The following is a 56,618-nucleotide window of genomic DNA, read 5'->3' as shown; positions in this document are numbered from 1 at the left end:
CCAGCGGACGTCGGCCGTCCGGGCACGCCGAAGCCGCCACCGTGCGGGGGCCGACCCGGCGGCCCCCGTGTCACACCGGCGTCCGCCGCGCGCGGCGGACGTGGCTCAGACGCCCGCGCCGAGCACCGAGTTGATCCGCTGCGGGTCACCGCAGACGATCAGCAGAGCGCCGGCCCGGGAGTGGGCCACGGACAGGGCGGTGACAGCGGCGGCTTCGGGGCCGCCGCTGAGCGCGACCACGACCACGGCCCTCGACGCGGCACGGTCCGCGACGGCGGCGTCCGCGTAGAAGACGTCGTCGCCCGCGTCGTGCTGCGCCCAGTAGGCGGCATCGCCGAAGGACAGTTCGTGGGCGGCCCACGGGTGCGGTTCGCCGGTGGTGATCACCAGCACGTCACCGGGGGTGCGACCCGAGTCCAGCAGCAGGTCCACGGCCTCCTCGGCGGCGTCGAGCGCGCCTTCGGGAGAGGCCGGGATCAGCTGGATCTGCGGGGCGGGCGGGGCTGCCGGGGCGGCTGCCGGAGCAGCCGGACCCGACGGGCCGGGTTTGGTCGCGGCCGTGTCGCGCGACACGCGTTGCGCCGGCGGCGCCGGCCGCGCGGGACCGGGACGGCCGGGGCGCGGCGGAGCCGCGGGGCGGGGGCCGGGTACGGGGCGAGGGGTCGGCGCGGTGCGGCCGCTGGCCGGAGTGGCGCGGGGACCCTGGGCCTGCTCGTGAATCTGAGGCTCCTCGGGAATGAGAGGCATGAGCTGATATTTATCAAACGTTGGTACGGCTCGCGTCGGCGGGTGGCACATACCTGCGAGCGGAACCGTCAGAAATCGAATCCGAGCTGGCCCTCGATTTCCGGAACGCTTCCGTCCACCCAACTGCGGACCTTCTTGAGGTGCCGCCACTGGGGCAGCGCATCAAGATACGCCCACGACAACCGGTGGTGCGGGGTGGGTCCCCGTTCCGCCAGTGCGGCCTTGTGCACGGGTGACGGATACCCGGCGTTGTCCGCGAAACCGAAGTCTGCATGGTCGACACCCAGTTCGGCCATCATTTTGTCGCGCTGGACCTTGGCGAGCACCGAGGCGGCCGCGACGGCCACGCAGGACTGGTCGCCCTTGATCACCGTACGGACCCTCCAAGGCGTCCCGAGGTAGTCGTGCTTGCCGTCGAGGATGACGGCGTCGGGACGGATCGGCAGGGTCTCCAGGGCGCGCACCGCCGCGAGTCGCAGCGCCGCGGTCATCCCCAGCGCGTCGATCTCCTCCGGAGAGGCGTGCCCCAGGGTGTAGGAGGTCACCCAGGTCCGCAGCTCCACGGCGAGTTCCGTGCGTCGCTTGATGGTGAGCAGCTTGGAGTCGGTGAGGCCGGCCGGGGGCCGACGCAGTCCGGTGATCGCGGCGCAGACGGTGACCGGCCCGGCCCAAGCACCGCGCCCCACCTCGTCGACACCGGCAATGATCTTCGCTCCGGTCGTGGCGCGGAGAGAGCGCTCGACGGTGTGAGTAGGTGGTTCGTACGGCATGGCGTGCTTAGCGTACGCCGCCTCGAACCTCCGGCGACACCCCGGTTCCCCGAACGGGACCAGGGCCCACGCAGCCGGGGGTCAGGCGCCGTCGGGCCGCAGCAGCGGAACCATCAGCTGGTCGATCATTTCCTCGATCTCCTGGTCGGTCCATTCGCTTCCACAAATCTTCGACCGGTACATCATCATCGCGGGGATGGCGTCGAAGACGTATCCGTTCGCCGCGTCACGCCGGACCTCTCCCCGCTCTATTCCACGGTTGATGACCTCACGGAGCATCGTGAGAGTCGGCTCGACCACCCCCTTGAGGATCACCGCATGGAAACGCTCTGCCTGCATGCTGTCGCATTCGTGAATAACCGATCGCAAGGCGAACCCCGGGCGGGAGAACATCGCGTCGCGCGCCCTCAGGCACAGCGCCAGGAGGTCCTCGCGCACGCTCCCGAGGTCGGGCACCGTGTCGAAACGCGGCAGCCCGGACCGGAGCGCGTCCGCGACCAGGTCCTCCTTGGACGGCCAGCGGCGATAGACCGCCGCCTTGCCGGTCTGGGCTCCGGCGGCCACACCCTCCATCGTCAGGCCGTTCCAGCCGACGGTGCCGAGCTGGTCCAGCGCGGCGTCGAGGATCGCGCGTTCGAGGACCGCGCCACGCCTGCGGGAGGGTGTCTGGGCGGAGGCGGCCGCCCAGTGCGAAGCAACCATGTCGAGGGTCTCCAGGAAGCGGGGAAACGGGTTTTCGGGGTCAGGGGCAAGCCGCGCGGCCACAACGGGGGACGACGCGCACGGCCGCACAAAAAGTGAACGCTTGCGTTCACTGTCGGGGAGTCACTAACGTTGAAGCAACAGTGAACGCCAGCGTTCACTAAGTCAGTCGTGGGGGACACATAGTGACAACCTCTTCTCTGATCAAAGACCAGAAGCCGGGAGCGGCCCGCCGGGAGGGGCGTCCCGGCATCGCGCTCACGGTCATCGCGGCCTGCCAACTCATGGTGGTACTCGACGCGACGATTGTGAACATCGCTCTCCCGCACATTCAAGAAGCGCTCAGCTTCAGCACCACCGACCTCACGTGGGTCGTCAGCGCCTACACGCTCACCTTCGGCGGTCTGCTCCTGCTCGGCGGCCGAGCCGGTGACATCCTCGGCCGTCGCCGGGTCTTCATGACCGGCATCCTGCTGTTCACCTTCGCCTCGCTGCTCGGTGGCTTCGCCCAGGAACCCTGGCAACTGCTGGCGGCGCGCGTCCTGCAAGGTGTGGGAGGCGCCATCGCGTCGCCCACGTCGCTGGCCCTCATTACCACCACCTTCCCCGAGGGACCGGAACGCAACCGGGCCTTCGGCGTCTTCGCGGCCGTGTCCGCGGGCGGCGGCGCCATAGGCCTGCTGGCGGGCGGCATGCTCACCGAGTGGCTCGACTGGCGCTGGGTGCTCTTCGTCAACGTGCCGATCGGTGTCCTGATAGCCGTGCTCACCCCGCTGTACATCAGCGAGTCCGAGCGGCACTCCGGACGCTTCGACATCGCCGGGGCGGTGACCTCGACGGCGGGCATGGCGTCCCTCGTCTACGGCTTCATCCGCGCCGCGGACGAGGGCTGGCGGGACAACCTGACCATCGGTTCCTTCGCGGCCGCGGTGATCCTGCTGCTCTCCTTCGCGTTCATCGAGTCGCGGGCCAAGGAACCGATCACCCCTCTGAGGATGTTCGCCGACCGCAACCGCGCCGGCACGTACGTGATCATGCTGAGCCTGGCCGCTGCGATGTTCGGCATGTTCTTCTACATCGTGCTGTTCGTCCAGAACGTGCTGGGCTACACCCCCATCCAGGCCGGTCTGGCCTTCCTCCCGGTCACGGTGGTGATCGCGCTCGGGGCGGGGCTGTCGCAGCGGTTCCTGCCCGTGTTCGGCCCGAAGCCGTTCATGGTCCTGGGCTCGACACTCGCCGCGGTCGGGCTCGGCTGGCAGGCCCTGATCAGCTCCGACAGCTCCTACGTCGGCGGAGTCCTCGGTCCGATGCTGATCTTCGGGTTCGGCATGGGCCTGAACTTCGTGACGCTGACGCTGACCGCCGTCTCCGGGGTCGCCCAGCACGAGGCGGGCGCGGCGTCCGGCCTGCTCAACGCGATGCAGCAGGTGGGCGGATCGATCGGCCTCGCCATCCTGACGACGGTGTTCGGCACCGCCACCAAGGACGAGGCGGAGAAACAGGGCGCGGACTTCCTCACCAACGGCTCCGCGGAACAGAAGGCGGAGTTCGCCCAGACGCACCAGCTGCCGGCGCCATGGGGGCACGAGGTACTGGCGCAGGGCATCTCGGCGGCCTTCCTTCCGGCTGCCGCCATGGCCGTACTCGCCCTGGCCACGGCGTGGCTGGTGATCCGGGTACGCAAGAGCGATCTGGAGGCTTTGTCCGGCTCGGCCGGGCCGGGAATCGGCTGACGGTGCGCTACCGCGGGCCGGGCGGTGTCCACCGGCGGGCGTCACGCACGCCTGCCGGTGCCCGCCCCGGCTCCTCGCGGTCGGCGACGCGCTCGACCGGGCGAGCAGCACGAGGGACAGCAGCACGCGGGACAGCAGCACGAGGAACAGCAGCACGAAGACCGGCAACAGCAAGACCCCCATGACCCACCCCCTCGTGACGCTCCGGGCTGTGCGGGGCTCATGCCTCGCACAGCGGATGCCACGACAACGGTCGGGCGGTCACGGAGAGTTCCCGTCACACACGGAGAGTTGAGGCGGATTCCCGCGACCCTCCGCGCGCCGCCCGTCGCGGACCGGCTAGGCCGGCCGGTCCGGCTAGGCCGACGTCACCATCCACCCGGGCAGCGCCTCGACCCGCCCGGCCCACTCGGCCGGTGGCGCTCCCGCCTTGCCGGCGGCGACCACCCCGCCCACGATGGCGCAGGTCGTGTCCACGTCCCCGCCGACCTGGGCGGTCGTCCAGAAAGCGCGCTCGTAGTCGCCGAGGGCGCGTGCCGCGGACCAGAGGGCGAAGGGAACCGTGTCGTGGGCGGTCGTACGCCTGCCGCAGCCCAGTACCGCCGCGACCGTGGCCGCGTCGCCGTAGTCGAGCATGTCCCGGGCGCGGCGGAGTCCGGCACCGACCGCGCTCTTCGGTACCAGGGCGACGACCCCGTCGAGGAGCGCGTGCGGGGTGGGCGGGCCGGCGGGATCCGCGGCCAGTGCGGCGGCCGCGGCGACCGCCATGGCGCCGACCACCGCCTCGCGGTGCTGATGCGTGGGGTAGGCCGAGATCTCCGCCTGATGGGTCGCCTGCTCGGGGTCGTCCGCGTACCAGGCACCCAGCGGCGCGATACGCATGGCGGCGCCGTTGCCCCAGGACCCCTGGCCGTTGAACAGCGCGGCGGCGAGTTCGCGCCAGTCGCCGCCTTCCCGGACCAGTCGCAGGAGGCGGTTGACCGCGGGGCCGTAGCCGCGGTCGAAGTCGTGGTGCCGGGCGAAGGAGAGCGCCAGCGCGTCCTGGTCGATGCGGTGGTGCGTGGCCAGAACGGAGACCACGGAGCAGGCCATTTCCGTGTCGTCCGTCCACTGCCAGGTGCCGGGTGGCAGCTCGCGGAGCTTCAGCAGCGGGTAGTTCGCGGGCACGAAGAACTGTGAGCCCAGCGCGTCCCCCACCGACAGTCCGCGCAGGCTGGACAGGGCCCGGTCCAGGCGCCCGTCAGGAGGTGAATGAGCGGTCATCGCACTGCCACTCTATCCGGTGATCCCGTACGGTTCCGGATCTCGCCAGCGATCGAAGGGGCGGTCAAGGGTGTACTTGCCGTCCTCACCGAGAACGAGCATCCGCATCTCACCGTTCCCGGGGTTCGACAGCGACTCGAATTCCGCGACCGTCCAGTGGAACCACCGCATGCAGAACAGCCGCATGGCCAGACCGTGGGTCACCAGGAGCACGTTCGGCGGATGATCGGGGTCCTCGAAGCTGCGGAACAGGCTCTCCAGGAAGCCGCCGACCCGGTCGTACACGTCGGCTCCGGACTCACCCTGGGCGAAGCGGTAGAAGAAGTGGCCGTAGGCGTCCCGGTAGGCCTTCTGCAGACGCACGTCGTCCCGGTCCTGCCAGTTGCCCCAGTCCTGCTCACGGAGCCGTGGCTCCTCCCGTATCCGTATGAGCCCGGGGTCGAGGTTGAAGGCGCGCAGCGTCTCGTGCGTCCGGCGGTACGGGGAGACGTACACACTGACCCGCTCGCCGCCGAACACCTCGCGCAGCCCCTTGCCCGTCTCCTCGGCCTCCGCCCGGCCCTGCGCGGTGAGGGCCAGCGCGTGGTCGGGTTCGCGCTCGTACACGGAGTCATCGACGTTGCCCGTCGACTCGCCGTGCCGGACAAGAACGATGCGCCGTGGTCGTGCCATGCCAGAACCCTAGATCGAGACGGGCGGAAGCAAGCACTCGAACGGGCCCCATACGGCGTACGTCACACAGTTCCCACATCCCGGTCGGCGCACGTCGGCACCGGGAGGGTCGGTCCGGATCTCAAACGGTCCACGAGGGTTCCAGTTGCACGATGTCCCCCGTCAGGGCCGCGATGTCGGCCTCCGTCTGGGCGCGCAGCGCGAGCCGCTCCACCCGCTCGGTGCGGTACTTGCCGTGCTCTGCGGCCGACCGCCACATGGACAGGACCAGGTACTCGTTCCCCGGCGCCTCACCGAACAGCCCGCGGATCATGCCGGGCGAGCCGGCCATCGCGGGGTTCCAGACCTTCTCCTGCATGAGGACGTAGTGCTCGGCCCGCTCCTCGTGGACGCGGCAGAGCGCCACCCGCAGCAGGTCGGCGTCCGTGAAGCGCGGTTCGAACCCGGTCTTCACATCGAACCGGTAGTCGAAGAGCCTGACCTGGGCGTCCTTGAAGGTGCCCGCCTGGGCAGAGGCGAGCCGGTCGTGTGAGCGGGCCATGAAGGAGTCGTAGAAGGCACGGCTCTCCCAGAAGGCGAAGACATGCGCCACGTCCTGCCGCCCCCGGCTCCAGCCACCCCCCTGCCCCCGAAATCCCGGCTCCCCCGGAAGCCCCGCCCACTTTCGCTGCCCCCGCTCGAAACCGCGGCGGTCCACCACGGTGCAGCGAATCCACTTGACCAGCACCGCGCCATGGTAAGGCCAGGGAACGTGGCACCGGTCACTCTCGGGAGGACCGCTTGCCCGCAACTGCCTCGCTGTGCGTGGCAGGATGGACAACCGGCCGTCACCGCTCGGCACTTGAGGTGGCCGGGCAGGGCGGGGGACCTGGGAAGGGGAAGTTCGTGAACGGCCTCAGCAAGGGAATCGGCAAGGTCGAGGTCGCGCTGCGGTGGGACCCGAGTCCGGCGGGTGAGCCGCCCGCCGACCTGGACGTCGTCGCGGGGACCTATACGGCGGCGGATCCGTACGGCGATCCCTCCTACGTGGTGCACTTCGACAGCCGCTCCCCCGACGGCACCATCTATCTCAACCGGGACAGCCAGGACGGCAAGGGCTTCGGCTTCGACGAGGTCCTGACGCTGGAACTGGAGCGGCTCGACGCCCGGTACGCACGCGTGGTGGTGGGCGTCGCGATCCAGCAGCGCGCCGAGGACCGGTCCTTCGCCGACGTGGCCAACGTGGGCCTGCGCATCAGGGAGGGCTACACCGACCTCGCCACGGACGACTTCAGCGGTGTCCAGGGCGCTACGGCGGCCACGATCGCCGAGTTCGTCAGGGACGAGACGGGGGCCTGGGAGTTCCGGGCCGGGGTGCACGGCTTCGAGGGCGACCCCGCGACGTTCGCCGCCACGATGGGCGCGGTACGCCGGTCCTGACGTCGCCGGGCATGAGTAAGGGGCGTCCGCCCAGGCGGACGCCCCTTACTCATGGAGACCTACGCGTCAGCTGCAACCGCTGGTCGAGCCGCAGCCCTCGCAGATGTAGCAGGAACCGGCGCGCTGCATCTTCGTGCCGCAGGAGAAGCACAGCGGGGCGTCGGCCTGGATGCCCAGCTGCATCTCCACCAGCTCGGCGCTGGTGTGCGCCTGCTGCGGAGCGGGCTTGGCCGCCTCGACCTCGGCCTTCGGCGTGGCGACGGCCTTCAGTTCCTGGGCGCGTGGCGCCGACTGGGCCAGGCCCTCGACGTCGAGCTCGTCGTCGGACGGCTCGTACGAACCCGTCTCCAGGTGACGCTGACGCTCCTCGGCGGAGTGGATGCCGAGCGCGGAGCGCGTCTCGAAGGGCAGGAAGTCCAGCGCCAGGCGGCGGAAGATGTAGTCGACGATCGACTGCGCCATCCGCACGTCCGGGTCGTCCGTCATGCCGGCCGGCTCGAAGCGCATGTTGGTGAACTTCGAGACGTACGTCTCCAGCGGCACGCCGTACTGGAGGCCGACGGAGACCGCGATGGAGAAGGCGTCCATCATGCCCGCGAGGGTCGAGCCCTGCTTGGACATCTTCAGGAAGACCTCGCCGAGACCGTCGTCCGGGTAGGAGTTGGCCGTCATGTAGCCCTCGGCGCCGCCGACCGTGAAGGAGGTGGTGATGCCGGGACGACCCTTCGGGAGGCGCTTGCGGACCGGGCGGTACTCGACGATCTTCTCGACCGTCTCGCGGATGGCCGCCTCGGTGGTCTCGGTCACCTCAGCCTTCTCCGCGTCCTTGGCCGACTTGGTCTTGGCGGAGAGGGGCTGGCCGACCTTGCAGTTGTCGCGGTAGATGGCGAGCGCCTTGACGCCCATCTTCCAGGCCTCGAAGTAGACCTCCTCGACGTCCTCGACGGTCGCCGACTCCGGCAGGTTGACCGTCTTGGAGAGGGCGCCGGAGATCCACGGCTGGATCGCGGCCATCATGCGGACGTGGCCCATCGCGGAGATGGAGCGCTCGCCCATGGCGCAGTCGAAGACCTCGTAGTGCTCGTGCGCGAGACCGGGGGCGTCGATCACGTTGCCGTGCTCGGCGATGTGGGCGACGATCGCCTCGATCTGCTCCTCCTGGTAGCCCAGGCGGCGCAGGGCCTGCGGGACGGTGCCGTTGACGATCTGCATCGAGCCGCCGCCGACCAGCTTCTTGAACTTGACCAGGGCGAGGTCGGGCTCGAGGCCGGTGGTGTCGCAGGACATCGCGAGACCGATGGTGCCGGTCGGCGCGATGACGGACGCCTGGGAGTTGCGGAAGCCGTTCTTCTCGCCGAGGCGCAGCACGTCCTGCCAGGCCTCGGTGGCGGCGGCCCAGACCGGCGTGTCCAGGTCGTCCATGCGGACGGCCTTGGCGTTCTCGTCGGAGTGCTGCTTCATGACCCGCAGGTGCGGCTGCGCGTTGCGGGCGTAGCCGTCGTACGGGCCGACGATCGCGGCGAGTTCGGCGGAGCGCCGGTACGACGTGCCGGTCATCAGGGAGGTGATGGCGCCGGCCAGGGCGCGGCCGCCGTCGGAGTCGTAGGCGTGGCCGGTCGCCATCAGCAGGGCGCCGAGGTTGGCGTAGCCGATGCCGAGCTGGCGGAAGGCGCGGGTGTTCTCGCCGATCTTCTGGGTCGGGAAGTCCGCGAAGCAGATGGAGATGTCCATCGCGGTGATGACGAGCTCGACGACCTTGGCGAAGCGCTCGGCGTCGAAGGACTGGTGGCCCTTGCCGTCGTCCTTCAGGAACTTCATCAGGTTCAGCGAGGCGAGGTTGCAGGACGTGTTGTCCAGGTGCATGTACTCGCTGCAGGGGTTCGAGCCGTTGATCCGGCCGGACTCCGGGCAGGTGTGCCAGTGGTTGATGGTGTCGTCGTACTGGATGCCCGGGTCGGCGCACGCCCACGCGGCCTCGGCCATCTTGCGGAAGAGCGACTTGGCCTCGACCTCCTCGATGACCTCGCCGGTCATGCGGGACGTCAGGCCGAACTTGCCGCCGTCCTGGACGGCCTTCATGAACGTGTCGTTCACGCGGACCGAGTTGTTGGCGTTCTGGTACTGGACGGACGTGATGTCGTCGCCGCCCAGGTCCATGTCGAAGCCCGCGTCGCGCAGGGCGCGGATCTTCTCCTCCTCCGAGACCTTGGTCTGGATGAAGTCCTCGATGTCGGGGTGGTCGACGTCGAGGATGACCATCTTGGCGGCACGGCGGGTGGCGCCACCGGACTTGATCGTGCCGGCGGAGGCGTCGGCGCCGCGCATGAAGGAGACCGGTCCCGAGGCGTTGCCGCCGGAGGAGAGCAGTTCCTTGGAGGAGCGGATCCGGGAGAGGTTCAGGCCGGCGCCCGAGCCGCCCTTGAAGATCATGCCCTCTTCCTTGTACCAGTCGAGGATCGACTCCATGGAGTCGTCGACGGACAGGATGAAGCAGGCGGAGACCTGCTGCGGCTGGGGCGTGCCGACGTTGAACCAGACGGGGCTGTTGAAGCTGAAGATCTGGTGCAGGAGGGCGTAGGCCAGCTCGTGCTCGAAGATCTCGGCGTCGGCGGGCGAGGCGAAGTACTTGTGGTCCTCGCCGGCCTTCCGGTACGTCTTCACGATGCGGTCGATGAGCTGCTTCAGGCTCACCTCGCGCTGCGGGGTGCCGACGGCACCCCGGAAGTACTTGCTGGTGACGATGTTGACCGCGTTCACCGACCAGAACTCGGGGAACTCGACGCCACGCTGCTCGAAGTTGACCGAGCCGTCGCGCCAGTTGGTCATGACGACGTCACGACGCTCCCAGGCCACCTCGTCGTAGGGGTGGACGCCGGGAGTGGTGTGGACGCGCTCGACGCGGAGTCCCTTGCCCGCCTTGGTGCCCTTGGCGCGGGAACTCCGTGCCGGACCGCTCGCCGTCTCTGTCATGCCGCCTCCCTGTACGGGCGAAAACGCCCTGAAGTGCCCCGATTGTTCCCGTGGCACGGTGTTCTGTCTTGTGTTGCGGGCATCTCTCGCACCGCCCGCAACAGGTCTTTGTCACTCGCCGCCGTCCGGCCGGGCCCCGGGCGCCGAAGTCCGGGTCCGGCCCGCCGGTCAGTCGGCGGCGCCCGCGGGCTCGGGGACCTGTGCCGCCCCCGTGGACCCGCGGTCGTTCTCCTGGCTCCCCGCGTCGGCGTCGTCGCCGTCTCCGCCGGGATGCCCCGTCGCCTCCCTGAGTTCCGCGATCGCGGCCTCGAAGTCGTCGAGCGAGTCGAACGCCCGGTAGACGGAGGCGAATCGCAGATAGGCGACGAGGTCGAGTTCCTGCAACGGACCGAGTATGGCCAGCCCCACGTCGTGGGTGGTCAGCTCGGCGCTTCCGGTGGCCCGCACCGCCTCCTCGACCCGCTGGCCGAGCTGGGCGAGCGCGTCCTCGGTGACGGGCCGGCCCTGGCAGGCCTTGCGCACACCGTTGATGATCTTGGTGCGGCTGAACGGTTCGGTGACCCCGGACCGCTTCACCACCATGAGCGAACACGTCTCCACGGTCGTGAAACGACGGGAGCAGTCAGGACACTGGCGGCGTCTGCGGATCGACGTGCCGTCGTCGGTCGTACGACTGTCGACGACCCGGCTGTCGGGGTGCCTGCAGAAGGGGCAGTGCATGAACTCCGAACCCTCCTCACAGCAGACTCAATAGCCTCGAAAGACCCTTCAGGCCCCTCGAAGCAGCCCCCAGCATAGGCGATCGCGGCGGGCTCGAAGACCCGGGGGACCACAACTTGTGGGCTGCTGATGCAATCCAACCACTAGATGTGGGGATTGGCTCATACATACACGCCCTGCACGCGTGTCGCTCCGGTACGTACAGGCGCCGTACGACCGGGGCGGCGCGGCGGACGCGCGCACGCACGGCCGTATCGCCCGGGCGCATGCGGAGATACCGTGGGCACCGCGAGGAGGGGGCGTGGGACTACCGCACAGATGAGGGGACCCACGCCGTCGAACGGGATGCCGGATGGCAGACTGGAGCGACCTCCCCGAGGTTGTCACCACGGCGGTGAAGAGTACAGCAATGGGCCCTTTTGTCCGCCAGGCACCGCGATAGCCATACACCTAGCAACACGGCCCAGGCGAGCGATTCGCGATTTTTCACTCGAACGTGTGTTTGGCGCAACCTTTCGAAAGCTACTACCGTTGTGCAGCAGGGAGACCATCGAGAGGGGCCGACGTGACCACCACCGCCGACAGTGCCACCATCACTGCCCAGGAGCGCCCCCAGGGCCGACCTGAGCCGGTGCACGCGATGAGCGACGCCACGAATCCCGAGGGGCACAAGCGCTCCCTGCCAGGCCGACCTCCTGGCATCCGGGCCGACAGCTCGGGACTCACCGACCGCCAACGCCGGGTGATCGAGGTCATCCGCGACTCCGTGCAACGGCGCGGCTACCCGCCGTCGATGCGGGAGATCGGCCAGGCCGTCGGCCTCTCCAGCACCTCCTCCGTCGCGCACCAGCTGATGGCACTGGAGCGCAAGGGCTTCCTGCGCCGCGACCCGCACCGCCCGCGTGCCTACGAGGTGCGCGGCTCCGACCAGGCCGCCTCCGTGCAGCCCACGGACACCGCGGGCAAGCCGGCCGCGTCGTACGTCCCGCTCGTCGGGCGCATCGCCGCCGGTGGTCCGATCCTCGCCGAGGAGTCCGTCGAGGACGTCTTCCCCCTGCCCCGGCAGCTGGTCGGTGACGGCGAGCTGTTCGTCCTGAAGGTCGTCGGCGACTCGATGATCGAGGCCGCCATCTGCGACGGCGACTGGGTCACGGTCCGCCGTCAGCCGGTCGCCGAGAACGGCGACATCGTGGCCGCGATGCTTGAGGGTGAGGCCACCGTCAAGCGCTTCAAGCGCGAGGACGGCCACGTCTGGCTCCTCCCGCACAACTCGGCGTACGAGCCGATCGCCGGTGACGACGCGACCATCCTCGGCAAGGTGGTGGCCGTACTGCGCCGCGTCTGAGCGCCACGGCGGGCGGGTACGCCACGACAGCGACCCGCCGACCCGACCGGGCCCCGGAACCTCTGCGCCGGTTCCGGGGCCCCGCGCTGTGCGGAGTCGGGCCGTGGTGAACCCCCTGCGGGTCAGTCGCCTTCCGTCTCCTCCGTCTGCCGCGCCTTCGCGTCGATCGCGGCCAGCGACTTGCGGACCTGGTTGCGGTCGGTGGTGAACCAGAAGTCGGGCAGTGACGCCTTCAGATAGCTCCCGTACCGGGCCGTCGCCAGTCGCTGGTCCAGTACGGCGACCACGCCGCGGTCGCCCGACGCCCGTACGAGACGGCCCGCGCCCTGGGCCATCAGCAGCGCGGCGTGCGTGGCGGCGACCGCCATGAAGCCGTTGCCGCCGGCCTCCTCCACCGCCTTCTGGCGGGCGCTCATCAGAGGGTCGTCCGGGCGCGGGAACGGAATCTTGTCCATGACGACCAGCTGGCAGCTCGGCCCGGGGACGTCGACGCCCTGCCAGAGCGACAACGTGCCGAAGAGGCAGGTCTTCGGGTCGGCGGCGAAGTTCTTGATCAGCTCGCCGAGCGTCTCCTCGCCCTGGAGCAGGATCGGGTACTCCGGGATGCGGGAGCGCAGTTCCTCTGCGGCCAGCTGGGCCGCCCGCATCGAGGAGAACAGGCCCAGCGTGCGGCCGCCGGCCGCCTGGATCAGCTCCGTGAGCTCGTCCAGCATGTCGCCGCGGTCGCCGTCACGGGCGGGGCGCGCCAGGTGCTTGGCGACGTACAGGATGCCCTGCTTGCGGTAGTCGAACGGCGAGCCGACGTCGACGCCCTTCCACTGGGGCACGTCATCGCCTTCGGTGCCCTCGGGGGCGAGGCCCAGGGACGCCCCGACGCCGTTGAAGTCGCCGCCCAGCTTGAGGGTCGCGGAGGTCAGGACGACCGAGCGGTCCGTGAAGAGCTTCTCGCGCAGCAGGCCCGCGACGGACATGGGAGCGACCCGCAGGGAGGCCCCACTGGGCCGATATGCGGCTCCGCCGCGGGGCTCGTGTCGCTCGTACCAGACGACGTCCCACTCGGACCCGTTCGTGATCCGCTCCGACACGTCGTGCACGGACTCCACGGAGGCCAGCGCCTGCTTGCGGACGGCGTCCTCGTCCTGCACCGACTTGTCGCGGGTCGCGCCGATCGCGGAGATGACCGTACGGCAGGCGTCGCGCAGTGCCATGAGCGCGTAGCCGAGATCCTCCGGGACCTCCTCCAGGCGCCCCGGCAGCGCCAGCTCCATCAGCCGCTCGAAGCCCTCGGCCGCGGTCTGGAGCTGGTCGGCGGCCTTCTCGTTGACGAGCTTCGCGGCCCGCCGCACCGCCCGGTTGACCTGGCCGGGGGTGAGTTCGCCGGTGGCGACCCCGGTGACCCGGGAGACCAGCTCGTGCGCCTCGTCGACGATCAGCACCTCGTGCTGCGGCAGGACCGGAGCGCCCTCGATGGCGTCGATGGCGAGCAGGGCGTGATTGGTGACGACGACCTCGGAGAGCTTGGCGCGCTCCCGGGCCATCTCGGCGAAGCACTCGGCTCCGTACGCGCACTTCGAGGCGCCCAGGCACTCCCGGGACGACACCGACACCTGCGACCATGCCCGGTCGGACACACCGGGCGTGAGGTCGTCGCGGTCGCCGGTCTCGGTCCCGTCCGCCCAGTCGCGCATCCGCAGCAGGTCCTGGCCCAGCTTGCTGGTGGGGGCGGCGGCCTCGAACTGGTCGAAGAGGCCCTCCTCCTCTTCCTGCGGTACTCCCTCGTGGAGCCGGTGCAGGCACAGGTAGTTCGACCTGCCCTTGAGCATCGCGAACTCCGGACGGCGGCGCAGCTGCGGATGGAGCGCGTCGACCGTCCGCGGCAGGTCACGCTCCACCAGCTGGCGCTGCAGGGCCAGGGTCGCGGTCGCCACGACGACCCGCTCCCCTTGCGCCAGCGCGGGCACCAGATAGCCCAGTGACTTGCCGGTGCCGGTGCCGGCCTGGACCAGCAGATGGGAGCCGCCGTCGATGGCTTCCTCGACGGCTTCGGCCATGGCCACCTGGCCGGGACGCTCCGTGCCGCCGACGGCGGTGACGGCGGCGTGCAGGAGTTCGGGGAGTGAGGGCTTCGTCATAGCGCGACCACCCTACGGCCCGGCACTGACAAACGGACGGGCGAGGCGGGAGCGAGGGACGGCGGGGGCGGGACGGACTGCGGGGAGAACGGGGGCGGGACGGACGGCAGGGAGGGCGGGGGCGGGACGGGCTGCGGGGAGGACGGGGGCAAGGGTGGGCTCCTGGGCGGGCGGGGCGCCGGTCGGCGAGTGGGGGCGGCACTGATCGGGCCGTCGGGACTGGGCCGCACGACGCTACGGCAGCTCGCGCGGCGTCCGGTGCCGGATCACGAGGGCGGCCCGCTTGGCGGGCAGGTCGACCTCGGCGGCGAACCGGAAACCGGCGCCGAGGAACGCGGCGACGGAGGCCGTGTTGCGGACGTCGGGTTCGGCGAGCACACGCGTGCAGGCGGGCCGCCTCGCGAGGACGAGGTCGGTGACGGTCCTGATCAGCGTGGTACCGATGCCCTGCCCGCGGTCGGTGCCGTCGCCGATCAGGAGGTGGAGACCGGTGTCGTGCGGCCGGACGGGACAGTACCGGGCCAGCGGGTCGAGGTCGGCCCGGTAGATCTCCCAGTAGCTCATCGGCACCCCGTCCAGCATGCCGACGCACGGGACGCTGCGTCCGTCGCCGGCGAGCTGTGCCCGTACGTGCTCCTCGGTCACGCTCTGCGGTCCGGTCAGTTCCCAGAACGCGGCGACGGCGGGGTCGTTCATCCAACGGGTGATCACCGGGAGGTCCCGATCGGTACGGACGGGCACCAGGTGGAAGACGCCCGCGGGAGTGACGGCCGGACCCCAGTCGGCGACACGGTCGAGCAGGTCGTCGCCGGCCCGCGTCGTCTCCGTCCCCGCTGGGTCGTCCCCCTGCTTCCCCTGCCCGAAGAGGGCGACGAACTCCTCGGGGAGGTGCAGGTCCAGGGTGTCGTCGGCGCTCGCATCGGTGGAAGCCACGGTGTCGCTCTTTCGGGAGGCGGGAGGGGTGTCGGGAGGGGTGTCGGGAAGAGGTCCGGGGAGGGGGCCGGGGAGGGGGCCGGGGAGGGGGCCGGCGAAGGGTCGGCGGTGTGCTCAGGCGCGCAGCGGGTTGGTGATGGTGACGTAGGCGGACTGGGTGTCCACCGGGCCGACGAGTTCGTCCAGGCCGCGCAGCCGGGTCAGCAGGTTGGCCTTGCAGCGCAGTACGGGCGAGTCGAGGAGCAGCGCGGGCAGCGGGCTGTGCAGGGGGGCGGGGCCCGACGCGAGATCGCGCAGGAAACGGCGGAAGGCCGCGAGCAGCAGCCGTTCGTCGGCGAGGTGCTGGGAACCGAAGGCGCCGATGAGGCCGAACACGTTGTTGATGGCGAGGTAGTACGCGAAGCGCTCGTCGGTGACCTCGTCGGAGACGAACGTGTCACTGTGCTCGCCGATGCCGGTCAGCCGGGCGTCGAGGTCCGCGCGCCGGGACTCGCGGAAGTAGTAGCCCTGGTTGTCGCGGTAGCGGCCGCCGGCGGGCCAGCCGTCGGTGTCCAGCAGGAGGAGCGTGTTCTGCTGATGCGCCTCCAGGGCGATCCCGGCGTGCGCGTCCAGCCACAGGACGGGGCGTACGACGTGATGGAGGTAGCGCAGGAACCACTCGGCGGCGACGGCTTGGCGGAGGCGGCCGGTCCGCCCGACGAGTCGGGTGACGACCTCGGCCAGCCGGGAGCGCGGGACGCGGGCGGTGGGCCGGCCGGAGTCGTCCGCCTGCCCGTACGGCCGGGGCGCGACGAGACCCGCGACGCAGGAGACGTCGTCGGTGGGCCGGAAGGGGTTGTGCCGGATGACGACGTCGAGCCCTCGCAGCGGCTCTCCGTCCGGTCCGTCCACGGCGAGCCAGGCCGGGTCCCGGACGATGTCGAAGTCCGGGTGGACGGCCTGCCACTGGCGGGACACCCCGGTGCGCAGCAGGCGGTGGACCTCGACTCCGCGGTGGAGTTCCTTGCGGAGGTTCTCCCGGCGGGAGTTGGTGATGTGCAGGGCCAGCGAGAGCTTGAGCATGGCGGGGGCGCCGGTCCGGTAAACGGTTCGGAGCGAGGAGGTGGGGTGCCAGGGGGCGCCCTGCGCGCCGAGGTCCCTGAGCAGTCCCGCGTCCAGCAGGGCCGCGGTCTCCGGTCGGTGCAGTACCGCGCGGTACTGCCAGGGATGCAGGGGAAGGAGCGCGTAGCCGTCCGGCGGTGCCGGCCCGTCCCCGGCGAGGCGTGCGGTGAGCCGGGGTGCGGTGACCGGGCGACCGCGCTCGGTCCAGGCGGAGTCGGTGGCGAGGACGGAGGGGGCGACGGCCACCCAGTGCAGGGGGAAGGCGCCGCGCACCTCGGGTGAGTACCGCTGTGCCTCCGCCTCCGTGAGCCCTTCTCGGCTCTTGGGTGTGGGGTGCAGTGGGTGCCCGAGGAGCAGCGCCTGCTCGGCGGCGAGGAAGAGGTCGGGGCCGCCGCCGGGGCCGTCGGGGCCGTCGGAGCCGTCGGCGCCGTCGGCGTCGTCGGCGTCGTCGGCGTCGTCGGAGGGGCGGTCCTCCCGACGGTCGCGGAGGAAGACGGCGGTACGGCGGACGGAGTCGGCGACACGCGCCACGAGGTCGGCCCCGTCTGGGCCCGGGTCGCCGGCCGTCTCCCGTACGAGCAGCGCGGCGACGGTGACTGCGTCGACCGGGGGTGCCGGGTCGGCGGCGCCGGCCAGGCGCGGGAGGCCGAATCGGTGCCGTCCCGTCGGCGACCAGTAATGGACGGGAACGGTCAGGGCCGTGCCGCTGGCCGGGAGCGGCACATGGAGGACGCCGCTGCCGGGGGCGGTCGCGTCGGTCTCGCGCGCCCAGCAGCGCAGCAGGTTCTCCACGGTCGCCGCCTGGGCGCCCGTGTACGGGTCGGCGTGGTCCAGGGCATCGGCGGTGAGCGGGGGCGCGGTCGCGGGGAGGGCGGCGAGGGCCGTTACGGGCGCGGGGTCAGCGGCGGCCGGAACGGGCCCCGGCCTGGCAGCGGCGGCCGGAACCGTGCCCGGATGAGCAGCGGCAGCCGGGACCAAGCCCGGATGAGCGGCAGCAACCGGAACCGACCCCGGCTGGCCAGCAGCAACCGGAACCAAGCCCGGATGAGCGGCAGCAACCGGAACCGAGCCCGAATGGCCAGCAGCGGCCGGACCCGAGCCCGGATGGGCGGCGGCAGCCGGCGGTGCCGGGGCGGCAGGGGTGGTCGGCGGCGATCCGGTGATCGCGGCGGTTGTCGGTCGGGGTGTGGGGGTGGTGTGCAAGGCGGGTCCCTCGTGACGTGCTGTGGCCTGGGCGGCGGATCTCAGCGCGCGGCGCGCGCCCCGTGCGGTGGGGCGTGGGGGTCGCCATGGCTTCGGTCCACCGTCGCCACCGCGTCGGCGAGGCGGTCCAGGACCGCCGACGTCTGCTCCTCGGTGACGATCAGCGGCGGGAGTAGTCGTACGACGTTTCCGGGCGGGCCCGCGAGGTCCACGATCAGCCCGCGGCGCAGGCACTCCCGCTGGACGGCGGCGGCGACCTCCGCGGCGGTGCCCGGCGCGGGGCCGGTGTCCGTGCCGTGGGCAGGGGCCTCGCACGTACCGTCCGGTGCGACCAGTTCGACGCCGAGCATCAGTCCCCGCCCGCGCACGTCACCGACGCACCGGAACTCCTCGGCCAGGCCGCGCAGTCGGGTCAGCATCCGGCTCCCCAGTACGGCTGCGTGCTCGGCGAGGCGGTGCTCGCGTACGTGGGCGAGGGTCGCCGCGCCCGCGGCCAGGGCGAGTTGGTTGCCGCGGAAGGTGCCGGCACCGGGCTCCCCGGTGTGCAGGTCGTCGCGGTGCACCACCGCGGCCAGCGGCAGGCTGCCGCCGATCGCCTTGGACAGGACCAGCACGTCGGGCATGACGCCGCTGTGTTCGACCGCCCAGAAGGCGCCGGTCCGCCCGACGCCCGTCTCGGTCTCGTCGGCGATCAGCAGTACGGCGCGTTCCGCCGTGATCCGGCGCATGCGTCGCATCCAGGCGTCCGGCGCGGCAAGCACCCCGCCTTCGCCGTGGACCGGTTCGAGGAGCATCCCGGCGGGCGGCTGGTCCGCCGAGCGGCGGTCGTCGAGGACGGACTCGGCCCAGTGGGCGGCGAGTTCGGCCCCGCGATCGCCCCCGACGCCGAACGGGCAGTGCCGGTCCTGCGGGTAGGGCAGGGGCGCACGGCGGGTGTCGCAGGCGTCGCCGGGGCCCGCGCACGCCTCGGCGGTCACCGCCCGGTGGTGGGTTCCGGTGAAGGTGATCACCCGATGCCGCCCGGTGGCGGCGCGGACCAGTCCGACGGCGGTGGCGACCGGATCCGTACCGGACGGTCCGCAGAACCGCACGCGCGCGTGGTCGGCGAGTCCGGGCGGCAGGGTGTGCAGCAACTCGGTGACGAAGGCGTCCTCGACGGGTGTGGTGAGGTCCATGACCTGCAAAGGAGCGCCGGAGTCGAGGACCTTGCGGATCGCCTCCAGCACGACCGGGTGGTTGTGTCCCAGGGCCAGTGTCCCCGCGCCCGAGACGCAGTCCAGGTAGCGGCGGCCGTCGGCGCCCTCGATGGTGAGCCCCCGGGCCCGGACCGGTACGACGGGAAGGGCGCGCGCGTAGGTGCGTGCCGCGGACTCACGCGCCGGCTGGCGCTTCGGGGCGCTCTCCTGCGCGGTACGCGTCCGCGCGGGCGCCGCACCCGCAGCGCCCTTTCCCGCGGTCGGCCCGGCGTTCCTGCCCTCGGACGTAAACCCCCTGCACGCGGATTCCGCCACGGCTTCCCGACCTCTCGCTGTCCAGCCGCGACCCGACGTGTCGGGGCGCCTTCGGCACGGAGGGCCGCACTCGGACAGCGGGCCCCCCACCGCTACCAACAGCCTGCCGTTCGCCGGGTTACGGGTTACCCGGAAATCCTCGCCGGGGCGGGTGGCCGCCGTCCTCGCACAAGGCGATCGCGGCGGCCGGCCGGATCACCAGGCGAACGCCTCCGGCGAGGGACCCGGACCCGGGAAGATCTCGTCGAGGCCGACCCGTACGTCCTCCGGCAGGTCGAGGTCGATGGCCCGCAGCGCGGAGTCGAGCTGCTCCCGAGTACGCGGCCCGACGATCGGGCCGGTGATCCCGGGGCGGGTCAGCAGCCAGGCCAGCGCGGCCTCGCCCGGCTCGATGCCGTGCTTGTCGAGAAGGTCCTCGTACGACTGCACCCGCGCGCGCACGGCAGGGTCGTTGAGCAGGCGCGCGCCGTGGCCCCCGGTCCTGCGCCCGCCCTTGTGCTCCTTCTTGAGTACGCCGCCGAGCATGCCGCCGTACAGCGGGGACCAGGCGATGACCCCGACCCCGTACTCCTGCGCGGCCGGGATCACCTCCATCTCCGCCCGCCGCTCGGCGAGGTTGTACAGGCACTGCTCGCTGACCAGGCCGAACGTGGAGCCGCGCCGCGCCGCGGTCTCGTTGGCCTGCGCGATCTTGTAGCCCGGGAAGTTGGAGGAACCGGCGTAAAGGATCTTGCCCTGCTGGACGAGGACGTCGACGGCCTGCCAGATCTCGTCGAAAGGCGTGAGCCGGTCGACGTGGTGGAACTGGTAGATGTCGATGTGGTCCGTCTGCAACCGCTTCAGTGAGGCCTCCACGGCCCGGCGGATGTTGAGGGCCGAGAGCCGGCCGTAGTTCGGCCAGTCGGGGGCGCCGTCGGGCAGCATGTCGCCGTACACCTTGGTGGCGAGCACGGTCTTCTCACGCCGCCCGCCGCCCTGTGCGAACCAGGCGCCGAGGATCTCCTCGGTGCGCCCCTTGCCCGCGCTCTGGCCGTAGACGTTGGCGGTGTCCATGAAGTTGACGCCGGCGTCCAGTGCGGCGTCCATGATGGCGTGGCTGTCGGTCTCCTCGGTCTGCGGCCCGAAGTTCATGGTGCCCAGCACGAGTCGGCTGACCTTGAGTCCTGTACGTCCAAGCTGCGTGTATTCCATGGTGATCAGCCAACGCCCACGCACGCGCCCGAAGCAAGGGAGCGAAGCGCCGGGCTGGGGCCGAAAACCGACGGGCCGGTCCTGACCGGCCCGTCGCGGTGCGGCGGGGATCCGAAATGCGGCCGCCGCACCGGCCGTTCGACCTGTATGCCCGTCAGTAGCGGTAGTGGTCCGCCTTGTACGGGCCCTCGACCTCGACGCCGATGTAGTCGGCCTGCTCCTGGCGGAGCGTGGTCAGCTTGACGCCGAGGGAGTCGAGGTGGAGCCGGGCGACCTTCTCGTCCAGGTGCTTGGGCAGCACATAGACGTCGGTCGGGTACTCGTCGGGCTTGGTGAACAGCTCGATCTGGGCCAGGGTCTGGTCCGCGAAGGAGTTGGACATCACGAACGACGGGTGCCCGGTGGCGTTGCCCAGGTTCAGCAGGCGGCCCTCGGACAGCACGATGAGGACCTTGCCGTCGGGGTAGGTCCAGGTGTGGACCTGCGGCTTGACCTCGTCCTTGACGACGCCGGGGGTCCTGGCGAGGCCGGCCATGTCGATCTCGTTGTCGAAGTGACCGATGTTCCCGATGATCGCCTGGTGCTTCATCCTGGCCATGTCCGCGGCCATGATGATGTCCTTGTTGCCGGTCGTGGTGACGAAGATGTCGGCCTTGTCGACGACCTCGTCCAGCGTCGTGACCTGGTAGCCGTCCATCGCCGCCTGCAGCGCGCAGATCGGGTCGATCTCCGTGATGATCACCCGGGCGCCCTGACCGCGCAGGGACTCCGCGCAGCCCTTGCCCACGTCGCCGTAACCGCACACGACGGCGGTCTTGCCGCCGATGAGAACGTCGGTGGCACGGTTGATGCCGTCGATCAGGGAGTGGCGGCAGCCGTACTTGTTGTCGAACTTCGACTTCGTCACCGCGTCGTTGACGTTGATCGCCGGGAACAGCAGAGTGCCGTCACGGTGCATCTCGTACAGGCGGTGCACGCCGGTCGTCGTCTCCTCGGTCACACCGCGGATCTCCGACGCCATCGAGGTCCAGTCGAGGGGGCTGCGCTCCAGCAGGGCGCGTACGACGGCGAGTTCCTCGTTGTCGGCGACCGGGAGTTCGCCCGTCTTGCGGTACTCGACGCCCTTGTGGACGAGGAGGGTGGCGTCACCGCCGTCGTCCAGGATCATGTTGGGGCCGTCGGCCCCGGGCCAGGTCAGGGCCTGCTCGGTGCACCACCAGTACTCCTCCAGGGTCTCCCCCTTCCAGGCGAAGACCGGTATGCCCGCGGCGGCGATGGCGGCGGCGGCGTGGTCCTGCGTGGAGTAGATGTTGCAGGAGACCCAGCGGACCTCGGCGCCCAGGGCGACCAGGGTCTCGATGAGTACGGCGGTCTGCACCGTCATGTGCAGGGAGCCGGTGATGCGGGCGCCGGCGAGCGGCTGGGCCTCGGCGTACTCCCTGCGGATCGCCATCAGGCCCGGCATCTCGTGCTCGGCGAGGGTGATCTCCTTGCGGCCGAACGCGGCCAGGGAGAGGTCGGCGACCTTGAAGTCCGTGGACGGCCGGGCGTCAGTGGTGGCTTGCGAGGGCACGTGAACTCCTGGATGCGTGGATGTTGGCGTGGATTTCGAGCGTCGCCGTGGAACGGTTCAGGGTGATGAAGTGCAGGCCGGGCGCGCCTTCGGCGAGCAGCCGGTCGGCCATGGCGGTGGCGTGGTCGACCCCGATGCGGTGACCGGCCGCCGGGTCGTCCCGGGCGGCCTCCAGACGGTGTGCCAGGTCCTCGGGGAAGGCCGCGCCGCTCAGTTCGGCGAAGCGCCGGATCTGCCGCACGTCGGTGGCGGGCATGATCTCCGGGATGATCGGGGTGTCGCAGCCCGCCGCGGTGACCCGGTCGCGCAGCCGGAAGTAGTCGTCGGCGTCGAAGAACATCTGTGTGATGGCGTAATCGGCCCCCGCCCGGCACTTCGCGACGAAGTGCCGGACGTCGGACTCCCAGTCGGGTGAGCGCGGGTGCCGCTCCGGGAAGGCGGCCACGCCCACGCTGAAGTCACCCAGCTCACCGACCAGGGTCACCAGTTCGTGGGCGTGCGAGTAGCCGTCCGGGTGCGCCGTCCAGGGTCCGTTCGGGTCGCCGGGCGGGTCACCGCGCAGTGCGAGGACGTCGCGGACCCCCGCGTCCGCGTACTGGCCGACGATGTGCCGCAGTTCGGCGACCGAGTGGCCCACGGCGGTGAGGTGGGCGACGGGCCGCAGGGTCGTCTCCGCCGCGATCCGCTTGGTCACCTCGACGGTCCGGGTCCGGGAGGAGCCGCCCGCGCCGTAGGTGACGGACACGAAGGCCGGGGACAGGGCCTCGATCCGGCGGATCGTCGCCCACAGGGTGCGGGTGCCCGCCTCGGTCTTCGGCGGGAAGAACTCGAAGGAGAACGAGGGCCGTCCGCTCGCGAGGACGTCACGAAGGGTCGTCACGGAGTCCGGCCTCCTCCGGCGTTGAAGTAACCCGCCTCGGGGTGGTGGAAGACGAGGGCGTCGGTGGACTGTTCGGGGTGGAGCTGGAACTCCTCGCTGAGGTGGACGCCGATGCGTTCCGGTCGCAGGAGCCCGGCCACCTTCGCCCGGTCCTCCAGGTCGGGACAGGCCGGGTAGCCGAGGGAGTAGCGGCAGCCCTGGTACTCGGTGCGGAACATGCCGTCCATGGAGCTCGGATCTCCGGCGGAAATGCCGAGTTCGGAGCGGACGCGGGCATGCCAGTACTCGGCGAGGGCCTCGGCGAGCTGGACGGACAGGCCGTGCAGTTCGAGGTAGTCGCGGTAGGCGTTGGCCTCGAAGAGCCGCGCGGTCTCCTCGCCGATCCGGGAGCCCATGGTGACGACCTGCATGCCGATGACGTCGGTCTCCCCCGACTCCTCGGCCCGGACGAAGTCGGCCAGGCAGAGGTGCCGGCCACGTCGCTGGCGCGGGAACGTGAACCGGGTGCGCTCCGAACCGGCGTCGTCGAGGACGATCAGATCGTCGTCCTTGGAGACGCAGGGGAAGTAGCCGTGGACCACGGCCGCTTCCAGCAGGTTCTCCGTCTGGAGCCGGTCCAGCCACATCCGCAGCCGGGGGCGGCCCTCGGTCTCGACGAGTTCCTCGTACGTCGGCCCGTCACCGCGGGTGCCCTTGAGGCCCCACTGGCCCTTGAACAGGGCGGCCTCGTCGAGCCAGGACGCGTACTCCTTGAGCTGGATGCCCTTGACGACACGCGTGCCCCGGAAGGGCGGTTCGGGGACCGGGTTGTCGGTGGCGACGTCGGAGCGCGCGGGCGCCTGTTCCGGGCGCTCCTCCAAGGTCACGGTGGCCGCACTGACGCGGCGCTGCTTGAGCGCCGGCAGTTTCGCGCCGGGCACGCCGCGTTTGATGCCGATCAGGGCGTCCATGAGCCTGAGGCCCTCGAACGCGTCGCGGGCGTAGCGGACCTCGCCGTCGTAGATCTCGTGGAGGTCCTGTTCGACGTAGGCACGGGTGAGGGCCGCTCCGCCGAGGATGACGGGGTAGTCGGCGGCCAGCTTGCGCTGGTTGAGCTCCTCCAGGTTCTCCTTCATGATCACCGTGGACTTCACCAGGAGCCCGGACATGCCGATGACATCGGCCCGGTGCTCGTTGGCCGCCTCCAGGATCGCGGAGACCGGCTGCTTGATACCGAGGTTGACGACGTTGTAGCCGTTGTTGGACAAGATGATGTCCACCAGGTTCTTGCCGATGTCGTGGACATCGCCGCGGACGGTGGCCAGCACGATCGTGCCCTTGCCGTCATCGTCCGTCTTCTCCATGTGCGGCTCCAGATGGGCCACCGCCGTCTTCATCACCTCGGCGGACTGGAGCACGAACGGCAGCTGCATCTGCCCGGAGCCGAACAGCTCACCGACCACCTTCATCCCGTCCAGCAGCGTCTCGTTGACGATGTCGAGGGCCGGACGCCCCGTCAGGGCCTCGTCCAGGTCGGCCTCCAGGCCGTTCTTCTCGCCGTCGATGATGCGCCGCTTGAGCCGCTCGTCCAGCGGCAGCGCCGCCAGCTCGTCGGCCTTGGACGCCCGCAGCGACTTCGCCGTCGCGCCCTCGAACAACGCCATCAGCTTCTGCAGCGGGTCGTAGCCCTCTGCGCGGCGGTCGTAGATCAGGTCGAGCGCCGTCCGCACCTGCTCCTCGTCGAACCGCGCGATCGGCAGGATCTTGCTCGCGTGCACGATCGCCGAGTCCAGACCCGCCTTCACACACTCGTCCAGGAACACGGAGTTCAGCAGGATCCGGGCGGCCGGGTTCAGACCGAACGAGATGTTCGACAATCCGAGGGTGGTCTGCACGTCCGGGTGGCGGCGCTTGAGCTCGCGGATGCCCTCGATGGTCGCGACACCGTCGCCGCGGGACTCCTCCTGGCCGGTGCAGATCGTGAACGTCAGGCAGTCGACGAGGATGTCCGACTCGTGGATGCCCCAGTTCCCCGTCAGGTCGTCGATCAGCCGTTCGGCGATCTCGACCTTCTTCTCCGCCGTCCGGGCCTGGCCCACCTCGTCGATGGTCAGCGCGATCAGCGCCGCACCATGCTCCCGGGCGAGTCGGGTGACCTTCGCGAACCGGGACTCGGGACCCGCGCCGTCCTCATAGTTCACCGAATTGATCACCGCCCGGCCGCCGAGCATCTCCAGCCCGGCCCGGATGACCTCCACCTCGGTGGAGTCCAGCACGATCGGCAGCGTCGAGGCGGTCGCGAACCGCCCCGCCAGCTCCTCCATGTCCGCCACCCCGTCGCGGCCCACATAGTCCACGCACAGGTCCAGCATGTGCGCGCCCTCACGGATCTGGTCCCGGGCCATCTCCACACAGTCGTCCCAGCGGCCCTCCAGCATCGCCTCACGGAACTTCTTCGACCCGTTGGCATTCGTCCGCTCGCCGATCGCCAGATAGGACGTGTCCTGCCGGAACGGCACACTCTGGTACAGGGAGGCCGCACCCGGCTCCGGACGCGGCTCGCGGGCGGTCGGCGCGGTGCCGCGGACCCGCTCCACGACCTGGCGCAGATGCTCGGGCGTCGTGCCGCAGCAGCCGCCCACCAGGGACAGGCCGTACTCGCGCACGAACGTCTCCTGCGCGTCCGCCAGCTCCGGCGCGGTCAGCGGATAGTGCGCGCCGTCCTTGCCCAGGACCGGCAGACCGGCGTTGGGCATGCACGACAGCGGGACGCGGGAGTGGCGGGCGAGGTAGCGCAGGTGCTCGCTCATCTCCGCCGGACCGGTCGCACAGTTCAGGCCGATCATGTCGATACCCAGCGGCTCCAGCGCGGTCAGCGCCGCACCGATCTCCGAGCCCAGCAGCATCGTCCCGGTCGTCTCCACCGTCACCGAGCAGATCACCGGCACGTCCAGCCCCAGGGCCTCCAGCGCCCGCCGGGCACCCAGCACCGACGCCTTCGTCTGCAGCAGGTCCTGCGTCGTCTCCACCAGCAGCGCGTCCGCACCACCCGCGACCAGACCCTCCGCGTTGCGCTGATAGGCGTCGCGCAGAACGGTGTACGGGGCGTGGCCCAGGGTGGGCAGCTTCGTGCCCGGGCCCATGGAGCCCAGCACCCAGCGCTGCCGGCCGTCCCGCGCGGCGAACTCGTCGGCCACCTCACGGGCCACCCGCGCACCGGCCTCCGACAGCTCGTGCACGCGCTCGGGAATGTCGTACTCACCGAGCGCCGAGTGGTTCGCGCCGAAGGTGTTCGTCTCGACGCAGTCCACGCCGGCCGCGTAGTACTCCTCGTGCACCGACCGCACGATGTCGGGCCGGGTCAGGTTCAGGATCTCGTTGCAGCCCTCCAACTGCTGGAAGTCGTCCAGTGAGGGGTTCTGCTCCTGCAGCATGGTGCCCATCGCACCGTCGGCCACCACCACACGGGTGGCGAACGCCTCGCGGAGGGCGGTGACTCGGGACTGCGTCATGGGGTGCCTTCCAGGGCTGGGGCGAGTTCCCGGGCCGCGTCGGTTCCGTAGGCGTGAGTGGCTGTGGACAGCAGCTGCTCGCGGTCGGTGGCGTAGGACTGTGAGCCGACCGTCGAGAGGGCCTGAGAGGCGAGCACGCATCCCAGGCGGGCGGCGGCCGGCAGCGGCAGCCCGTTGCCGACAGCGGCGAGGAACCCGGCCCGGAAGGCGTCGCCGACTCCGGTCGGGTCGATGACCTGGGCGTCGGGAACGGCGGGGACGGTGAGCGGAGGGCCGTCCTTGTGGTCGATGCGCACGCCGGCGCCACCCAAGGTGGTGATCCAGGTGCCGACCCGGGCGAGGACGTCGTCGCGTTCCCAGCCGGTGCGTTCGAGGAGCAGGGCGGCCTCGTACTCGTTGGTGAACAGCCAGCGGGCGCCGTCCACCAGATCGCGTACTTCCGCACCGTCCAGACGGGCCAGTTGCTGGGAGGGGTCGGCGGCGAAGGGCAGACCGAGTTCCCGGCACTCCCTGGTGTGGCGGAGCATCGCCGCCGGGTCGTTCGGACCGACCAGGACCAGATCGGGGCGGTCCCGCCCGGCGATGACCTGCCCGAGGTCGATGTCCCGGGCCTCCTGCATGGCGCCCGCGTAGAACGACGCGATCTGGTTGGCGTCCTCGTCGGTGATGCCCATGAAGCGTGCGGTCCCCCGCTCCGTGGAGACCCGGACGGCGCCGGTGTCGACGCCGTGCTCCTTGAGCCACACCTCGTACTCCGCGAAGTCGCTGCCCACGGCGCCGACCAGGAGCGGTCCCAGGCCGAGGCTGCCGAGGCCGAAGGCGATGTTGGCCGCCACTCCGCCCCGGCGCACTTCGAGCGCGTCGACCAGGAAGGAGAGCGAGACATGGGCGAGCTGGTCGGGGATCAGCTGGTCCCCGAAGCGGCCGGGGAAGACCATCAGATGGTCCGTGGCGATGGATCCTGTCACCGCGATACGCACATGAACTCCTGAGCTTCTGTCGGGTCGGGCGGGCGACTTGCTGCGGTCGGACTCCCGGGTCAGACTCCTGCGGCGGTCTTCAGCGCCTGGGCCCGGTCGGTGCGCTCCCAGGTGAAGTCGGGCAGCTCGCGGCCGAAGTGGCCGTATGCGGCGGTCTGCGCGTAGATGGGCCGCAGCAGGTCCAGGTCACGGATGATCGCGGCCGGACGGAGGTCGAAGACCTCGGCCACGGCCTGCTCGATCCGGGCCTGGGCGACCCTCGCGGTGCCGAAGGTCTCCACGAACAGGCCGACGGGCTCGGCCTTGCCGATCGCGTACGCCACCTGGACCTCGCAGCGGGTCGCCAGCCCGGCCGCGACGACGTTCTTGGCCACCCAGCGCATCGCGTACGCCGCCGAACGGTCCACCTTGGAGGGGTCCTTGCCGGAGAAGGCCCCGCCGCCGTGCCGGGCGTAGCCGCCGTACGTGTCGATGATGATCTTGCGTCCGGTCAGGCCGGCGTCGCCCATCGGGCCGCCGATCTCGAAGCGTCCGGTCGGGTTGACCAGCAGCCGGTAGTCCTCGGTCTCCAGCTTGATGCCGTCCTCCGCGAGCTGCGCCAGGACGTGCTCGACGACGTGGCGGCGGATGTCGGGGGTCAGCAGCTCGTCCAGGTCGATCCCGGCGGCGTGCTGCGAGGACACGACGACGGTGTCCAGGCGCACCGGCCTGCTGCCCTGGTACTCGATGGTGACCTGCGTCTTCCCGTCGGGCCGCAGGTAGGGGACGGTGCCGTCGCGGCGGACCTCCGACAGCCGGCGTGACAGCCGGTGCGCCAGGTGGATCGGGAGCGGCATCAGTTCCGGGGTCTCGTCGCAGGCGTACCCGAACATCAGGCCCTGGTCGCCGGCGCCCTGCCGGTCCAGCTCGTCGATGTCACCGCCTCCGGCGGCACCCTCGACCCTGCTCTCGTACGCCGTGTCGACGCCCTGCGCGATGTCCGGCGACTGCGCTCCGATCGAGACCGAGACGCCGCACGATGCGCCGTCGAAGCCCTTCGCGGAGGAGTCGTAGCCGATCTCGAGGATCTTGTCGCGCACGAGCTGCGCGATCGGCGCGTACGCCTTGGTCGTGACCTCGCCCGCTATGTGCACGAGCCCGGTGGTGATCAGTGTCTCGACGGCGACGCGGGACGCCGGGTCCTCGCGCAGCAGGGCGTCGAGGACGGTGTCGCTGATCTGGTCGGCGATCTTGTCGGGATGGCCCTCGGTCACGGACTCCGAGGTGAACAGGCGGCGGGACATGTCTCTCCAGAAGGTGAAGGCCGGCAACAGTCGGTGTGCGGGGCGGGCGGGTACGGGACCGCGACTCGCGGTGGTTCAGTCGAGTCCGCGGAAGATGCACGGGTCCGGGACGTCGTGCTCCTCCCCCGCCAGCAGGGCGGGCCGTACGACGACGGGCGGGAACCCGTCGGGGTCGTCGGCAGCGCCCAGAAGCTCGTGGGCGCGCTCCAGGCGGTGCTCCAGGACGTCGATACTCATCTCTGCCTGTCTCTCTGGTTACGTGGGTACTCCCGTGGGCTGGTTACGTGGGTACTCCCGTGGGGGTGACGGCGCGGGCGCGCCGTTGGGCGGGTGCCGCGTCCCGGACGAGGAGGCATTCCTCCAGGAAGCCGAGGGCCTTGAGGTGGTAGGTCCGGGCGGCCCAGCCCAGGCTGAGGTTGTGCCCGGCGTCCGGCTGGTGGGCGATCACCACCCTCGGCGCGGCGAGCGGCTGCCGCAGGGCGGCAAGTGCCTCGTCGTCCGAGAGCCACCACTGCTCCTGCTCGGCGAAGGTGAAGCGGACCGGTGTCCGTACCCGCCGGGCGATCTCCGGGTACATCTCCGGCCACCTCGGGCCCTCCAACGCCTCCAGTTCGGGGACCGGGGAGACCAGGTGCCGCCCCTGCCGGAAGGCGTCCGGGGGGTAGAGCCGCAGCGAGCCCCAGTGCCGGCGCCAGTCCCCGTGTCCGTTCAGGCCGGGGAGCTGACGGGCGCTCACCGCGAGCCGGCTGCCGAGGCCGGAGACGTCCAGCCCGAGCAGAGTGCGGCCGCGCTCCTCGGCGGCGGCTGCCAGGGCGAGCTTGCCGCCGTTGGAGTGGGCCACGACGAACAGCCCCGCACCGGTGTCGTGCGTTTCCGTGAAGGAGGCGAGCCCGTCGTGCAGGGTCGCCGCCTGATCGGTCAGTGACTGTCCTCGCGGAAGGTACGCGGCCGAACTGCCGTAGCCGGGGCGGTCGACGGCCAGGACCGTGTAACCGAGGTCGGCGCCCAGCGTGAGCAGGGACAGTCCGGGGCGGACGCGGCTGTCGAAGTAGCCCGCACGCATTCCGCCGCCGTGCACCGCGACCACGACGGCCCGCGGGGGCCCCGGGCGCGCCTCGGCGACCAGACCCGACAGCGGGACACCGCCGGCGTCGAGCGTGATCTCTCGGACCGCGGAGGTGGTGATGGTGTTGAGCAGCTGTGTCATGTGATCGATGGCTCCTGGCGCTGGAGGGCCGCTCGGTCGCCGCCCTCACTTCCTGGTCGTGACCAGGCACCACGCGATGCGGCGGCGCAGCAGTGAGCGGACCGGGACCCCGGGCCCGGCGGAGTGGGGCATCGGGCGCGCCTCGGCGCCGGCGCCCGAGTCTGCGGGGCCGGCGGCGCCTTCGGCGTGCGGGGTGGTGCGCTGCTCCGGTACGCCGGGCAGCCTCACCGGTGGGGCACGGTGTCGCGCCAGCTGCGCGGTGTACCGGGGCGGGTGCGGCGTTCGAGGCGGCGCCAGCACGCTGTGCGGCGGTCCGCCTGCTTGGCTTCCTCGTCCTGCCCCGGGAGTGCGCCCGCGCGGGCGAGCAGCACCGCGGTGAGGGCGGCGAGTTCGGCCTCGTCGGGGTTGCCCTTCTCTATGCGCAGAAGAGGCTGGGCGGCGTCTGTGGTGCCAGTGATGCTTGAAGTGCCAGTGGTGCTTGTAGTGCCGTCGGCCGGGGCGTCGTCGCCTGCGGTGCCCGCGTGGTCTGTGGAGGGTGGTGGCATGGCATCGTCTCCGTGGTCTCGGAACGGAAAACACGAACGCCGCGCGAACTCGCCGGTCCGATGGCGGGGGAATTTCCAAAGGACCGGCGACTTCGCGCGGCGGGCTTGTGGTGCGGTGGTGCGACGGTTCAGTCCGCGGTGGGGCCGAACTGCCCGATGAAGCGGCCGGTGAAGAGGTCCGCGCCCTTGTACTCGGAGACCATCGCGGCCGGGGCGACGAACGGGCCGTCGGGCGAGGGCAGCTGGCCGACACCGCCCTTGGGGCCGAGCGGGAGCAGAATCATCGGGAAGGGCAGCGGCTGGTAGGTGGCCGAGGGCTGCTCGCCCTTCAGCTGGGCGACGATGTTCTTGGCGACCACCTCGGCGTGCTGCATCGCGTAGCCGGCCATCTTGGCCTCCGCGACGTCGGTGATGTCGCCGACCGCGTAGACGTTCTCGTGGCCCTTGACGTTGAGGTTCTCGGTGACCGGGATCTGGCCCTGGGCGTTGCGCGTCGTGAGCTTGCCGTCGGCGAGGTAGTCGCTGTTGGTGCTCGTCCCGAAGGCGCGGAACCAGATGTCGGCGGTGATCTCGTCGCCACCGGTGGTGGTGGCGGTGAACGTGCCCGCCTGCCCGGCCTCCGTGCTCGGAGACGCGCCCAGCGCGGTACCGAGGCGCACCTCGACGCCCAGGGCGTCGAGCTGGCCGCGCAGGTCCTCGACGACCTCCGGCTTGAAGCCGGGCAGCAGTTCCTCGGCCGGGTCGACGATGGTCACCTGCTTGTCCGGCCAGACCTCCTTGATCTCGCCGGCCAGTTCCAGACCGACCGGGCCGGCGCCGAGGATGAGCACCTTGTCCGACTTGAGCAGTTCCGCGTGCGTCCGGCGGAGGTCGTCCCGCGCCTCACTGACGGAGTCGGAGAGGGGCTTGGCCGGGTACGCGTAGCCGGACCCGGTGGCCAGGACCACGTAGTCCGCCGCGATGTGCTCGCCCGAGGCGAGGGTGACTCCGTTGGCGTCCACGGAGACCGCACGGTCGCGGACGACCGTGCCCTTCGTGAGCAGCGTCTTGAAGGGGAAGAACATGTTGCCCGACCACTCGGGCTGGGTCAGCGCCCGCAGTGAGCCGGCCGCGTTGACGAACGCGTCCCGGGGGTCGACCAGGACGACGTCAGCCTCGGACTCCAGCGCCTTGGCGACCGCGGCGCCTCCGTAGCCACCGCCGATGACCGCGACCGTACGACTCATGTGATTCACGCTCCAAAGAGAAAATGCCCTGAGTTCGGACTACGAACAGTAGTGGTTCGTAGTCCGAACCACAACCGGGAAAACTACAGAGGTATGTTAAATACCTACAGGAATTCGTTACGCTCTTCAGGGATCATTCAGACCACGGAAAAGGCAGTCGACGCAGGTGAGGCGGGTTCAGCGCCTCCTACAGTTCACGTTGCGAACTTCTCACGATCACGTGATACTCTCGGCCCGTGGGTAAGCATGATGAGGGCCAGATGGGGATTGTGACCGCGCTGGTGCGGTCCTCATTCCTGGTGAACGCTGTGTACGCCCAGTCGAGCCGCGAGCACGGCCTCACGCCGCAGCAGGGTCAACTGCTGTGCGTGCTGATGGCGCAGCCGTACGGCATGGGCGAGCTGAGCACGATGCTGGGGCTGGCCAAGTCGAGTCTCACCGGACTGGTGGACCGCACGGAGAACAACGGCCTGGTGCGGCGCGAGGCCGACCCGCGGGACAGCCGCGGGGTGCGGGTCGCGCTCACCCCGCAGGGCGCGCGGCTCGTCGATCGCTTCTACACCGACGCCTGCCGGCGGATCGCGGAGCTGCCTGACGGCCTCGACGACGGCGAACGCGACGCGCTCGCCGGTCTGCTCGGCCGCATCGTGGTGGACAACAAGGTGCCCATGATCTTCGTGGAACCGGACCCCTCGCCTCCCGCACGCGACTGAGCCCGGGCCGTTCCCTACCCCCGGGTTCCCCGGGCTCAGCCTCCCGCGCTCAGGCCGGCAGCAGCCTCCGCGTGTAGCCGAGCGCCGCCGGCTCGAACTGGAGAGCGGCGTGCGAACCCGCGGCGTGGACGTCCCGCCAGATCCGCTGCATCCCGTGGGACGTCGCCTGGCCCCGCGTTCCGGTCACGTGGAAGAGCCGGTCCACCGCCCCGACGAGGATCTCCACCGCGAGCGTGCTGTCGCGGTGGCAGCGTTCGGCCACCCCCTCCTCGCCCAGCCGGCCCTCGTCGGCCGTCGCGGCGACCCGCGACAGCAGCAGCTCCGCCGCGTCGATCTCTCCGGCCGCGCGGGCGAAGGCGATCCGGCTCGACTCCCGGGCCGCCGCGCGGGCACCGCTCGGCTGCCGGCCGAGGTGCTGCCCGACCAGGTCCAGGGCGCCCCGGGCGGCACCGAGGATCGGGGCCGCGAACGTCAGCCCGTTCACCGCGAACAGCGGTGCCGCGTGGACGGTGGAGGCGGGACCGGGCAGGTTCCCCTGGCGCATGTCGTCCCAGAGGAAACACCGGTACTCCGGTACGAACGCCCGGTCCACGACCAGGGTGTGACTCCCGGTGGCCCGCATGCCGAGGGTCGACCAGGTCTCGCGGTGGGTGAACGAGTCCTTCGGCACGGCGAACACCCGTATGGAGCGGTCGCCCTCGCGCGGCGGAGCCGAGCTCAGCAGTGCCCAGTCGGCGAACTCGACGCCGCTGACGTAGAGCCAGGTGCCGGACAGTGTCCAGCCGCCGTCCACCGGCTCCGCCTCCACCCCGGCCGCGACCATGGAGCTGACCAGCCGGGTGTCCGGGCCCTTGGCCCAGACCTCCTGCTGCCCCTCGGCCGGCAGGTAGGCGCTGAAACGCCCGTTGTACGCCCACAGCGAGGCGATCCAGGCGGCCGACGCGCATCCCTCGCCGATCGCCGCCACGGCCTTCGTCACCTCGCCGAACGTGGCGCCGGCGCCGGCCTCCCCCGGGGGCCCGAAGCCGCCGGGGAACCCGGCGGCGGCCAACGCCTCGACCGTGTCGGCGGCGAGTCGCCCGGCCGCGTCCGCGTCCATGGCGTTGCCTCCGGCCGTGTCGGCCGCGGTGCTGAGCGGGCCGGCGTCCGGCCATGTGGCGCGCCCGGTCATGACAGCCCCCGGACGTACTCGAGTCGGCAGAAGTACAGTTCGGCGGAGCTGAACCCGTCCAGCGGCGAAGGCTGCCGCGGGCGGCTCAGGAAGGCGCGGAAGCTCTCCTCGTCCCGCCACTGCGCGTACTTGATCACGTGTTCGCCGGTCAGGCCCCGGTGCACGGCGTGGTTCACGTACCCCGGTGTCTCACCCAGGTCCGGGTCGTCGTGCGTCATCTCCCGCAGCACCTCGGCCTGACGCTCCGCCGGGGCCGTGACGACGATGGCCACCGTGAAGCAGGGCTTGTCCACGGACAGTTCGACCACGGGCTCCCAGGTGTGGACCACCTCGCACGCCACGCTGTCCATACGGGAGTAGGCGAGGGCTTCACCGAGCCGCTGTCGGGTGCCGGACTCCGCGCGGAAGGCGTCGTAGGCCTCCTTGCTCTCCCACTGCGCGTAGTTCACCACCGACTTGCCGTCGAGGCTCGGGTGGAAGTTGCCCGAGACCAGGCCGGGCTGGGTGCGGGCGGGCGGCAGGCCGCGCCACTGGTCCATCAGCCGCTGCTGCCCTTCGGGCCCGTGGGTGTGGAAGATGTTGAACAGCGTGAAGTAGCCGTCCTCCACCCGGATGGAACTCATGTCGTCTCCCTCGTGAAGTGCGTCAGGCGGTGCGTCAGGCGGCGGTGCGCCGGGCGGCGGCGGTGCATCAGGCGGCGTAGGGGCGCAGGGTGCGGGCGTCCTTGAGCGCGGCCGCCCACCACTGGAGCTTTTCGAGCATCACCTTGGCGGGCACGGTGGCGTCGGGCGCGCTCAGGGCGCCGTCGTCACCGATGTGCTCGCGGATGCCGTGAAAACTGACCGTGTCCCGGATGGTGGTCGCGTGCAGTTCGGCGAAGACCTGGCGGAGCTGCTCCACCGCCCGCAGGCCGCCGGAGAGGCCGCCGTAGGAGACGAACGCCACCGGCTTGGCCTGCCACTCCCTGCGGTGCCAGTCGATCAGGTTCTTCATCGGGGCGGTGAAGCTGTGGTTGTACTCCGGTGTGATCACGACGAACGCGTCGGCCGACTCCAGGCGCCCGGCGACGGCGCCGAGCACCTCGGCCGACCCGGACCCGGGACCGTGCGTCAGGGACAGCGGCAGTTCGACGCCGGCCAGGTCCAGGACGTCGATGTCGAACATCGCGGAGGACCGGGCCTCCTCGACGAACCAGCGCGCGACGGCCGGGCCGGTGCGGCCCTCGCGGGACGATCCGATGATCACGGCCAGCCGCAGTACTTGCTCGGACATGGGTTTTCCTTCCTGTCATCCGGGGCCCAGGGGCCGGGCCTGGCGAAGGGAACGGACTCGCGGGACGGGGCGGCGACGACGGAGGGTGCGGTGCGCTTCGGCGCGCACCGCACCCTCCCGTGGCCGGCCGGCCGCCCGGTCGGAGGTCAGGCGCGGCCGCTGCGGATCGCGCGCATCTCGGCCACCCACTTGTCGGCGTCGTCGGCGCGCAGGCGGAAGGAGTCGGCCGAGCCCTTGTGGGTGAAGATGTGCATCCGGTTCTCCTCCACACCGGTGAGCGCGGCCAGCGCCACCTGCTCCGGCTCCAGCACCTCGGAGTGCTCCTTCAGCAGGGCGAGCTGCTCGTTGCTGCTGACGCTGGCGGCCAGCATCGGCGTGTTGACCGCCTGCGGGAGCAGGCAGGAGACGCCGATGCCCCGGTCGCCGTACTCGACCGCGAGATACTCGGCGAACGCCACGGCCCCCTGCTTGGCGACCGAATAGGGAGCCGCGCCGAACGCGGTGAGGACTCCGCAGGCGGCGATCGTCTGGAGGAGGTGGCCGCGGCCCGCCTCGAGCATCGCCGGGAGCACCGCTCGCGCGGCGTACACGTGCGACATCATGTTGACGTCGAGCGCGCGCTTCCAGTCGTCGTCCGGGGCGTCGAAACTGCCCGTCACGGTGAGTCCCGCGTTGGAGACGAACAGGTCGACGCCGCCGAAGCGTTCACGGGTGCGCTCGACGAGCGCCTGGACGGACGCCTCGTCGGCCACGTCCGCCTGCACGGCCAGCGTGGCACCGCCGATCGCGGAGGCCACCTTCTCGGCGCCGGCGGCGTCGATGTCGGAGACGACGACCGCGCGGGCGCCGGCCCGGGCGAGCTCTTCCGCGAGTGCCCTGCCGATGCCGCTGGCGGCACCGGTGACCACCGCGACGCTGCCTTCGATCCTCATGTCACAGGCTCCCGAACGGGTTGGTGATGATGTAGCGCCACTCGCCCGCGGCGTTCCTGCGCAGCACGTCGAGTCCGCGGCCGGTGCCGGTCATCTCCGGCGCGCCGGGCACCTCGATGCTCCAGTCGACGACCAGCGCGGCGGTGTCGCCGACGACGTAGCTCCCGCTCACCTCGGCCGAGAGCTTCGGTTCCCGCTTCAGGAACTCGGCCACGGCCTCCCGGTGTTCGGCGCCGCTGACCGCCTTGCCGGGCTCCCAGACCGCCGATGCGCCCGGCGCGTACACCGACATGATCGCGTCGATGTCGCGGGCGGCGTAGGCATCCAGGTACCGCTGGTTCATCTCCGCCGGGTCGGCGGGCTCGGCGGGTGCCGGAGCGGGGTCGGCGGAGTGCAGCCCGCGCACCTCCAGGTCCTTCTCCAGGTACTCCATCCGCCGGGCCAGGAACTCCTTCATGTACGGCTGGGCGAGGTGCCGGGCCAGGTCCTTCTTCGTGGCCCACATCTCGTAGAAGACGAAGAGGTCGGCGTCGTCCGCGTCCTGGCTGATCCAGCTGCCGAGGCAGCCCTCCTCGGCGCGGGACAGCTCGGCGAAGGAGACGAGCAGCGCGCCCAGTTCCGCCGCCTTCTCGGGCTTGGCGCGGGCGAAGCCCACCGCGGCCTGTATGTCGTTCTGCATGCGGTACTCCTCAGCCGAGTAGCGTGCCACCGGTGGCATCGATGAACGAGCCGGTGATCCACCGGGCGTCGTCGGAGGCGGCGAAGGCGACGATGTCCGCCACCTCCGAGACCTCGCCGACCCGGTTGAACACCGACAGGGCGGACATCTGCTCGAGCGCCTCCGGGTCCTCGAACACCGGGTCGCCGTTGTCCGTGACACCGGGGGCCACCGTGTTGATGGTGATGTTGCGGGGCGCCAGCACCGGGGCCATGTGCAGCGTGATCTGCTCCAGGGCGCCCTTGCTCATCGCGTAGGCGATCTGGATGGGGAACGCGGAGTGGGTGACGCCGGAGGAGACGTTGACGATGTGCCCGCCGTCGGGGATCAGCTCCAGCGCCTTCTGGATGAGGAAGAACGGCGCCTTGGCGTTGACCGTGTAGCAGTTGTCGATGATCTCCTCGGTGACCGCGCTCGGACCCGCGCCCGCGAACCCGGTGGCGGCGGCGTTGTTCACCAGGATGTCCAGCCTGCTGGAGCCGGTGTGCTCGACCAGGCCGGCCGCCACCCCTTCCAGCAACTGCTCCACCGCGCCGGGCGTACCCAACCGCGCCTGCACGGTGAAGGCACGGCCGCCGGCCTCCTCGATGAGGGCCACGGTCTCCTTCGCCGCGCCCTCGTTGCTGGAGTAGTTCACCGCGACGACGGCACCGTCCTGCGCGAGCCGGAGCGCGATGCCACGCCCGATACCGCGACTGGCGCCGGTGACCAGCGCCGTCTTGTTCTGGAGCCTGCTCATTGATAACCCTTCGGAACTGAGGACTGGGTGACTGTGTGACTCGTGACCGGGGGCCCGTGACCAGGGGATTCGTGACCGGGTGACTCGGGCCGGGGGGATACGAGAGTTCGCCCTACGGAGCGTTCTTGGCGACGGCCTCGCGCACCGCCGGCGCGATCTCCCCGGCCCAGCGGGCGACCGAGGCCATGTCCGGCGTACCGCCGCGGGGCGAGAAGAGCATGAAGCCCGAGGCCCCGTGGTCGAGCACGGCCGAGGTCAGCTCCTCGACCCACTGGCCGGCCGATCCGCCGACCCAGCGTCCGTCGCGGTCACGGGTGGCGGTCAGCGGCCGGTCGGTGATCCGGCCGGGGAGGTTGAACACGGTGCGGATCTCGCGGGGATCGCGGCCCACGGCCGCCGCCGCCTCGTCGATGACCGGCCGCGACGTCCGGTAGCGCTCGCTGACCCAGTCCGCCGCGTGTCCGGGGATCCACCCGTCGGCCACCCGGCCGGTGGCGGCCAGGGACTTGCGGCCGACCGAGCCGGTCCACACCGGGGGCGCCGCCACCGGGGCCGGTTCGATCTGGTTCACCCGGTAGTGGCGGCCCTGGAAGGTGACGGGCGGCCCCCCGCCCGACAGCTTCTTGACGAGGACGATCGCCTCCTCGAAGGCCTCCACGGCGTCGGACGGGGAGAGCCGTTCCACGCCCATGTCGGCGATCCGCTCCCACAGGCCGCCCGCGCCCATGCCGAGCACCACACGGCCGCCGGAGAGTGCGGACAGCGACGTCACGGTGCGTGCCAGCATCGCGGGGGGCCGGGTGGGGAGGTTGCTGACGTTCGCGAACCCCGCGAGGCGCTGCGTACGTCCGATGAGGAAGCCCACGGTGGCGTACGCGTCCAGGCGCTGCCCGACGTAGGGGTGGTCCGACAGGGAGAAGAGGTCGAGCCCCTCGCGGTCGGCCAGCTGGGCCATGCCGAGCAGTTCCGGCGCGTCGCCGATGGTGCTGTGCGCACCGAAGCCGAAGACGACTTCTCGTGCAGACAATGTCGTGCCTTTCGTGTCATGTCGTTCGAGGGTGCGGCGGTGCGGCGAACCCGCCCGGGGCGCCGCCGGGCCCTGCCGCCGGGCCCTGCCGGCGGCCGTCAGGCGGTGGTTCAGCCGGCCGCGGAGACGGTCGCGTGGAAGGCGTAGCGGCGGCCGGCTCCGGCCTCCGCCTGCCCCATGTACTCCAGGAGCGGCTCGATCACCTCCTTGATGTGGACGACCGCCTCGGCCTCCGACACCCACTCGGAGAGCAGGAAGATCCCGCTGTCGTCGGCGGACACGTGGAAGTTGGCGGCGAGGGCGCCCGGGTACGCGCGGTCCTCGCCCTCGGTCTTCTCCTCCTTGCCGAGCAGTCCGTCGACCCAGGCGCGGGCCGTCTCGCCGTCGTTCATGGCGAAGAAGGCGGCCGGGTAGCACTGGACGTCCGGGAGGGGGTCGGGCAGTTCGGTGGGCCGCACCACCCGGTACAGCTCGAAGGCGCGGGGCTCGCCGGGCGTGAGGCCCAGTGCCTGCCAGTCGGGGCGCAGGGTCCGCGACGCCTCGCGCAGGGCCGCTTCCGACACGCCGTCCGTGGACCACTGGGCGTAGGACAGCAGCGACGTGCCGTCGGTGCCGGTGAACAGGGACAGGGCGACGAGGCCGGCGGGCCACTCGGCGGACTCCCAGTGCGAGACGATCGCGGCCGCGGTGGCCGGCAGGCGCCCGGAGTCGCCGCCCACGGCCTCCTCCACCAGCGCCGTGGTGACGTCGGCGCGGCCGATGTCCGGCCTGACGTGTGACGTGACGGGCATCGTCGACTCCCCGAGGCTCGGCGCGGTCACGGCTTGCGTCCGATGACCAGGACGTCGTCGTGGAGGTCGGCGACCTCCACGGTCTCCGGCCAGAAGCCGGCCTCCCGCAGCCATGCGTGCAGGTCGTCGGCGGTGTACTCGTGGCCGCCGCGAGACCAGACGAGCATGGTGAGCCCGGCCAGCGCCCCGTGCATGGCGGGCTGCTCCCCGCCGGCCATCGGGTCGTAGACGAAGACGGAGCCGCCGGGCTCCAGTGCGTCGTAGGCCCGCTTCAGCAGCCTGATCCGGTCCTCCACGCCCCAGTTGTGCAGCACGTGGCCGAAGACGAGCACGTCGGCCTTGGGCAGCTCGTCCTTGAAGAAGTCGCCGCCGTGGAAGGCGACCGGCGACGCGGTGTCGCCGAGCCGGTCCATGTGCCGCTCGAAGGCCGGCTCCAGCGGCGGCAGGTCGAAGACGGCACCCTTCAGGTGGGGGTTGTGCGTGACCACCTGGTGCGCGAAGTTGCCGCGGGCGCCGCCGACGTCGACGAAGGACGTGTAGCCGCTCCAGTCGAAGCGGCTCATGGCCACCGCGATGGGCGTGTTGAGCAGGTCCATGCTGTCCAGGAAGCCGTCGGTGGCCTCGGCGTCCGCGTACAGGCTGTCGTACGGGTTGCCGGCGACCGCGGCCTGGTTCTGGGGCTTGCCGGTGCGCAGCGAGTCGGCCAGGCCGCCCCAGGCGGGGTTCAGCTCCTGCCGGCAGAAGTGCAGGTATCCGCCGAGGTACTCGGGGCGGCCGTGGACCAGGAACTGCTCGGCGACCGCGGAGTTGGAGAACCTGCCGGCCTCGGCCTCCAGCAGGCCGAGGTGGCTGAGGCCGGAAAGCAGGTCGTGGGTGCCGAGCGGGACCAGTCCGATCCGGTCGGCGAGCTCCTCGGAGGTCGCCGCCTGCTTCGACAGTTCGGTGAAGACGTTGTGCTCGACGGCTGCCAGCAGCATCTGCGCCTGCCAGGAGCCGAGGACGAGGCCCATGATCGGGCCGGGGTTCACGGCGGTGTGCTCGGACGTTTCGACGTCGACGGTCATGGTGGGACAGCCTCCTTGGTGAGGTGAACGGGTGGTGCGGACAGCGGTCACGGACCGGGCCGGACCGGACGGCGGCCGGCGAGCGCGGCGGCGAGGCCGACCGCTCCGGCCGCCGTGATGAGGAACAGCGCCGGGCGGGGTCCGTCGCCGTGGGTCAGGAGCAGCGCGGTCGGCGGCAGCAGCACCCCGGCGCCGAGCTGCACACAGGTCTGGTAGAGCGATACGGCCGCGCCCCGGTCGGCCGCGTCGAACGCCGCCGCGGCCTGCGTGTTCAGGGCGACGAAGGCGCAGCAGAACCCCGCCTCGACGAGCAGCAGGGACGGCAGCATGCCGAGCGCGTACGGGCTGCCTTCGGGCCGGGCCAGGTACAGGGCGTACCCCAGGAGCGGGAAGAAGGCGCCGAGCGTCACGAGCCTGCGGGTCCCGTACCGGGCGATGAGCCGGCCCGCGAAGGGGACGGTCAGTGCCAGAGGGACGCAGGCGGGAAGCAGCGCGAGCGCGGTCGGCCACGGAGACCAGCCGAACTCCTTTTGGGCCTGGAACACCATCAGCACCAGCAGGCACTGGTAGGTGCCGTTGAGTGAGGCGGCGCCCAGTGCGGAGCGCAGCAGGGAGGGTTCCTTGAGCTGCGCGAGGCGTGGCGGCCTGGGTGGCCGGGTGCCGTGCTCCCGTGGCAGGACACGGAGGCCGGCCAGCAGCAGGGCCAGGGCGATCGGCGCGGGGAAGGCGAACACCCAGCGCCAGCTGTCCTCCAGGAGCAGCCCCGCGAGGAGCAGCCCCGCGGTGAAGCCGGCCGCGCCGAAGAGCGAGTAGACGGACAACGCCCTGCGCCTGCCCGGCCCGTCGGGGAAGAGGTCGTTGATGATGGCGAGGCCGGTCGGTGCGGTCAGGGCCGCGCAGCCGCCCTTGACCACGCGGACGGCGACCAGGAGCGCCAGGCTGTCGACGAGCGCGCCCGCCACCGAGGCCAGGCCGAACAGCAGCATCGCGCCCAGGTAGACCCGTCGCCGTCCCGCGCGGGCGGACAGGGACGGGCCGAGCAGGAGCAGCGCGGCGAAGCCGAGGGCGAAGCCGCTCATCAGCCACTGGGCGCCCCACGGTGTCAGGCCGAAACCGGCGGCGATGGTGGGCAGCGCGATGAGTACTACGGACACCTCGATGGCGTCGAGGAGCATGTTGCCGGAGAGCACCAGCAGTTGGGTCCACTGCCGGGCGTCCCAGCGCCGGCCCGCCGCCCGTGGGCCGGCGGCGGTGCCGGTCACCACTGGAGGGCCTGTCCCTCGGGTGTTCCGTCCTCGCCCAGGAAGGTCGCGGTGGGCCCGTCGTCGCCGAGGGTGGCGAGGAGGACCGGGATGTGCGCGCCCTGCTCGGTGGTGAGGACCCCGTGGTGCCCGTTGATGTCCGTGGCCACGAAGCCCGGGGAGGCGGCGTTCACGAGGATGCCGGTGCCGCGCAGCTCGTTGGCGTAGGTCAGGGTGACGGCGTTGAGGGCCGTCTTCGACGTGGCGTACGAGAGCATGACCGGGAACTCGCCGGGCGGGTGCACCCCGGTCGGGTCGACGTTGGCGGCGGCCGCCGAGAGCGAGCCGATCGCGCTGCTGACGTTGACGATGCGGGCGGACGGGGCCCGGCGCAGCAGGGGCAGCAGGGCGTTGGTCACCGTGATGACGCCGAAGACGTTGGTCTCGTAGACCGCGCGTACCTGGTCGGCGGGGGTCTGGCTGGGCGGCTGCATGGGGCCGCCGACCCCGGCGTTGTTGACCAGGACGTGCAGGAGACCCGCTTCCTCCGTCAGCCGCTGGGCGGCGAGTGCGACGGACTTCTCGTCCGTCACGTCGAGGTGCAGGAAGCGTACGTCGAGGCCGTCGGCGCGCAGCGCGCTCTCGGCGGCCCGGCCGCGCTCCTCGTCGCGGGCCCCCAGGTAGACGACCAGGCCGAGCTCGGCGAGTTGCCGGGCGATCTCGCGGCCGATCCCCTTGTTGGCTCCGGTGACGACGGCGATGCGCTCGGTCCCGGAGGACGCGGTCTCGGAGGACATGGTCTCCCTCTCACACTGGGTCGGTTCGGGTGACGGCGGCTCAGCCGAGCAGGGTTCCGCCGGTGGCGTCGACGAAGGCTCCGGTGATCCAGCGGGCCTCGTCGGTGGTCAGGAAGGTGATGACGTCGGCGACGTCGCCGGCCTCGCCGACCCGGTTGAAGGCCGAGAACCGGGCCATCGCCTCGACGGCCTCGGGGTTGTCGAAGATCGCGCCGCCGTTGTCGGTGATGCCCGGTGCGACGCTGTTGATCGTGATGCCGCGCGGGGCGAGCAGCCGGGCCAGCTGGAAGGTGAGCTGCTCGACCGCGCCCTTGGTCATCGCGTAGGCCACCTGGTCGGGCACGGAGGTGCGGGTGACGCCCGTGGTGATGTTGACGATGCGGCCGCCGCTCGGCATCTGCTCCAGGGCCCGCTGGACGATGAAGTACGGCGCCTTCGCGTTCACGGCGAAGTAGCGGTCGAACTCCTCGGGCGTGAGGTCCTCGGGCGCCGAGCCGGTGGAGGTGACGGCCGCGTTGTTGACCAGGATGTCGAGGCGGCTCTCCCCGACGCGTTCCTTCAGTCCGCGCTCCAGGCCCAGGAAGAGTTCGTGCACGTCGCCGGGGACGCCGAGTTCGGCGCGGACCGTGAAGGCGCTGCCGCCCTCCTTCTCGATGAGCTCGACGGTCTCGTCGGCCGCCTCTTCGTTGGCCGCGTAGTGCACGGCGACCAGCGCGCCCTCTCGGGCGAGACGGATCGCCGTCGCCCTGCCGATGCCGCGACTGGATCCGGTGACGAGGGCCGTCTTGTCGGTGAGCCTGTCCACGGTTGACCTTCCGGGTAGATGGGTGTGCGAGGGGTGCGGCCGGGCGAGGGGTGCGGACCGCCGGGGCGGCTCGGGCGCGTCGAGGCCGCTGATCATGCGGGCCAGGTGCCGGCGGGCGGTGCCGAACTCCAGGAGCTCGCCGAGGACCCCGCGCAGCGCGGTGACCTCGTCGGGGCCGAACAGCAGGTGCGCCTGGGCCTGGATGTTGGCCAGCGTGCGCGCGCCGGCCGGGTGCCGCTCCGCGTGGTAGGCGTCGAGCCGGTCGGGCCCGGCTCGTCCGGTGACCACCCGGGCGAGCCTGGGTCCGAGGTCGGCCGCGTCGTGCAGGCCGAGGTTGACGGCCTGTCCGCCGACCGGCATCTGGTGGTGTGCGGCGTCGCCGGCGAGCAGCACCCGGCCGCGCCGGTACTCGGTGGCCTGCCGGGAGGCGTTGCCGAAGCGGTTGAGCCACAGCGCGCGCCCGTGCCCGATGTCCTCCCCCGTCACCGCGGCCCAGGCCTCCGTGACCTGGGCGAACGTCGGTTCACCGACCGGCTGTTCGCCGTACCGGTGGACCATGAGCCGGGTGGTGCCGTCGGGTCTGCGGTAGGCGGTGGCGACCCCGGCGTCGTAGCGCTTGAGCCGCCGGTTGTCGATGTCGATGCCGGCGACGTCGGCGCGCAGCATCACCTTGTCGGCGTCGCGTCCGGCGAACTCGAATCCGCCGAGGTCGCGCACGGTGCTGTGTTCTCCGTCGCAGCCGACCAGGTAGTCGGCGGTGAGCCGGTAGGTCCGGCCGTCCGGTGCGCGTACGTCGATCCGGACTCCGTCGTCCGTCTGCCGCAGTCCGGTCAGCGTGTGCCCGCGCCGGATCGCGGCGCCCAGGTCGAGCGCGTACCGCTGGAGCTCGGTCTCCAGGTGGTCCTGGAGGCACTCCCACTGTCCGGCGTACGGATGGTCCGGGTCGGCCTCGGCGAGATCCAGGCGCAGGCCGCCGAAGTGGCCGGGCCCCACCGCGGGAAGCTCGCCGAGCCTGGGCAGCAGGCCGCGGTCGGCGAAGATCTCCATCGTCCGCGCGTGCAGGACGGAGGCCCGCGACTCCCCCGTCGGCTCGGTCAGCCGCTCCAGGACGAGGACGTTCGCGCCGCCCGCCCGCAGTTCGGCGGCGAGGAGGAGTCCGACGGGCCCGGCGCCGGCCACGACCACGTCGGCCGTGTCGGTGGCCGGGTCGTGCCGGGTCATCGGGGCCGGTCCGCGGCGGGCCCGAACCAGCGGGTCAGCGCCGAGTTCAGGTCCTGGTGGCTGCCGGGGGCGGCCCAGGCGACGTAGCCGTCCGGGCGCAGCAGTACGGCCGCGGTGCCGGCCGCCGGGCTGTGCTGCTCGGGGAGACCGTCCGCGCTCGCGGTCACGATGTCGACGCGGTCGCGCCAGCCCTGGGCCCGGCGGCGCAGCACGGCGTTGTCGTCGAGGTCGAGGAGCACCCCGCGCCCGGCGCGCAGCAGGGCGGTGCTGCTCGTCCCGCCGGTCGCCGTGGTGAGCGTCAGGTGCGGGAGCCGTCGGCCGAGCAGCGCGTTGCCGCCGCCGCCGACGTCGTAGCGGATGTCCAGGCCGCTGACCTTGGCGGCCAGGTGGTGGGCGACCTCGGGGTAGCGGATCAGTTCGGCCAGGACGCCGCGCAGCGGCTGGGCCTCCTCACCGCCCAGCACCAGCAGGCTCTGCGCCCGGGTGTTGGCGAGCAGGCCGCGTCCCACCTCGTGGCGTTCCGAGTGGTAGGTGTCGAGCAGTTCCTCGGAGGCGTCGCCGCGCAGCACCGACGCCAGTTTCCAGCCCAGGTTGTACGAGTCCTGGATGCTGGTGTTCATGCCCTGGCCGCCCGCCGGCAGGTGCACGTGGGCGGAGTCGCCGGCCAGCAGGACGCGGCCCCGCCGGTACTCGGTGACCTGCCGGGTGGCGTCGCCGAAGGCGCTGACCCAGACCGGCTCGGCATGCGAGATGTCGATGCCCGTGAGGCGCTTCCACACATCGGCGACCTCGGCGAACTCGGGCGCCTCGGTGCGCCGGCGCGGGGTGATGCCCCGCTCGCCGACGATGATCCGGTGGATCCCGCCGGCGAGCTTGGCGACCATGACGAAGCCGCCGCCGACCTGCTGGCCGGTCATGCGCGGTTCCAGGTCGACGCCGCGCAGGTCGGCGAGGAGCATCTCGGTCGTGGCCGCGGTGCCGGGGAAGTCGAAGCCGGCGGCCTTGCGGACCGTGCTCCGGCCCCCGTCGCAGCCGACGAGATAGCGGGCCCGGACCGTCTCCTCGACGTCGGCGTGCCGCACCTTCACGGTCACGCCGTCGCCGGTGTCCTCGATGGAGACGCACTCGTGGCCGCGCCGTATGTCGGCGCCGAGTTCGCCCGCCCAGGCCTCCAGGGCCTCTTCGGTCACCGACTGCGGTACGGTGCGGGCCGCCTCGTGGGCCGCTCGCAGGACGCCCATGTCCAGCGGCAGGCCACCGAAGTGGCCCATGCCGCTGGTCTCGTACTCACCGAGCCGGCCGAGGAGTCCACGCTGGTCGAACACCTCCATGGTGCCGATGGTCAGACCGATCCCCCGGGACTCCCCGGTGCGGCGGGGGTGCCGTTCCAGCACGGTGACGTCGGTCCCCGCGAGACGCAGTTCCCCGGCGAGCATCAGCCCGGCGGGTCCCGCTCCAACAATGACCACCGAAGCGTCCATGAACCTCTCCTTGTCCAAGCCAGCGGCCGGGCCGCGGACAGCGGTACTCCCGCCGCGCCGTCGTACAGGCAGGCCACCGGCAGCGATCGCAGTGTGATGAGCGGCTCCGCGGCCACGGCCAGGGCGGCGGCGGCCGCGTGCCGCGGTCCGACCAGCACGTCCCGCACGATCCAGCCGGGCGGGCCGGGCGGGGCGTCGGCGTCGGTTCCGTCGCCCAGGTAGTCGAGGGCCGGCCTGCGGCGCAGGCCCGTGCCCAGTCCCTTCAGGTAGGCCTCCTTGCGCGTCCACAGCCGCGCGAACGCGGCCGGCCGCAACCGCTCGGGCAGCCCCGTCAGTTCACGCCATTCCGCCGGATGCAGCGTGGGCCCGCACAGCTCCACCGTCTCGATCGTCGGTGTGCGCTGCACATCCACGCCGACGACCACCGCGGCCGTGCCGATCAGGATCAGCCCGTGGCTGTGCGACAGGGAGAAGTGCACCGGCGCGGGCGGGTACCGCAGCACGGGCCTGCCGGTGTACCGCGCGGACGGCGGACCGGGTTCGCGGCCCAGGCGCAGCCGCTCGGGCGGGTAGCCGGTGGCGGCCGCGAGGATCCGGCGCAGCGCGATGTGCGCCGACACGTACTGCACCCGGTCCTCGGGCCGCACGAACAGCTCCGCGCGCCGTGCTTCCGCCGCGTCGAGCTCGCCCGCCGCCAGCCGGGACGCCGCGGCGCTGTCCGGTGGCGGCGGGCGCACCAGCCACAGCGTGAGCTCCGGCGGCTCACCGAGTACGGGCGTCATCGGGGTCACCGCGGGTGCTCGGCCGGCCGTCGCCCGCCGGCACCGGATTCAGCGCCTTCCCTCGGCGTACGCCTTCGCGTGGCCGAGGGTGGCTCTGCTGTTGGTGCTCAGCGCGTTGTGCACGTACTCCCGGGCGTCGGCGACGGTGGCGTCGTCGCCGAGAACGCGGGCGATGTTGGCGGTGTTGAGCACGACGGTGTGCTGCGAGGACGCGGTGACGCCGGCGTCGGTCTCGGTGAACGTCCAGTAGCCGGTGTGCAGCGTCATGAGTGCCGGGAGGGTCACCTGCTTGTAGGCGATCCGGTGGTGCGGGAACGTCACCCGGTACGACTTGGTGGCGTGCACGGAGCCGTCCCGGGCGCGGGTGTCCATCTCCAGCGTCTGGAGGCCGGGGGTGTCCTCGGTCAGTCGCACGGTGGCGACGTGGGGCAGCCGCTGCTCCCACAGGTCCGCCTCGTTGATGAAGTCGTAGACGTCCTTGGCGGCCCCGTCGACGGTGACGGAGTCCTCGAAGGAGAAGGTGAGCGCGTCCTCGGCGTGGGCGCGTGCGACGTTGGTCCGCAGGGCGGCGAGCTCCGAGCGTGAGTTGCGGTCGACGGCCTCGTCGATCCACTTCAGGTGCTCGGGGTCGTCGTCCACGGCCCGGTAGTCGTGCAGGAGCCGGATGCGCGACTCGGTCGGCGAGACCGGTTCGATGATCCAGGCACCGCCCATGGCCGCGACCGGCGGGGTGGACACCTCCTGCCGGAAGTCGATCCGCAGGCTCTCCGGGTCCAGGGTGCGGCGCGAGGTCCAGTTCTTGGCCTCGCCGTTGGCGGTCGCCCAGATCTGGATGCGCTCCTTCCCGGCCTCGAGTTCCGCGTGCTCGACGTGGATGGTCGGCGGGAAGATCCGCGGCCAGTTCTCCACGTCGGCGATCAGCCGGTACACCGTCGCGGCCGGTGCGGCCGCGGTGATCTCGTGCTCGACCTCACGGATGGTCATGGTCAGTCCTCCTCGGGATGGTCAGAAGTTGCCCAGGCCGCCGCAGACGTTGAGCGCCTGCGCGGTGATGGAGGCCGCCGTGTCGGAGGCCAGGTAGCCGACGAGGCCGGCCACCTCCTCGGGCGTGGAGTACCGGCCGAGCGGGATCTTGGCCTGGAACTTCTCGAGGATGGCCGCCTCGTCCGTGTCGTAGGCGGCGGCGTAGCCCTGCCGGACCCGCTGGGCCATGGGCGTCTCCACATAGCCGGGGCAGACCGCGTTGACGGTGATCCCGGTGGGCGCCAGTTCGTTGCCGAGCGCCTTGGTGAAGCCGACGACGCCGTGCTTGGAGGCGGAGTAGGGGGCGCCGAGCACGACGCCCTGCTTGCCGGCCGTGGAGGCGATGTTGATGATCCGGCCGCGGTCCTTGTGCCGCATGCCGCCGGTGTTGAGGACCTCGCGGGTCACCCGGAAGACGCTGTTGAGGTTGGTCTCGATGACGTCCGCCCACAGCTCGTCGGCTATGTCTGCGGTGACGCCGCCGCCGCTGCGGCCGGCGTTGTTGACCAGTACGTCGATGGTTCCGTAGGCGTCGACCGCGGCCTCCACGAACTCCCGGACGCCGTCGGCCGAGCGGACGTCGACGCTCTTGCCGCCGACGTCCAGGCCCTCGCCCTGGAGCTCCTTCACCGTGGCGGCGACGTTGTCGGCGTCACGGGCGCCGATGAACACCTGGTGGCCCTGCTGCGCGAGGAGCCGGGCGGCGGCGAGGCCGATTCCGCTGGTGGCTCCGGTGACGAGGGCGACCCGCTTCTCCTGGTCTGGCATTTTCTGTCGTCTCCAGTGGTCCGATGTGGCTCGGTGGGTGATGCGGTGCTTACGACCGCCGCACGCGCCGCCGCCCCCTCGGGAGGAGGAGGGGGCGGCGGCGGGTCCCGTGTCAGGCGGCGACGGCGAGACGGGAGTTGACGGTCTCGATCAGCGTGCGCGGGGTGTGCATGATGCTGAGCACGTCCTCGTCGAGCGAGATGCCGTACTCGCGCTCTATTCGGCTGCCGGTCTCCAGCAGGGCGAGCGACTCGTAGTTCAGCGACTCGAAGTCGGTGTCGAGGATGTCCCCGTCGAGGTTGACGGACTCGTCGGCACCGGCCGCCTCGACCAGGATGCGGCGGAGGTCGTCGAGGGTGAATTCCTGGTCAGCCATAGCGTTTCCTTTCGGTTCAGCGGAGTCGGTCCGCGGCGCGGACGACCAGTGCGGAGTTGAAGCCCCGGTGGCCGCGGGCCAGCACCAGCGCGGTGCGCACCTCGGTGGTCCGCGGCTGGCCGACGACGAGGTCGAGGCCGTACTCCGAGTCCGGCTCCGTGTTCGTCGTGGGCGGGATCAGACCCTCCTCCATCGCGAGGAGGGCGGTCGCGAGGTCGAGCGCACCGGCGCCGGAGTACAGGGCTCCGGTCATCGTCTTGGGCACGGTGACCGGGACCCGGCCGGTGCCGAAGACCTCGTTCAGCGCCTCGGCCTCGGTCCGGTCCAGCTCGGGAACGGCCGCGCCGTCGGCGAAGACGACGTCCACGTCCGCGGCGTCGGCTCCGGCGTCGGCGAGGGCGAGTTCGATCGCCTTGCGCAGGGCGGGCGGACGCCCGCTGCCCGGCCTGGGGTCGAACGTGGCGCCGTAGCCGGCGATCTCCCCGTAGGCCTTGGCCCCGCGGGCACGGGCGGCGTCCGCCCGCTCCAGGATGAGCAGGGCGCCGCCCTCCCCCGGTACGTGGCCCGCGGCCCGTCGGTCGAAGGGCAGGTACGCGGTCTCCGGGTCCTCCCCGGTGCTCAGCCGGCCGCTGGTCAGCTGGGCCACCCAGCCCCAGGGGCACAGGGAGGCGTCCACGGCGCCGGAGACGACCAGCGGCGTGCCCTTGCGGACCTGGCGGCGCGCCTGGGCGACGGAGTCCAGACCGCCCGCCTGGTCGCTGACGACGACGCCGCTGGGGCCCTTCATGCCGTGGCGGATGGAGATCTGGCCGCTGTTGACCGCGTAGAACCAGGCGAAGGACTGGTAGGCGCTGACGTACTCGCTGCCCTGCCCCCACAGTCGTTCCAGCTCCCGCTGGCCGAACTCGAAACCGCCCGACGCGCTGGAGGTGACGACGCCCATGTCGAACGCGGGCCGTTCCTCGGGGCGCACTCCGGCGTCCTTGAGGGCCCAGTCGGCGGCGACGAGCGCCAGCCGGGTCATGCGGTCGGTCTGCGGCATCAGGCGGTTCGGCAGGTGGTCCTCGGCGGTGAAGCCGTGGATCTCGCCGGCCAGCCTGCTCGGGTACTGGGCGGGATCGAAGCGGGACAGCCGCCCGATGCCGCTCTTGCCGACCCGGGCCGCGGACCAGTACTCCTCGGTGCCGAGCCCGTTGGGCGCGACGACGCCGAGTCCGGTCACCACTACGGAGGCACTCATGCGGCGGTCCTTTCCGGCCGGGCCAGCACCATCGCGCTCTGGAAGCCTCCGAAGCCGCTGCCCACGGTCAGCACGGCGTCCGTCGTGTGCTCCCGGGCGGTGACCGGCACATAGTCGAGATCGCATTCGGGATCGGGTTCGTGCAGGTTGGCCGTGGGAGGCACGACGTTGTGGGTCATGGCGAGGGTCGACGCGGCGATCTCGATGGCGCCGATGGCACCGAGGGAGTGGCCGACCATGGATTTGATGGAGCTGACCGGAGTGGCGTAGGCGTGCTCGCCCAGGCTCTTCTTGAACGCGGCGGTCTCGTGCCGGTCGTTCTGCTTGGTGCCCGAGCCGTGCGCGTTGACGTAGTCGATCTGCTCCGGGTTCATCCGCGCCTCGTCCAGCGCGACCCGGATCGCCTCGGCCATCTCCGCGCCGTCGGGGCGCAGTCCCGTCATGTGGTACGCGTTGCTGCGCGTCGCGTATCCGGCGATCTCCGCGTAGATACGGGCGCCCCGGCGGCGGGCACTGTCCAGTTCCTCCAGGACGAAGAAGGCCGAGCCCTCGCCGAGGACGAACCCGTTGCGGGTGCTGTCGAAGGGACGCGAGGCCCGCTCCGGATCGTCGTGCCGGGGCGTGGTCGCCCTGATCGCGTCGAAGCAGGCCATCGTGATCGGCGAGATCGGTGCGTCGGTGGCGCCCGCGATCATGGTGTCGACGGAGCCTTCGCGGATCAGCTCGATGGCGTAGCCGATGGCGTCGATGCCCGAGGTGCAGCCGGTGGACACCACGGCGTTGGCGCCTTCGGCGCCCACGGCCCAGGCCACTTCGGCGGCGAAGGAGCTGGGCACCAGGTAGTTGTACAGATGCGGGACCGCATAGGTGTGGTCGACCAGGTTCAGCCGGCCGCCGTCGCTGACGACCCGGTACTCCTCGTCGAGGCCCATCGTCGCGCCGACCGCCGTCCCGACGGTGACGCCGGTGCGGTGCGGAGGGCTGCCGGCCAGGTCGAGGCCGCTGTCGGCGAGGGCGCCGCGGGCGGCGACCACCGCGAACTGGCCCGCCCGGTCCATCCGTCGGATCTCCTGCGGGCTGAGCCCGTGGGCCTCCGCGTCGAAGTCGATCTCGGCCGCCACCCGGGAGCGGAACGGCGACGGATCGAAGAACGTGATGCCACGGGTCGCCGTGCGGCCCTCGCTGAGCAGGGACCAGAACGCGTCGGTCCCCACTCCACCGGGGGCCAGCACCTCCAGGCCCGTGATGACTACGCGCCGCCCGCTCACGCCTTCGCCTCCCAGTGGTAGAGCCGGGTCGCCATGGCGTCGGCCGGCGAGCGCCAGGTCGCGGGGTCGTACGCCTCGATGAACGGCTTCAGGTCGTCGCTGATCCGGACGAACCGGGGGTCGCTCTTGGCCTGCTCGATCTGCTCCGAACCGTTCTCACCGTCGAAGTCCTGCAGGTGGAAGTAGAGTCCGCGGTAGTGGAAGAGCTGGCGCCGGCGCGTTCCCATCCGGTGCGGCATCTCGGTGGCGTCGAACTCCCGGAAGATATCGGCCACTTGCCCGCCGGACTCGAGGTCCATCCTGGCCACGATCAGGTTGCTGTGCATACGATTCTTCTCCAAGTTGTCCAGTCGTTGGTGCGGAGCCGACGGCGCCGGAAAACTCACGGCCTCCGGAGGAGGGAATTGAAAGCCGGGCGATGAGAACGCCGGGCCGGAACCGGACCGAGCCGGAAGGAAAGAGCGGGCGCCTGAGCGGAATTCAGCTCGGGATGCAGCTCGTGGTGCAGCGACAAAGCGCCGGACTCTGACATCAATGTTCTTCGCATTCGGGCCCGACATCAAGGGCGATCGATGCAAATACGCGTCCGGTTCCACAGGCGAATCACCGCTGCACTACAGAGAAGCGTGCACCGGTGCGCCGGGGTCGGTCACTGCGGAGGGTTGCCGTGCTTGCGCGAGGGCAGGTCGGCGTGCTTGGCCCGCAGCATGTCGAGGGAGCGGATCAGCACCGAGCGGGTCTCCCTCGGGTCGATCACGTCGTCGATCAGTCCGCGTTCGGCCGCGTAGTACGGGTGCATCAGCTCGTCCTTGTACTCCGCCATGCGCCGCTCACGGACCGCGTCGGGGTCCTCGGCGGCGTTGATCTCCCGGCGGAAGACGACGTTGGCGGCGCCCTCGGCCCCCATCACCGCGATCTCGTTGGTCGGCCAGGCCAGGGCCAGGTCGGCGCCGATGGAACGGGAGTCCATCACGATGTAGGCACCGCCGTACGCCTTGCGCAGCACCAGCGAGATCCGTGGCACGGTGGCGTTGCAGTACGCGTACAGCAGCTTGGCGCCGCGCCGGATGATGCCGTTGTGTTCCTGGTCCACGCCGGGCAGGAATCCCGGCACGTCGACCAGGGTGACCAGGGGAATGTTGAACGCGTCGCAGAACTGGACGAAGCGGGCGCCCTTCTCGGAGGCGTCGATGTCCAGCACTCCGGCCATCGCGGCGGGCTGGTTGGCGACGACGCCCACGACGTGGCCGTCGAGCCGGGTCAGCGCGCAGACGATGTTCGCGGCCCACAGCGGATGCACCTCGAAGTACTCGCCGTCGTCGACGACCTCCTCGATCACCTTGCGGATGTCGTACGCCTGTCCGGCGCCGGCCGGGACCAGGTCGAGCAGCGCGTCGTTGAGCCGGTCGGCCGGGTCGCCGGAGCGCTCCACGGGCGACAGTTCCCGGTTGTTGGCGGGCAGCAGCGAGAGCAGGTAGCGGACGTCCTCGATGCACTCGGCCTCGTCGTCGTAGGCGAAGTGGGAGACGCCGGAGGTCCCGGCGTGGACGTCGGCGCCGCCCAGTCCGTTCTGGGTGATCTCCTCGCCGGTGACCGTCTTGACGACGTCCGGGCCGGTGATGAACATCTGGCTGGTGTCCCGGACCATGAAGACGAAGTCGGTCAGCGCGGGCGAGTAGGCGGCGCCGCCCGCGCACGGGCCGAGCATCACGGAGATCTGCGGGATGACGCCGGAGGAGCGGGTGTTGCGCTGGAAGATGCCGCCGTAGCCGGCGAGCGCGGTGACGCCCTCCTGGATGCGGGCGCCGGCCCCGTCGTTGAGTGAGACCAGCGGTGCGCCCGCCGCCTCGGCCAGGTCCATGATCTTGTGGATCTTATGGGCGTGCGCCTCGCCGAGCGCGCCGCCGAAGATCCGGAAGTCGTGCGCGTAGACGAAGACGGTGCGGCCGTGCACGGTGCCCCAGCCGGTCACCACGCCGTCGCTGTACGGCTTGCGGTCCTCCAGGCCGAACCCGGTGGCCCGGTGCCGGCGCAGGCTCTCCACCTCGTTGAACGATCCCTTGTCCAGGAGGAGGCTGATGCGCTCCTGGGCGGTCAGCTTGCCCTTGGCGTGCTGGCGTTCGGTCGCCGCCGGGTCAGGACCGAGCCGCGCCGTCTCCTTGATCTCGGTCAGCTCGTCGATCCGGGACTGGATCGACTCGTGCGCTGTGGCCATGGTGTTCCCCACCTTCCCTGGGTCGTCGGGTGACGGCGATCAGCGGTCGGATCCGGGCCGGTACAGCCGGATGAAGTCCGCGACGCCGGTGGTGACCAGCGCCTCCGTCTCGAAGTCCGCGAGCGGAAGGGCGCCGTGGAAGGAGCGCTGGACGACGCCGCCCGCGACCAGCTGGATGAAGCGTTCGGCGGCGTGCTCGGCGTCGGTGAAGGCGAGCAGACCCTGGTCGGCGACGCGCTGGAGGCGCCGGGCCAGTTCCCGGTTGGCCTGCCGGGGGCCGGCGGTCTGCCACATCTCCAGGACGCCGGCCGGCCGTGTGGTGATCTCGGCACCGAGGTGGCGGACGATGGCGAAGTGCTCCGGGAAGGCGGACAGCGGCGTCAGCCAGGCGCGCCCCAGGGCCGCCAGGTCCTGCTCCAGGTCGGTGATCTCGGCGAGGTGGTCCTCCGCGATGACCGTCAGCGCGGCGGAGACCGCGGCGGCGCCCTCCAGGAGGACGGAGAGCAGCAGCTGCTCCTTGTCCCGGAAGTAGTGGACGACCATGGCCTCCTCCAGGCCGCTCTGTTCGGCGACGTCCTTGACGCCGGTGTGCGTCCAGCCCTCCCGCGCGAAGACGGCACGGGCCGCCCGCACGATCGCCTGGCGCTCCTCCGCCGGTCCGGCCTGGACGCGGGCCATGGTTGCCTGCTGCGTGGTCATGGGTGTTCCTCCCGTTGATGTGTGGTTTCCGAGCTGACCGCCGGAGCGGGAGTGGGCGTTCGGCCGCGCTCAGCCCGCCCGGTCGGTCTTTTCCTCGAGGGCCGCGCCGGTGGCCGCGACGTCCGTCCCGCCGGGTACGCGGTGCCGGCCGCGCAGGTGGACGAGGAGCACGGCGGTGGCCGCCAGGACCGAGGCCGTGCCGCCCACGAGGAGGCCGGAGCGCGCCCCGAGCCTCTCGCTGAGGACGCCGACCAGAAGTGCGCCGAGTGGCGTGGTGCCCTGGAAGACCAGGGTGTAGAGGGCCATCACCCGGCCCCGGTAGGCGGGGTCGGTGCCCAGTTGAATGCGGTGGTTCGCGGCCTGCGCGAAGTAGATCGAGCCGAAGCCGGTCCCCAGCAGCAGTACGGCCGCCAGGGCGTAGGTCGGCGCGAGTCCGGCCAGGGTCTCCAGCGTGCCGAACCCGATGGCCGCTCCGATCACCAGGCCGAGCCGGGGCCGGCCGCGGCGCAGTGTGGTGGTGAACGCCGCGAGCAGGGATCCCGCGGCGAAGGCGGTGGTGAGCAGTCCGAACGCGGCGGCGTCCGTGTGGAAGACCGTCTTGGCCAGCAGTGGCAGGGTCAGCTGGAAGTTGAAGCCGAGCATGCCGACCGCGGCGACCAGGACCATCGGCAGCAGCAGGTCGTGGCGCGCCATCATGTGCCGTACGCCGTCCAGGACGGCGGCGCGTGCGGGGCGCCGCTCCGGGCGGTGCAGCTCGTCGGGGCGCATCAGCCGCAGGGCGACGACGGTCGCCCCGTAGCTCACCGCGTTGAGGAGCATCACGGTCGCGGTGCCGAACCAGCTGATCATCAGTCCGGCGAGCGCCGGCCCCACCACCCGGGCGCAGTTGAAGTACGCGGCGCTGAGGGCCGACGCGTTGGGCAGCAGGTCGGCACCGACGAGTTCGCTGACGAAGGACATCCTGGTGGGCGTCTCCACCGCGTTGACGGTGCCGAGCCCGAGAGCGAAGAGGTAGACGTGCCAGAGCCGGGCCTCGCCGGTCAGGACGAGCAGGCCGAGGAGCAGCGCCAGGACGGCTGAGACGAGGTTCGCCGCCACCAGCAGCCGGCGTTTGTCGTACCGGTCGGCGAGGCCGCCCGCGTAGAGGGTGAGCAACAGCAGGGGCGCGAACTGCAGGGCCGTCACCACGCCCAGGGCGGTGCCCGAGTCACCGGTGAGGGAGAGGACGAGCCAGTCCTGGGCGACGACCATCATCCAGGTGCCGGCGACGGAGACGAGCTGTCCCGCCGCGAACAGCCGGAAATTGCGAATGGTCAGGGACTGGAACGCACCGGCGAGGAGGGAAGACATCTCGTCCTTCGGTTGGCGCACTGCGGGGGACTCTGCCGTAAAGCTTCTTCGGTCCGACCCGGACCGGTCAATGCGTTTCACGTCAGATTACGGTCAATCCAGGTGACGGTTATGTCATCACGTCAGAGATTGCGCAGGACATCTTGAAATCTATCGAGCCCCGTAACGAGTTGTATAGAAAGCACGCTCGGCGCTTGTCCGCCCGCATTTCCCCGAATAGCGTTACCGCGCCATTACCGGAAAACCAGGGGGAGTCACAGTGATCGAGGAGACCATCCGCAGAAACATGGGGACGGCGACGTGCGTCGGCGCCGGCTGCGTCCGGGGTGAGGCCGCGGGACGTCCCCGGCGGCCGGCGGTCGCCGGTTCCCGGTTGTGCCCGCCCTGCCACCGGCGCCTGCTGCTGGAGCTGCTGCGGCTGCCGGGCCTGTACGAGGAGTGCGGGCTGCGGCTGGCAGGAGAGAGCGGCCCGTGCCGGGAGAAGACCTCCGGGGGGCCACTGCCGGGGATGCCCTTCAACTCCCGTGCGGCCGACGCGCGCACCTCGATTCTGGGGGTGCTCGCCTCCTGGGCCACCATGGTGGTGGAGGAACGCGGCCTGGCCGGCCCGCGGCGGTCCGTCGCCCCCCTGGCCCAGTTCCTGGCCCGGCACGGCGACTGGCTCGCGGCGCACAGCGCGGCTGGTGAGGTGTCCGGCGAGGTGGCGCGGCTGGTGCGCAAGGCGCGCGGTGTGATCGATCCCGTGCCGAGCCGTCACGTCGTCATCGGGGGCTGCGTGGAGCCGGGGTGTCCGGGCGCGCTCACCGCGGCCGTACGGCCGCAGCAGCCGCAGGTGCCCGCCGAGATCACGTGCGACGCGGATGGCTCCCACTCCTGGTTCGGGCACGAGTGGCTGCAGTTGAGCCGCCGCATCGGCGCCGCGAAGTCGTTGTCGGCGGGGTCGTTGTCGCAGGGTTCGTTGTCGGCGGGGTCGTTGTCGGCGGGCTCGGCGGAGGAGGACCCCGCGACCGGGGCACAGGCACCGCGGCCCCGTCCGGCGGATGCCGGGCAGGAGGTGCGCTGGGTGACCGCGGCGGACATCGCCAGTCTCTGGGGAATTCCGGTGGGCAGTGTCTACCGGCACGCGAGCACACGGAAGTGGCGCCGCCGTAACCGCTCCGGCCGGACGTTCTACCACGGGGTCGACGTGTACGAGACGCTCGACCGCGTGGTGGCGGCGGCGAACGCCCGCTGAACGTCCCGGGGCATCTGCTTCACGAAAGGGGCGCCCAAGCGACCACAAAAAGCCAACAAGAGCCCCCCCTCCTCTGCAAGAGGCTTTCATCCTC

At 71.2% G+C, this 56,618-nt stretch carries 51 protein-coding genes; 5 read left to right on the top strand and 46 right to left on the bottom strand.

Features of this window, described 5'->3' with window-relative positions; genetic code table 11:
* Nucleotides 1-105: 105 nt before the first annotated feature.
* The 3 genes from ACFCZF_RS07710 to ACFCZF_RS07700 all read right to left on the bottom strand — a co-directional run bounded on the left by ACFCZF_RS07710 (nt 106) and on the right by ACFCZF_RS07700 (nt 2,219).
* The gene (locus ACFCZF_RS07710; RefSeq protein ID WP_376670890.1) at nt 106-747 is read right to left on the bottom strand and encodes a hypothetical protein; all 642 of its coding nucleotides are present in this window, start codon (nt 745-747) and stop codon (nt 106-108) included.
* A 68-nt stretch (nt 748-815) separates the two neighbouring features.
* Nucleotides 816-1,517 (bottom strand): ribonuclease HII, encoded by a 702-nt coding sequence (locus ACFCZF_RS07705; RefSeq protein WP_376670889.1) that lies wholly within the window; start codon nt 1,515-1,517, stop codon nt 816-818.
* An 81-nt stretch (nt 1,518-1,598) separates the two neighbouring features.
* On the bottom strand, nt 1,599-2,219 hold the full coding sequence (locus tag ACFCZF_RS07700; RefSeq protein ID WP_376670888.1) for a TetR/AcrR family transcriptional regulator: 621 nt from the start codon (nt 2,217-2,219) through the stop codon (nt 1,599-1,601).
* 185 nt (nt 2,220-2,404) lie between these two features.
* On the opposite strand from ACFCZF_RS07700, the gene ACFCZF_RS07695 reads away from it, so the two are divergent.
* Entirely contained in the window at nt 2,405-3,952 is a 1,548-nt protein-coding gene (locus ACFCZF_RS07695) for an MFS transporter (protein ID WP_376670887.1), read from the top strand.
* Between the two features lie 357 nt (nt 3,953-4,309).
* Here the strand turns inward: ACFCZF_RS07695 and ACFCZF_RS07690 are convergent, their stop codons facing one another.
* The 3 genes from ACFCZF_RS07690 to ACFCZF_RS07680 form a co-directional block, all read right to left on the bottom strand.
* The gene (locus ACFCZF_RS07690; RefSeq protein ID WP_376670886.1) at nt 4,310-5,215 is read right to left on the bottom strand and encodes an ADP-ribosylglycohydrolase family protein; all 906 of its coding nucleotides are present in this window, start codon (nt 5,213-5,215) and stop codon (nt 4,310-4,312) included.
* Between the two features lie 12 nt (nt 5,216-5,227).
* Nucleotides 5,228-5,887, bottom strand: a complete 660-nt coding sequence (locus ACFCZF_RS07685; RefSeq protein ID WP_375920000.1) for a histidine phosphatase family protein — start codon at nt 5,885-5,887, stop codon at nt 5,228-5,230.
* 121 nt (nt 5,888-6,008) lie between these two features.
* Nucleotides 6,009-6,614 carry a YdbC family protein gene (locus ACFCZF_RS07680; RefSeq protein WP_376670885.1) on the bottom strand — a complete coding sequence of 202 codons (606 nt, stop codon included), beginning with the start codon at nt 6,612-6,614 and terminating at the stop codon, nt 6,009-6,011.
* A gap of 158 nt (nt 6,615-6,772) precedes the next feature.
* Here ACFCZF_RS07680 and ACFCZF_RS07675 point away from each other — a divergent pair, with 158 nt between their 5' ends.
* Nucleotides 6,773-7,306, top strand: a complete 534-nt coding sequence (locus ACFCZF_RS07675; RefSeq protein ID WP_376670884.1) for a TerD family protein — start codon at nt 6,773-6,775, stop codon at nt 7,304-7,306.
* 66 nt (nt 7,307-7,372) lie between these two features.
* Here the strand turns inward: ACFCZF_RS07675 and ACFCZF_RS07670 are convergent, their stop codons facing one another.
* Nucleotides 7,373-10,276, bottom strand: a complete 2,904-nt coding sequence (locus tag ACFCZF_RS07670; RefSeq protein ID WP_376670883.1) for a vitamin B12-dependent ribonucleotide reductase — start codon at nt 10,274-10,276, stop codon at nt 7,373-7,375.
* Nucleotides 10,277-10,444: 168 nt separating this feature from the next.
* Complete coding sequence (gene nrdR / locus ACFCZF_RS07665) at nt 10,445-10,996, bottom strand: transcriptional regulator NrdR (protein WP_376670882.1); 552 nt, start codon at nt 10,994-10,996, stop codon at nt 10,445-10,447.
* 565 nt (nt 10,997-11,561) lie between these two features.
* Here nrdR and lexA point away from each other — a divergent pair.
* Complete coding sequence (gene lexA / locus ACFCZF_RS07660) at nt 11,562-12,341, top strand: transcriptional repressor LexA (RefSeq protein WP_376670881.1); 780 nt, start codon at nt 11,562-11,564, stop codon at nt 12,339-12,341.
* A gap of 122 nt (nt 12,342-12,463) precedes the next feature.
* On the opposite strand, the gene ACFCZF_RS07655 is transcribed toward lexA, so the two are convergent.
* The 15 genes from ACFCZF_RS07655 to ACFCZF_RS07585 form a co-directional block, all read right to left on the bottom strand.
* Entirely contained in the window at nt 12,464-14,473 is a 2,010-nt protein-coding gene (locus ACFCZF_RS07655; protein ID WP_375920015.1) for an ATP-dependent DNA helicase, read from the bottom strand.
* 234 nt (nt 14,474-14,707) lie between these two features.
* Nucleotides 14,708-15,406: a GNAT family N-acetyltransferase gene (locus ACFCZF_RS07650; protein ID WP_376670880.1), complete on the bottom strand. Its 699-nt coding sequence runs from the start codon at nt 15,404-15,406 to the stop codon at nt 14,708-14,710.
* Between the two features lie 114 nt (nt 15,407-15,520).
* Nucleotides 15,521-17,485 (bottom strand): IucA/IucC family protein, encoded by a 1,965-nt coding sequence (locus ACFCZF_RS07645; protein ID WP_376670879.1) that lies wholly within the window; start codon nt 17,483-17,485, stop codon nt 15,521-15,523.
* Nucleotides 17,486-17,751: 266 nt separating this feature from the next.
* Nucleotides 17,752-19,221 (bottom strand): aminotransferase class III-fold pyridoxal phosphate-dependent enzyme, encoded by a 1,470-nt coding sequence (locus ACFCZF_RS07640; RefSeq protein WP_376670878.1) that lies wholly within the window; start codon nt 19,219-19,221, stop codon nt 17,752-17,754.
* Between the two features lie 195 nt (nt 19,222-19,416).
* Nucleotides 19,417-20,412 carry an aldo/keto reductase gene (locus tag ACFCZF_RS07635; protein ID WP_376670877.1) on the bottom strand — a complete coding sequence of 332 codons (996 nt, stop codon included), beginning with the start codon at nt 20,410-20,412 and terminating at the stop codon, nt 19,417-19,419.
* A gap of 154 nt (nt 20,413-20,566) precedes the next feature.
* The gene (gene ahcY, locus ACFCZF_RS07630) at nt 20,567-21,985 is read right to left on the bottom strand and encodes an adenosylhomocysteinase (RefSeq protein WP_376670876.1); all 1,419 of its coding nucleotides are present in this window, start codon (nt 21,983-21,985) and stop codon (nt 20,567-20,569) included.
* Entirely contained in the window at nt 21,963-22,865 is a 903-nt protein-coding gene (metF, locus tag ACFCZF_RS07625; protein WP_376670875.1) for a methylenetetrahydrofolate reductase [NAD(P)H], read from the bottom strand. Before metF ends, ahcY begins: the two co-directional genes overlap by 23 nt.
* Complete coding sequence (gene metH, locus ACFCZF_RS07620) at nt 22,862-26,356, bottom strand: methionine synthase (protein WP_376670874.1); 3,495 nt, start codon at nt 26,354-26,356, stop codon at nt 22,862-22,864. The genes metF and metH overlap by 4 nt, the downstream gene beginning before the upstream one ends.
* Nucleotides 26,353-27,336 carry a carbohydrate kinase family protein gene (locus tag ACFCZF_RS07615; protein ID WP_375924665.1) on the bottom strand — a complete coding sequence of 328 codons (984 nt, stop codon included), beginning with the start codon at nt 27,334-27,336 and terminating at the stop codon, nt 26,353-26,355. The genes metH and ACFCZF_RS07615 overlap by 4 nt, the downstream gene beginning before the upstream one ends.
* A 59-nt stretch (nt 27,337-27,395) precedes the next feature.
* On the bottom strand, nt 27,396-28,619 hold the full coding sequence (metK, locus tag ACFCZF_RS07610) for a methionine adenosyltransferase (protein WP_375924667.1): 1,224 nt from the start codon (nt 28,617-28,619) through the stop codon (nt 27,396-27,398).
* A gap of 75 nt (nt 28,620-28,694) precedes the next feature.
* Entirely contained in the window at nt 28,695-28,856 is a 162-nt protein-coding gene (locus tag ACFCZF_RS07605; RefSeq protein WP_375924669.1) for a hypothetical protein, read from the bottom strand.
* 43 nt (nt 28,857-28,899) lie between these two features.
* Nucleotides 28,900-29,826 carry an alpha/beta hydrolase gene (locus ACFCZF_RS07600; protein WP_376670873.1) on the bottom strand — a complete coding sequence of 309 codons (927 nt, stop codon included), beginning with the start codon at nt 29,824-29,826 and terminating at the stop codon, nt 28,900-28,902.
* A gap of 45 nt (nt 29,827-29,871) precedes the next feature.
* Nucleotides 29,872-30,054 (bottom strand): hypothetical protein, encoded by a 183-nt coding sequence (locus tag ACFCZF_RS07595; RefSeq protein WP_375924673.1) that lies wholly within the window; start codon nt 30,052-30,054, stop codon nt 29,872-29,874.
* The gene (locus tag ACFCZF_RS07590; RefSeq protein ID WP_376670872.1) at nt 30,051-30,371 is read right to left on the bottom strand and encodes an acyl-CoA carboxylase epsilon subunit; all 321 of its coding nucleotides are present in this window, start codon (nt 30,369-30,371) and stop codon (nt 30,051-30,053) included. The genes ACFCZF_RS07595 and ACFCZF_RS07590 overlap by 4 nt, the downstream gene beginning before the upstream one ends.
* A 128-nt stretch (nt 30,372-30,499) precedes the next feature.
* Nucleotides 30,500-31,597, bottom strand: coding sequence for an NAD(P)/FAD-dependent oxidoreductase (locus ACFCZF_RS07585; protein ID WP_375924677.1), 1,098 nt, complete (start codon nt 31,595-31,597; stop codon nt 30,500-30,502).
* A gap of 260 nt (nt 31,598-31,857) precedes the next feature.
* Between ACFCZF_RS07585 and ACFCZF_RS07580 the strand changes: the two genes are divergently transcribed.
* On the top strand, nt 31,858-32,310 hold the full coding sequence (locus ACFCZF_RS07580; RefSeq protein WP_375924684.1) for a MarR family winged helix-turn-helix transcriptional regulator: 453 nt from the start codon (nt 31,858-31,860) through the stop codon (nt 32,308-32,310).
* Between the two features lie 49 nt (nt 32,311-32,359).
* Here the strand turns inward: ACFCZF_RS07580 and ACFCZF_RS07575 are convergent, their stop codons facing one another.
* From ACFCZF_RS07575 to ACFCZF_RS07465, 23 genes are all read right to left on the bottom strand, one after another.
* A complete protein-coding gene (locus tag ACFCZF_RS07575; protein WP_376670871.1) occupies nt 32,360-33,481 on the bottom strand; it encodes an acyl-CoA dehydrogenase family protein in 1,122 nt (373 codons plus the stop codon).
* Complete coding sequence (locus ACFCZF_RS07570) at nt 33,478-34,104, bottom strand: antibiotic biosynthesis monooxygenase (RefSeq protein ID WP_375924681.1); 627 nt, start codon at nt 34,102-34,104, stop codon at nt 33,478-33,480. The genes ACFCZF_RS07575 and ACFCZF_RS07570 overlap by 4 nt, the downstream gene beginning before the upstream one ends.
* Before the next feature lie 67 nt (nt 34,105-34,171).
* Entirely contained in the window at nt 34,172-34,753 is a 582-nt protein-coding gene (locus ACFCZF_RS07565; RefSeq protein ID WP_375924682.1) for an NADPH-dependent FMN reductase, read from the bottom strand.
* Between the two features lie 146 nt (nt 34,754-34,899).
* Nucleotides 34,900-35,685: an SDR family oxidoreductase gene (locus tag ACFCZF_RS07560; RefSeq protein ID WP_376670870.1), complete on the bottom strand. Its 786-nt coding sequence runs from the start codon at nt 35,683-35,685 to the stop codon at nt 34,900-34,902.
* Between the two features lies 1 nt (nt 35,686).
* A complete protein-coding gene (locus tag ACFCZF_RS07555; RefSeq protein ID WP_376670869.1) occupies nt 35,687-36,364 on the bottom strand; it encodes an antibiotic biosynthesis monooxygenase in 678 nt (225 codons plus the stop codon).
* Between the two features lie 10 nt (nt 36,365-36,374).
* Nucleotides 36,375-37,142, bottom strand: coding sequence for an SDR family NAD(P)-dependent oxidoreductase (locus ACFCZF_RS07550; protein WP_376670868.1), 768 nt, complete (start codon nt 37,140-37,142; stop codon nt 36,375-36,377).
* Between the two features lie 112 nt (nt 37,143-37,254).
* Nucleotides 37,255-38,169 (bottom strand): LLM class flavin-dependent oxidoreductase, encoded by a 915-nt coding sequence (locus tag ACFCZF_RS07545; RefSeq protein WP_376670867.1) that lies wholly within the window; start codon nt 38,167-38,169, stop codon nt 37,255-37,257.
* A gap of 110 nt (nt 38,170-38,279) precedes the next feature.
* Nucleotides 38,280-38,960, bottom strand: a complete 681-nt coding sequence (locus ACFCZF_RS07540; RefSeq protein WP_376670866.1) for a hypothetical protein — start codon at nt 38,958-38,960, stop codon at nt 38,280-38,282.
* A gap of 26 nt (nt 38,961-38,986) precedes the next feature.
* The gene (locus ACFCZF_RS07535) at nt 38,987-40,024 is read right to left on the bottom strand and encodes a methyltransferase (RefSeq protein ID WP_376670865.1); all 1,038 of its coding nucleotides are present in this window, start codon (nt 40,022-40,024) and stop codon (nt 38,987-38,989) included.
* Nucleotides 40,025-40,071: 47 nt separating this feature from the next.
* Nucleotides 40,072-41,286 (bottom strand): MFS transporter, encoded by a 1,215-nt coding sequence (locus ACFCZF_RS07530; protein ID WP_376670864.1) that lies wholly within the window; start codon nt 41,284-41,286, stop codon nt 40,072-40,074.
* The gene (locus ACFCZF_RS07525) at nt 41,283-42,062 is read right to left on the bottom strand and encodes an SDR family oxidoreductase (RefSeq protein ID WP_376670863.1); all 780 of its coding nucleotides are present in this window, start codon (nt 42,060-42,062) and stop codon (nt 41,283-41,285) included. Before ACFCZF_RS07525 ends, ACFCZF_RS07530 begins: the two co-directional genes overlap by 4 nt.
* Before the next feature lie 40 nt (nt 42,063-42,102).
* On the bottom strand, nt 42,103-44,088 hold the full coding sequence (locus tag ACFCZF_RS07520) for an SDR family oxidoreductase (RefSeq protein ID WP_376670862.1): 1,986 nt from the start codon (nt 44,086-44,088) through the stop codon (nt 42,103-42,105).
* Nucleotides 44,085-45,569, bottom strand: a complete 1,485-nt coding sequence (locus tag ACFCZF_RS07515; protein ID WP_376670861.1) for an FAD-dependent monooxygenase — start codon at nt 45,567-45,569, stop codon at nt 44,085-44,087. Before ACFCZF_RS07515 ends, ACFCZF_RS07520 begins: the two co-directional genes overlap by 4 nt.
* Nucleotides 45,524-46,351, bottom strand: a complete 828-nt coding sequence (locus tag ACFCZF_RS07510) for a 4'-phosphopantetheinyl transferase family protein (protein ID WP_376670860.1) — start codon at nt 46,349-46,351, stop codon at nt 45,524-45,526. Before ACFCZF_RS07510 ends, ACFCZF_RS07515 begins: the two co-directional genes overlap by 46 nt.
* A gap of 48 nt (nt 46,352-46,399) precedes the next feature.
* Nucleotides 46,400-47,335, bottom strand: a complete 936-nt coding sequence (locus ACFCZF_RS07505) for an aromatase/cyclase (RefSeq protein ID WP_376670859.1) — start codon at nt 47,333-47,335, stop codon at nt 46,400-46,402.
* A gap of 21 nt (nt 47,336-47,356) precedes the next feature.
* Nucleotides 47,357-48,142, bottom strand: a complete 786-nt coding sequence (gene fabG / locus ACFCZF_RS07500; protein WP_376670858.1) for a 3-oxoacyl-ACP reductase FabG — start codon at nt 48,140-48,142, stop codon at nt 47,357-47,359.
* 112 nt (nt 48,143-48,254) lie between these two features.
* Nucleotides 48,255-48,518, bottom strand: a complete 264-nt coding sequence (locus ACFCZF_RS07495; RefSeq protein WP_310870848.1) for a phosphopantetheine-binding protein — start codon at nt 48,516-48,518, stop codon at nt 48,255-48,257.
* A 16-nt stretch (nt 48,519-48,534) separates the two neighbouring features.
* Complete coding sequence (locus ACFCZF_RS07490; protein WP_375923418.1) at nt 48,535-49,758, bottom strand: ketosynthase chain-length factor; 1,224 nt, start codon at nt 49,756-49,758, stop codon at nt 48,535-48,537.
* Complete coding sequence (locus ACFCZF_RS07485) at nt 49,755-51,026, bottom strand: beta-ketoacyl-[acyl-carrier-protein] synthase family protein (RefSeq protein WP_375923415.1); 1,272 nt, start codon at nt 51,024-51,026, stop codon at nt 49,755-49,757. Before ACFCZF_RS07485 ends, ACFCZF_RS07490 begins: the two co-directional genes overlap by 4 nt.
* Nucleotides 51,023-51,352 carry a TcmI family type II polyketide cyclase gene (locus tag ACFCZF_RS07480; RefSeq protein WP_375923412.1) on the bottom strand — a complete coding sequence of 110 codons (330 nt, stop codon included), beginning with the start codon at nt 51,350-51,352 and terminating at the stop codon, nt 51,023-51,025. The genes ACFCZF_RS07485 and ACFCZF_RS07480 overlap by 4 nt, the downstream gene beginning before the upstream one ends.
* 323 nt (nt 51,353-51,675) lie before the next feature.
* Complete coding sequence (locus ACFCZF_RS07475) at nt 51,676-53,241, bottom strand: acyl-CoA carboxylase subunit beta (RefSeq protein WP_376670857.1); 1,566 nt, start codon at nt 53,239-53,241, stop codon at nt 51,676-51,678.
* 39 nt (nt 53,242-53,280) lie between these two features.
* On the bottom strand, nt 53,281-53,940 hold the full coding sequence (locus ACFCZF_RS07470; protein ID WP_375923406.1) for a TetR/AcrR family transcriptional regulator: 660 nt from the start codon (nt 53,938-53,940) through the stop codon (nt 53,281-53,283).
* A 69-nt stretch (nt 53,941-54,009) separates the two neighbouring features.
* Complete coding sequence (locus ACFCZF_RS07465) at nt 54,010-55,290, bottom strand: MFS transporter (RefSeq protein ID WP_376670856.1); 1,281 nt, start codon at nt 55,288-55,290, stop codon at nt 54,010-54,012.
* A 259-nt stretch (nt 55,291-55,549) separates the two neighbouring features.
* Here ACFCZF_RS07465 and ACFCZF_RS07460 point away from each other — a divergent pair, with 259 nt between their 5' ends.
* Nucleotides 55,550-56,524, top strand: coding sequence for a hypothetical protein (locus ACFCZF_RS07460; protein WP_376670855.1), 975 nt, complete (start codon nt 55,550-55,552; stop codon nt 56,522-56,524).
* Nucleotides 56,525-56,618: the final 94 nt, after the last annotated feature.

It is taken from the genome of Streptomyces sp. NPDC056296 (genome assembly GCF_042268605.1).
GTDB lineage: Bacteria > Actinomycetota > Actinomycetes > Streptomycetales > Streptomycetaceae > Streptomyces.
The sequence above is the reverse complement of the archived record's forward strand: the minus strand, read 5'-3'. Positions and strand labels throughout refer to the sequence as shown.

Coding starts and splice junctions, on each gene's coding strand:
- ACFCZF_RS07710 (WP_376670890.1), bottom strand. CDS start 747: ATGCCTCTCATTCCCGAGGAGCCTCAGATTCACGAGCAGGCCCAGGGT.
- ACFCZF_RS07705 (WP_376670889.1), bottom strand. CDS start 1,517: ATGCCGTACGAACCACCTACTCACACCGTCGAGCGCTCTCTCCGCGCC.
- ACFCZF_RS07700 (WP_376670888.1), bottom strand. CDS start 2,219: ATGGTTGCTTCGCACTGGGCGGCCGCCTCCGCCCAGACACCCTCCCGC.
- ACFCZF_RS07690 (WP_376670886.1), bottom strand. CDS start 5,215: ATGACCGCTCATTCACCTCCTGACGGGCGCCTGGACCGGGCCCTGTCC.
- ACFCZF_RS07685 (WP_375920000.1), bottom strand. CDS start 5,887: ATGGCACGACCACGGCGCATCGTTCTTGTCCGGCACGGCGAGTCGACG.
- ACFCZF_RS07670 (WP_376670883.1), bottom strand. CDS start 10,276: ATGACAGAGACGGCGAGCGGTCCGGCACGGAGTTCCCGCGCCAAGGGC.
- nrdR (WP_376670882.1), bottom strand. CDS start 10,996: ATGCACTGCCCCTTCTGCAGGCACCCCGACAGCCGGGTCGTCGACAGT.
- ACFCZF_RS07655 (WP_375920015.1), bottom strand. CDS start 14,473: ATGACGAAGCCCTCACTCCCCGAACTCCTGCACGCCGCCGTCACCGCC.
- ACFCZF_RS07635 (WP_376670877.1), bottom strand. CDS start 20,412: ATGGAATACACGCAGCTTGGACGTACAGGACTCAAGGTCAGCCGACTC.
- metH (WP_376670874.1), bottom strand. CDS start 26,356: ATGACGCAGTCCCGAGTCACCGCCCTCCGCGAGGCGTTCGCCACCCGT.
- metK (WP_375924667.1), bottom strand. CDS start 28,619: ATGTCCCGCCGCCTGTTCACCTCGGAGTCCGTGACCGAGGGCCATCCC.
- ACFCZF_RS07605 (WP_375924669.1), bottom strand. CDS start 28,856: ATGAGTATCGACGTCCTGGAGCACCGCCTGGAGCGCGCCCACGAGCTT.
- ACFCZF_RS07600 (WP_376670873.1), bottom strand. CDS start 29,826: ATGACACAGCTGCTCAACACCATCACCACCTCCGCGGTCCGAGAGATC.
- ACFCZF_RS07590 (WP_376670872.1), bottom strand. CDS start 30,371: ATGCCACCACCCTCCACAGACCACGCGGGCACCGCAGGCGACGACGCC.
- ACFCZF_RS07585 (WP_375924677.1), bottom strand. CDS start 31,597: ATGAGTCGTACGGTCGCGGTCATCGGCGGTGGCTACGGAGGCGCCGCG.
- ACFCZF_RS07580 (WP_375924684.1), top strand. CDS start 31,858: ATGGGGATTGTGACCGCGCTGGTGCGGTCCTCATTCCTGGTGAACGCT.
- ACFCZF_RS07575 (WP_376670871.1), bottom strand. CDS start 33,481: ATGACCGGGCGCGCCACATGGCCGGACGCCGGCCCGCTCAGCACCGCG.
- ACFCZF_RS07570 (WP_375924681.1), bottom strand. CDS start 34,104: ATGAGTTCCATCCGGGTGGAGGACGGCTACTTCACGCTGTTCAACATC.
- ACFCZF_RS07565 (WP_375924682.1), bottom strand. CDS start 34,753: ATGTCCGAGCAAGTACTGCGGCTGGCCGTGATCATCGGATCGTCCCGC.
- ACFCZF_RS07560 (WP_376670870.1), bottom strand. CDS start 35,685: ATGAGGATCGAAGGCAGCGTCGCGGTGGTCACCGGTGCCGCCAGCGGC.
- ACFCZF_RS07555 (WP_376670869.1), bottom strand. CDS start 36,364: ATGCAGAACGACATACAGGCCGCGGTGGGCTTCGCCCGCGCCAAGCCC.
- ACFCZF_RS07550 (WP_376670868.1), bottom strand. CDS start 37,142: ATGAGCAGGCTCCAGAACAAGACGGCGCTGGTCACCGGCGCCAGTCGC.
- ACFCZF_RS07540 (WP_376670866.1), bottom strand. CDS start 38,960: ATGCCCGTCACGTCACACGTCAGGCCGGACATCGGCCGCGCCGACGTC.
- ACFCZF_RS07535 (WP_376670865.1), bottom strand. CDS start 40,024: ATGACCGTCGACGTCGAAACGTCCGAGCACACCGCCGTGAACCCCGGC.
- ACFCZF_RS07525 (WP_376670863.1), bottom strand. CDS start 42,062: ATGTCCTCCGAGACCGCGTCCTCCGGGACCGAGCGCATCGCCGTCGTC.
- ACFCZF_RS07520 (WP_376670862.1), bottom strand. CDS start 44,088: ATGACCCGGCACGACCCGGCCACCGACACGGCCGACGTGGTCGTGGCC.
- ACFCZF_RS07515 (WP_376670861.1), bottom strand. CDS start 45,569: ATGGACGCTTCGGTGGTCATTGTTGGAGCGGGACCCGCCGGGCTGATG.
- ACFCZF_RS07510 (WP_376670860.1), bottom strand. CDS start 46,351: ATGACGCCCGTACTCGGTGAGCCGCCGGAGCTCACGCTGTGGCTGGTG.
- ACFCZF_RS07505 (WP_376670859.1), bottom strand. CDS start 47,335: ATGACCATCCGTGAGGTCGAGCACGAGATCACCGCGGCCGCACCGGCC.
- fabG (WP_376670858.1), bottom strand. CDS start 48,142: ATGCCAGACCAGGAGAAGCGGGTCGCCCTCGTCACCGGAGCCACCAGC.
- ACFCZF_RS07495 (WP_310870848.1), bottom strand. CDS start 48,518: ATGGCTGACCAGGAATTCACCCTCGACGACCTCCGCCGCATCCTGGTC.
- ACFCZF_RS07490 (WP_375923418.1), bottom strand. CDS start 49,758: ATGAGTGCCTCCGTAGTGGTGACCGGACTCGGCGTCGTCGCGCCCAAC.
- ACFCZF_RS07480 (WP_375923412.1), bottom strand. CDS start 51,352: ATGCACAGCAACCTGATCGTGGCCAGGATGGACCTCGAGTCCGGCGGG.
- ACFCZF_RS07475 (WP_376670857.1), bottom strand. CDS start 53,241: ATGGCCACAGCGCACGAGTCGATCCAGTCCCGGATCGACGAGCTGACC.
- ACFCZF_RS07470 (WP_375923406.1), bottom strand. CDS start 53,940: ATGACCACGCAGCAGGCAACCATGGCCCGCGTCCAGGCCGGACCGGCG.
- ACFCZF_RS07465 (WP_376670856.1), bottom strand. CDS start 55,290: ATGTCTTCCCTCCTCGCCGGTGCGTTCCAGTCCCTGACCATTCGCAAT.